Origin of the sequence: Bradyrhizobium sp. Bra64 (assembly GCF_024519875.1) — a bacterium.
Lineage (GTDB): Bacteria > Pseudomonadota > Alphaproteobacteria > Rhizobiales > Xanthobacteraceae > Bradyrhizobium > Bradyrhizobium japonicum_G.
Window position 1 is genome coordinate 85,647 of sequence record NZ_JALJRD010000015.1, and the last position, 45,663, is coordinate 131,309.

Sequence of the window (45,663 nt, forward strand, 5' to 3'; positions counted from 1 at the left end):
CGAGCGAAGCGAAGCAATCCAGACTGTCTCTGCGGAAAGATTCTGGATTGCTTCGTCGCAAGGGCTCCTCGCAATGACGACGCCGCTAAGGTCTCGCGCTTTTACGGCTGCATGCTATATAGCTTCTAGAATGTTTCCAGATCAGACCAGCATGCAGCCCATCGAGCGCGTCGTCATCGACGATCGTTCGCGGCTGCCTGGCCGGTTCTTCGGACGCTTCGCGACCTCGGCAACGTCAGAGCTTACGCGCGCAGCCTAAAAGCTGCGCTGACGATTTTGTTGCCCGCGCGCCCCCCGCGCATATCGCTACACAACATTCCTGGAGCTGACGCTCATGTCCAAGCCGACCACATTGTACGACAAGATCTGGAACGACCATCTGGTGCACGAAGCCGAGGACGGCACCTGCCTGCTCTATATCGACCGCCATCTGGTGCACGAAGTCACCTCGCCGCAGGCGTTCGAAGGCCTGCGCGCGACGGGACGCAAGGTGCATGCGCCCGAGAAGACGCTCGCCGTCGTCGACCACAACGTGCCGACCACCGACCGCACCAAGCCGAACCCCGACCCCGAGAGCATCGAGCAGATCAAGGCGCTGGCGGACAACGCCAAGGAATTCGGCATCGAATATTTCAACGAGTTCGACAAGCGCCAGGGCATCGTCCACGTCATCGGCCCCGAGCAGGGCTTTACGCTGCCCGGCACCACCATCGTCTGCGGTGACAGCCACACCTCGACGCATGGCGCGTTCGGCGCGCTCGCGCACGGCATCGGCACCTCGGAAGTCGAGCACGTGCTGGCGACGCAGACGCTGATTCAGAAGAAGGCCAAGAACATGCGCGTCAACGTCGACGGCAAATTGCCTGACGGCGTCACGGGCAAGGACATCATCCTCGCCATCATCGGCGAGATCGGCACCGCGGGCGGCACCGGCTACGTGCTGGAATACGCCGGCGACGCCATCCGCGCGCTATCGATGGAAGGCCGCATGACGGTGTGCAACATGTCGATCGAGGGCGGCGCCCGCGCCGGCCTGGTTGCGCCCGACCAGAAAGCGTTCGACTTCCTGCGCGACCGGCCGAAGGCGCCGAAGGGCGCGGACTGGGACGCAGCAATGCGCTACTGGGAGAAACTGCGCTCCGACGACGGCGCGCATTTCGACCACGAGCTGCGCCTCGATGCCGCGAAGCTGCCGCCGATCGTGACCTGGGGCACCAGCCCTGAGGACGTGATCTCGGTGACCGGTTTCGTGCCCGATCCGGACAAGATCGCGGACGAGGCCAAGCGTCTGTCCAAGCATCGCGCCCTGAAGTACATGGGCCTGACGGCGGGGACGAAGATCACCGACATCAAGCTCGACCGCATCTTCATCGGCTCCTGCACCAACGGCCGCATTGAGGATTTGCGCGCCGCCGCCAAGATCGCGGAAGGCAAGCAGGTTGCTGGCAGCGTCAACGCCATGGTGGTGCCGGGCTCCGGCATCGTGAAGGAGCAGGCCGAAGCTGAAGGTCTCGACAAGATATTCATCAAGGCCGGCTTCGAATGGCGCGAGCCGGGCTGCTCGATGTGCCTCGCCATGAACCCGGACAAGCTGAAGCCGGAGGAGCGCTGCGCCTCGACCTCGAACCGCAATTTCGAGGGCCGCCAGGGCTTCAAGGGTCGTACGCATCTGGTGTCGCCGGCGATGGCGGCAGCGGCAGCGATCGCGGGTCACTTCGTCGATGTCAGGGAGTGGCGGTAAGCTGCTCGCTGCAATTTGAGCGATCGCGGCAAACCGCCGTTAATCGCCGGCGCCCACACTGTGTCCGCGCGAACGTTTCGCGCGGACACGAGCCCATGGCCAACAAGCCTGAATATGTCGATCTGATCGGCGAGGCCACGCGCCAGCACCGGCGGCGCGCGGCGCCGCTGCGCATCGTCGCCAGGCCCGAGGCCGAGGAGACCTCGAAGCTCAGCCGCTGGCCGCCGGCGATGTTCAAGCAGTGGAAGCTGGAGAACCTGGCGCGTTGGAAATCGGCATCGTGGAAGCTCAAGGATTGGCTTTAGGCCACATGAACGAAGGGCGCCGCTGAGGCGCCCTTTTGATGTCGATCGCACTCACCAATAGCGATACGGATGGTGCCAGCGATGCCAGCGGCAGATGCGGCGCGGTCCGTAATAGGTCCAGATCACCCGGCAGCGGCGCGGATAGTGGTAATAGGGATAGTAGCCGCCGTAATAATGGCGCCGGTGGAAGTGACGATAGCCGTAATGCGGGCGATAGCCCCAGTGGCGGTGATAGCCGCCATATCCGCCGTAGCGGACGCCGCCATAGCGATAGCCGCCGCCGCGGAAGGCCGGTGCGGCACGAACGACACCGCCGCGGAAGCCGCCGAAATGTCCTCCGCCACCGTGGAAGCCGCCTCCTCTATGGAAGCCGCCGCCATGAAAGCCGCCGCCGCCATGCCCGCCACCATGTCCACCGCCGCCGCCGTGGCGAACCGGGATGATGTCGTCGGTCGCAGCCTTCGCCGCGGGTGACGTCGCCGGATTGATCAAGGTCAGCGCTTCAGCGCGGCGCGCGGTCCCCGCCGACAGCATCAGCGTCGCGGCCGCCGCGATCCCGAGCAAGCGCAGCGGGCTCGCCCTGAGACCCAAACTCCTCAGCATGGCATCCTCCCTGAATCCGGACAGCGGCGTTGCGATGCTCGTTGCCGGCCCGCGTCATCGCTGTTCATTGACGGTCGCTCCCAACATTAAGCTAGGGACAGCGACGTGAATGCCTCATGAATGAACGACGATGTCGACGCGGCGCGGCGGCGTCACCACCACGGCCCGAAGCCGAGCACGAAGGGCGCGGGCACGCCGTAAGGATAGGGACGGTAGTAAACCGGCCGTGCGTAATAGCGCGGCGCATCGGATGCGAGGTGGCGCACAGCGTCATGATGGCGCGCGTGGCGCCGTGCACCGATGTCAATTGCGGGCGCTGATGCCTTTGACGCTGCGGCATGCGCCGCGGCAATGGAGACGCCGGGCAAGGCGAGGATCAGCCCGAGGGCCACCGCGATTCCGATCCATCTCGTCATGATCGACCTCCGCTGCGCCCGCATGCGGCGCTGCCGGCCAACTCAGCCGCGGCGCCAGTAGCAGCTCATATGCGGCACGATCACCGTGCCGCTCGGCCGGAATTCCTGCACATAGGTGGCATTGCACTCGCGGACCGCGTCGGGACCGGGGTTGTAGCGCGGATAGACGCCATCCGGGCTGTAATAGGGCGTGACGCGCAGCCGCGCCGGGGCCCGCTTGCGCGGCGGCGGGGCGTCGGGCACGCCCGCCTGGGCCAGCCGAATCTCGCGGCCGGCCGTCTGGGCTTCGGCCACGCCGCAAATCTGCGAAAACAACCCCATGCACAGTAGCGTCAGCGCTGTTTTCGCTCGCATTTTACCGCCCACCTGAAACGTCTTTTCCGAGGCCCCACGCTCCCCGTTTTGGCGGCGCCCGTCAACCTCGCCGCCTTTATAAAGCCGGATGCATCGCCGCGGAACCCGCGCTAGAACCCCGTTCCGATAAAATCGGGGCGGGGTTCTAGATTCTCATTTTGACGCGTTTTCCTGACGCGAACCGGTGTCCGCTTCGCTCGAAAACGCCCTGGAGAAGCCCATGTGGACGGAATTGAAAGCGCCCTCGCTGGCCGAGATGGAAGCGACGGCCCATGACATCTTCGAGCGCCTGCCGGCGGAGTTTCGCAAGCTGTGCGAGGGCGTGATCATCCGCGTCGACGACTTCCCGACCGAAGAGGTGCTCGACGAGATGGAATGCGAGAGCGAGTTCGACCTGCTCGGCCTGTTCCAGGGCATCGGCCTGCCGCAGCAGAGTTTCGGCGACGTGGCGCGGCTACCCAACATGGTCTGGCTCTACCGCCGGCCGATCCTGGACTATTGGGCCGAGCACGACGAAAGCCTCGGCCACATCGTCCGCCACGTCCTGATCCACGAGATCGGCCACCATTTCGGCCTTTCGGACGACGATATGGCCGCGATCGAGGCGCAAGCAGACTAGACCTGCCGAATTCGGCCTAGGATTTCGGCCCCGATCGCGATAAATAACCGTTCCCCTGAACCACCCCGGGAAAGCGCAACCATGGACAAGTTCACCACGCTGGAAGGCGTCGCGGCGCCGCTGAAGATCATCAATGTCGACACCGACATGATCATTCCGAAGCAGTACCTCAAGACCATCAAGCGCACCGGCCTTGGCAAGGGGCTCTTCTCCGAGCAGCGCTACAAGGACGACGGCAGCGAGAACCCGGATTTCGTGCTGAACCAGCCGGCCTATCGCAACACCAAGGTGCTGGTCGCCGGCGACAATTTCGGCTGCGGCTCGAGCCGCGAGCACGCGCCCTGGGCGCTGCTCGACTTCGGCATCCGCTGCGTGATCTCGACCTCGTTCGGCGACATCTTCTACAACAACTGCTTCAAGAACGGCATCCTGCCGATCCGCGTTGCCCAGGAAGACCTCGACAAGCTGTTCGACGACGCCGAGCGCGGCGCCAACGCGACGCTGACGATCGATCTGCCGAACCAGGAGATCCGCGGCCCCGACGGCGGCAAGGTCAAGTTCGAGATCGACCCGTTCCGCAAGCACTGCCTGATCAACGGCCTCGACGACATCGGCCTGACGATGGAGAAGAAGGCCTCGATCGACACCTATGAGGAGAAGCTCAAGCGCGAACGCGCCTGGGCTTGAGCCCAAATTCCTGTTCGAGCCCCGGTGCCACGCGCGCCGGGGCTTTTTCTTTGCCCTCGACATCACCTCTTGTTTGAGCATGAACTTTTCGGAAAACCGCTGCACACTTTTCCGGATCATGCTCTAGGCTTCCCCGCATGCTGCCCGAGATCGTCACCTTCTGGCATGGCCCGATGGACGCCCTGCGCCAGACCTGTCTGCGCTCGCAGCTGGCTGCCGGCCACAAGATCACGGTCTACAGTTTCGACACCATTCCCGGCCTCCCGGCCGGTGTCGGCAACGCTGACGCCGAAGCGATCCTGCCGCACGCGTTCTCCGAACGGTTGCGGCCGCCGCAGCCGGACGGAAGCTGGCGCGACTGGACCACGCTCCAGTTCAGCGACTTCTTCCGCATGAAGCTGATGGCGAAGGGATTGGGTCTCTGGCTCGATGCCGACGTGCTGCTGCTCAAACCCGTCGTGATCGATCCGGCAAAGCCCTACTTCGCCTGGGAGCGGCCGCGCCAGCTCGGCAATTCCGTGATTTACCTTCCGTCCGCGCACGGCATCGTCGCCGCGTACGAAGAGCTGATGGAGCAGGAGGAATTGACGCCGAACTGGCTCTCGCTGCGCCATCGCATCACCTTCCTGATGCGCCGCCTGCGCGGCGGCTCGAATCGTCTCTCCGACATCCGCGTCGCGATCTTCGGGCCGGCGGCACTCACCGCGCTGGCGCGTCGCACCGGCGATTTGGCCTGCGCACTGCCGAAGCAGTCGTTCTACGCCGTGCATGCCGAGCCAAAGCTGTTCTTCGATCCCTCGAGCTATCTCGGCCTCGTCACCAACCCCGAGATCATCGGCCTGCACATCTCGCCCAAGGGTCGCGGCGGCGAGAAGCCGATCCCGGGCAGCCTGTATGCGTGGGCAGCGGAGCGGTTTGGGTAATCCTCCGCTGCAAGCCCAGTGCGATCGCATATGGCACCACCTGAGCGCGCGCCTCGTCCTTCGAGACGACCGCTTCGCGGTCTCCTCAGGAGGAGGCTAAGCGGCATCGGTGCTCGTCAAAACTATGGCCGCACACTCGGTCCTCATTCTGAGGGCCCGCCAACGGCGGGCGTCTCGAAGGATGGACACAGGGGAAGCGCTCCCATATGCGATTACCCTGCCCGCGTCCGGGACACGCGACCTGTTTTCTCGATCCATTCTCAATTTGATCCAGCGCAACGCGCTCCTGCATCATTGTGCATAACCTTGCTCCAATACCGCTATCCGAATGGAGCTTCGCATGAGCACCGCAAGCAGGCCTTATCCCATCGTCCAGGACCTCATCGAGTCCTTTGCAAGCTGGCTGAAGCATCGCCGCGAGCTGAACGAGATGCGGCAACTCGATCGTTCGGAGTTCGACCGGATCGCCAGCGACCTCAGGATCGCGCCGGACGATCTGGAGGAGCTGGTCCGTCACGGCAAGCACGCCGCCGACGAACTGCCGAAAATGCTCGAACAGCTCGGCATCGATGCGGAAGGGCTCGGCCGCGCACAGCCGCTGCTGTTGCGCGACATGGAGCGTGTGTGCGCCCTGTGCAGCCACAAGGCTCAATGCGACCGCGATCTCGCCGACGGCACCGCCGCGGAGAACTATCACGGTTATTGCGGCAATGCGTCGACGCTGGAATCGCTCGATCGCGCCGATCACGCACCGCGCTGACGCGCGCATAGATTTCGTCAGGCGGTACAGTCTTCACTCCCGGATGGCGCTATAGCTAGCTCGCCTCAACCGAGAGGCGTTCGGTTCAGGCTCAAAAGCAGCAATCTGAGGCTCGTGCCGTCGGCTTCAAAGGAAGCTTCGATCCAACGGTCTTTGCTAAATGTTGGAACTGAGCGAGCGGGGCAGGTAATATGCGGAGCATCCTGACTCAAACGATATCGCATGGCTGATTTCACCAAGGACGGGACGAGGAAACGACGATGGCCTTACCGCTTGGCCGTTATCCTGCTCGCCTATCTGGTCTTGGCGTACATTCTGGTCCCCACCCTGTGGATTCACCACGAGCACGAAGCAGGGCTGGCTTCATTGCCGATGATCACCAGGACGTCGGACGATATCCCTGCCGATCCCCTGAACGTTGGACTCGTTGGCAACGACGAAGACGTCGTCCGCGCAATGAACACGGCCGGATGGTTTGCAGCCGATGCCGTGACGCTGCGCTCGAGCATCGAGATCGTCGGAAGCGTGGTGCTGGATCGGCCATATCGTAGCGCCCCCGTCAGCCCTCTCTACTATCTTGGAAAGAAGGAGCAGTACGCCTTCGAGAAGCCTGCAGGGCACAGCGCCGATCGGCGGAATCACGTTCGATTCTGGAAGGCCCTCGAGAAGGGCGATGATGGTCGTCCGGTTTGGCTTGGCTCGGCGACGTTCGATCGGGGCGTCGGGCTCAGCCACGACACGGGACAAGTAACCCATCACATCGCGGCCGACATCGATACCGAGCGAGATCTCTTGATGGCCGACTTGCGCGAGACACGTGTCGTCGGCAGTTTCTTTCAGATCTCGGGCATAGGCCCAACTCTGTTCGGCCGAAACGGGGGTGGCGACCCCTACCACACGGATGGCGAGATACACGTTGCCGTCCTGGTGCCAGGAGCAGCAAATGGGCCGGCGGATCCTCCGACCATTCCACCGCCATCTCTCATTGCTCTGAAAGATGCCATATGGCACGGCATCGCTCAGAAAGCCGAAGGCAAGCCCTAACCCTTGCTCATCGCGGCGATCGCGTCCGCGATCTCGATCGTCCGCCGGGCCATGTCGGCGTGCAGCCGCTCCACCATGGCGCCGTCGAGCCGGATCGCGCCGCGCGACACGTTCTCCGGCAATTCGAACGCGGCGATGATTTTTCGCGCGCGCGCGACTTCCTCTTCGGGCGGCGTGAAGATTGCATTGCAGGCGTCGATCTGCGAGGGATGGATCAGCGTCTTGCCGTCGAAGCCGAGATCGCGACCCTGCGCGCATTCGGTGGCAAAGCCGTCCGAATTGGCAATGTCGCTGTAGGGCCCGTCGAGGATTTCGAGGCCATGGGCGCGCGTCGCCAGGATGCAATGGGTGATCATCGGGATCATCGCGGCGCGGCCCGGCAGCATCTTGATACGCGTCTCGCGCGAGATGTCGTTCGGGCCGAACACGAAACCGGACAGGCGCCTCGATGGATCGCGCCCGGCCGCGGCCAGCTCCTCGGCATGGAGCACGGCGCGCGCGGTCTCGATCATGGCCCAGACTCTTACGGTCGGCGCGGCGCCGAGCTCGGCGAGCCGGCGGCCGATCTGGTCGAGATCCTCGATGCTTGAAACTTTTGGAACCAGGATGCCGTCCGGCGAGGCCTTGGCGGCCATGGCGACGTCGTCGGCCCACCAGGGCGTGTCGAGGCCGTTGGTCCGGATCAGGATCTCGCGCTTGCCGAAGCCCTTGGCCGCGATCGCGGCGGCGATGCCGTCGCGCGCCACCGCCTTGGCATCGGGCGCGACGGAATCCTCCAGATCGAGGATCAGGCCGTCGGCGGCGAGATTGCGCGCCTTTTCCAGCGCGCGGGGGTTGGAGCCGGGCATGAACAGATGGCTGCGGCGCGGGCGGGTCATGCAAGCATTCCTTCCGGTTTCCTCGTCTTATTCTGACCGAAGCCGATAGCATCTGGCCTGCCTATTCGAAAGGCTTGTTCGCTCCGGCGGTATATGATTAGGCATGGGCCATGATGACATTCCCGAAGCATTTGCTGGAAGGCTACCAGGCCTTCGCCACCCAGCGGCTGCCGACCGAGCAGACCCGCTATCGCGAGCTGTCGGTGAAGGGGCAGTTCCCGGAAGTGATGGTGATCGGCTGCTGCGACAGCCGCGTCTCGCCCGAGGTGATCTTCGACGTCGGCCCGGGCGAACTCTTCGTGGTCCGCAACATCGCCAATCTGGTGCCGGTGTATCAGCCCGACGGCAACGCGCACGGCGTCTCCGCAGCGCTGGAATACGCCGTGACGGTGCTGAAGGTGAAGCACATCGTGGTGCTCGGCCACGCGCAATGCGGCGGCATCCGCGCCTTCGTCGACAAGATCGAACCGCTCACGCCCGGCGACTTCATCGGCAAATGGATGCAGATGTTCATCAAGCCCGGCGAAGTGGTCGAGCAGCGCGACCACGAGACCATGGCGCAGTTCGTCGAACGCATCGAGAAGGCCGCGGTGTTCCGCAGCCTGGAAAACCTGATGACGTTCCCGTTCGTGCAGAAGGCGGTCGAAAGCGGCCAGATGCAGACCCACGGCGCCTATTTCGGCGTCGCGGAGGGATCGCTGTTCGTGCTGGACAAGGTTGCGAAGGAATTCAGGAACGCGCGAAGCGTGGCGTAGGCGGGTTCGTCAACCACGCTCGTCGTCCCGGACAAGCGCAAGCGCAGATCCGGGACCCATACGCCGCAGCAGTAATTTTGCGAAGACTCGGAGTTATCGGCTTCCCGCCAAACCACTTCCTGTGGTTATGGGTCCCGGATCTGCGCGCGCTTTTGGCGCGCTTGTCCGGGACAACGAGAGGGCTGTGACAGTCGAACGAAGGCTTACGCCGCCTTCTTCTTCGCGCTGATCAGCTTGCGGTTGATCAGGACTTCCGCGATCTGGATCGCGTTGAGCGCGGCGCCCTTGCGCAGATTGTCGGACACGCACCACAGCACGAGACCGTTCTCCACCGTCGCGTCCTCGCGGATGCGGCTGATATAGGTGGCGTCCTCGCCGGCCGCCTCGTAGGGCGTGGCGTAGCCGCCGGGCTCCTGCTTGTCGATGACGAGGCAGCCGGGCGCCTTGCGCAGGATGTCGCGTGCTTCATCGGGGGTGATCGGATTCTCGAACTCGATGTTGACGGCTTCGGAATGGCCGACGAACACCGGCACGCGCACGCAGGTCGCGGTGAGCTTGATCTTGGGATCAAGAATCTTCTTGGTCTCCATCATCATCTTCCACTCTTCCTTGGTGTAGCCGTCCTCCATGAAGACGTCGATGTGGGGGATGACGTTGAAGGCGATGCGCTTGGGGAATTTCTTCGAGATCAGTTCCTGGTTGGTGTAGACGGCCTTGGTTTGCGAGAACAGCTCGTCCATCGCGTCCTTGCCGGCGCCCGACACCGATTGATAGGTCGAGACCACGACGCGCTTGATCGTCGCCTTGTCGTGCAGCGGCTTCAGCGCGACCACGAGCTGCGCGGTCGAGCAGTTCGGGTTGGCGATGATGTTCTTCTTCTTGAAGCCGGCCGTTGCGTCCGCGTTCACCTCGGGCACGATCAGCGGCACGTCCGGATCCATGCGCCAGGCCGACGAATTGTCGATCACGACGGTCCCGGCGGCGCCGATCTTCGGCGACCATTCCTTCGACACCTCGCCACCCGCCGACATCAGGCAGATGTCGACGTCGGAGAAATCATAGTGCTCGAGCGCCTTGCACTTCAGGGTCCGGTCGCCATAGGAGACCTCGACGCCGACGCTGCGGCGTGACGCCAGGGCCACGACCTCGTCCGCGGGGAATTTGCGCTCATCGAGGATGTTGAGCATTTCCCGTCCGACATTGCCGGTCGCGCCGACGACTGCGACTTTGTAACCCATCGTTCACTCTCCGACGAAAAAGCCCGTTCCTGAAGCTGACGCTTAAACAGGAAGAGCAGCGCTTCTATGCGAGAACCGGCCTCAAGACAACGTTGGACCATGCCTGAAGGCCGTGGATGCAGTCGCCTGAGGCCAGCACGGCCGCAACCTCCCCCCAGACCCATCTGGCGCTTGCAGCCTTCGCCGACGAGGTCGTCGGCACGCTGGCGCGCCTGTTCGCCTATGTGGGGACCCTGGTGCTGTTTGCCATGCTTGGGCTTGCGGCGCTCGGCCAGCTGCCTGATCTCCGCGACGACGATGGGCCGGCGCTGAAGCCGGGCTGGAGCGTGGCCGACCGCTCGCCCGCCGCCTTCGCCCTTGGCCGGCTCGATTCATCAGAAAAAACAGCCTCTTACACCATCTTCCGGCATCCCGGGGGCGGCCGCAGGGACGTGATGCGCTGGACCGGCGAGGCCGACAGGCCGGTGGCCGCGCTCGAGATTTACCGGGAGGGCGCCGAATTCGACGTGGCGCGTCCGGCGACAGCCGACCTGGCTATCCAGATGGGCTTGGGCACAACTGCCTCGCTCGAGCAGGCCGGCCTGATCGACACCAAATTCGGCGCTGTCGCCCTGTTCCGGCCGACCGGCACGGCGGATGGCGCGCAGGCTTGCCTTGGCTACCTCAAGCGCAGCGAGGAGCCGGCGCTCCAGATCTCCGGCTTCTCCTGCCAGGGCGATACAATGCCCGCCCGGCGCGCGGCGATTGCCTGCACGCTGAACCGGCTGACGCAGCTCGCCTCCGGCAACGAGCCGAAGCTGGCCGAATTGTTCGCCCGTGCCGAGCTGAAGCGCAGGGGTTGCGAACCCCAGGGCTCGTCGGACTGGCTGCTGGGCGCCGCAAACGCGCAATTGCGCGGAGCGCTTTGATCGGCATCAAGCTCAAGTGGCTGGTATTCATGCAACTTTTGCCGGCGCGCACGATTATTCCGCGCCGGTGTGACCCAATAGACCTAGTTGCGGCCGTCCCGGCTGGGCTAGTATGGGCGTGAAATCGACTGGCGGCCTGCCGCCTGAAGGGGACGTGATGAGCTCGAAATTCTCTGGCAAATTGGCGACGTGGCTTGCGGCGGGAGCCGTCATTGCGATGAGCCTTGCGACGCCGGCCTCGGCCGACACCAAGACCAAGCGCCATGACGAGCGCGGCCGGCATTATTATGGTCCGAGCGGCCCCAACGCGGTCTATCAGCAGGGCCGCACCCGCATCTATGTGAGCAAGCGCTCCTGGCTCGATGGCGGCACCGAGGTCAATCCGGGCGATCGCAAGTTCACCGACTATGCCTTCCCGCCGGCGGTTGGCTATCCGTCCTTCGCCCGCGAAAACCTCAACCGCCCGATCGATCGCCAGCCGCTGGCGACGCCGTCCGATGTCGGCGGCTATCCGCAGAATTTCCCGCTCTACTGAGGCGGACCGATCATCCGAATCAAAATGGCCGGGTTCTCGCCCGGCCATTTTTGTTTGTGAGAGATCCATCCGCCTTACGCGTTGGCGGCCGGGTCGTAGCGCCTGCAGAATTCCTCGATCGCCTCGGAGCGGAAATCGCCGAGGCGCTCGAAGATGAGCTCATCCGGCCAATCCCACCAGGCGATGCGGCGCAGGCTTTCCGCGACCGAACCCTCAAAGCGCTTGCGGATGGGACGCGCGGGAACGCCGCCGACGATCGTGTAGGGTTCGACATCGCGGCTGACGACCGCGCCCGCGGCGATCACCGCGCCGTCGCCGACGGTTACGCCCGGCAGCAGGATCGCGGCGTGCCCGATCCAGACGTCATTGCCGACGATCACCCGGTCGCCACGGCGATCCGCAAAGAAGTCGCGGTCGCGAGTCGCCGTCGTCTCGTAATATTCAGGGCAATAGGTGAAGCGATGCTGGGACGGACGTCCCATCGGATGATTGGGCGCGCCGATCCGCACAGAGTTGGCGATGGCGGTGAATTTTCCGATCGCGGCGTCGGCGACCTCGCAGTGCTCGCCGAGATAGGAGTAGTCGCCGAGCGAGGCATATTCGATGCGCGTGTTGGCGAGGATTTCGCAGCGCCGCCCGATCTGCGCCTCGCGCCGGCACACCGTCTCATGGATGATCGTTTCCGCGATCTTGGGGCGGGGGGAATCCATGAAGTGGCTCCTGAGATTACGGGCAGTGCCATAGGGTGGGCAAAGGCGCTCTTGCGCCGTGCCCACGATCTCTCCCGATCGAAATAGCGGGTGGGCACGCTTGCGCTTTGCCCACCCTACGAGAGAGGTGCCTGCCTCACGCGTGCAGCTTCTGCAATTCCATCAGGATCGCTTCGCCCATCTGCGTGGTCGAGGCAGCGGTCGTGCCTTCCGACTTGATGTCGGCGGTGCGCAGGCCGCTCGCCAGCACCGCGGCGATCGCGGCGTCGACCTTGTCGGCGAGACCCCCCATGTCGAAAGAATAGCGCAGCGCCATGCCGAAGGACGAGATCATCGCGATCGGATTGGCAAGGCCCTTGCCGGCGATGTCGGGCGCCGAGCCGTGCACGGGCTCATACAGCGCCTTGCGCTTCTTGCTCTTGACGTCGACCTCGCCGAGCGAGGCCGAGGGCAGCATGCCGAGCGAACCGGTCAGCATCGCCGCGATGTCGGACAGCATGTCGCCGAACAGATTGTCGGTGACGATGACGTCGAACTGCTTCGGCGCCTTGACCAGCATCATGCCGCCGGAATCGGCAAGCTGGTGCTCGAGCGTGACATCAGGGTATTCGCGCTTGTGGACCGCCGTCATGACCTCGTTCCAGAGCACGCCCGACTTCATGACGTTGCGCTTCTCCATCGACGTCACCTTGTTCTTGCGCTTCCTGGCAAGCTCGAAGGCGACGCGGCCGATGCGCTCGATCTCATAGGTGTCGTAGACCTGCGTATCGATGGCGCGCTTCTGGCCGTTGCCGAGATCGGTGATGGTCTTGGGCTCGCCGAAATAGACGCCGCCGGTGAGCTCGCGCACGATCATGATGTCGAGGCCCTCGACCGCCTCCCGCTTCAGGCTCGAGGCATCCGCCAGCGCCGGGTAACACACGGCGGGACGCAGGTTGGCGAACAAAGCGAGATCCTTGCGCAGGCGCAGCAGGCCGGCCTCGGGGCGCACCTCGTAGGGCACGGCATCCCACTTCGGACCGCCGACCGCGCCGAAGATGATCGCGTCCGCAGCAAGCGCCTTGGCCATGTCGCCCTCGGAGATCGAGACCTTGTGCGCGTCATAGGCGGAGCCGCCGACGAGGCCGGTGTCGGTCTCGAAGTTGGCGATCCCGGCCGAATTGAGCCAGTCGATCAGCCGCTTCACCTCGCCCATCACCTCGGGGCCGATACCGTCGCCGGGGAGCAGCAGCAGTTTGTGGGTCGCCATGGTCGTTTCCTCTGAGATCGAATTTCGGCCGGAGTGCTAGAGCGGCGTTGCGCGCTTGGCAAGACACCATTGCCGAGGCGCGGCTGTGCAAGGCAGGCGGGGCCTGCCACACTGCGCGGGCCGGAGTACCTCCTTGCACGCACCTGACCGCCCCCCGCCCGACGCACACCCCGCGCGGCTGATCCTGACCCTGTCGCTGGCGGCGACGGTCGGGCTCGGTATCGGGCGCTTTGCCTATGCGCTGGTGTTGCCGGACATGCGGGAGGATCTCGGCTGGTCCTACTCGGCGGCCGGTTTCATGAACACCATCAACGCCGTCGGCTACCTCGTCGGAGCCCTGGTGGCATCCCGGCTGATCCAGCGGGTCGGCTGGTCGGCCGCGATCCGCGGCGGAACCCTGGCCTGCGTGGCCGCGCTCGCCACCTGCGCGCTGACCGGGAATTTCGTCGCCCTGAGCCTCGCGCGTCTCGTGCTCGGCCTGGGCGCCGCCGCGGGCTTCGTCGCCGGCGGCGCGCTGGCCGCGACCATCGCGCAGTCGCGCCCCGAGCGGGCCAATTTCCTGCTCAGCCTGTTCTATGCCGGCCCCGGCATCGGCATTCTCTCTTCGGGGCTGATCGCCCCGTTCACGCTGCAATATTTCGGGCCGGGCTCGTGGTGGATGGTGTGGTGGGCGCTGACGCTGCTCTCGGCGCTCATGACCGCGCCGCTGTTCCTGACCCGCATCGAGAGCGGCGCGCGTTTCTCGGAAGGCAGCCACGCGTCGTTCGCGATTCTTCCCATACTGATTTATCTGGCCGCCTACTTCCTGTTCGGCGCCGGCTACATCGCCTACATGACCTTCATGATCGCCTATGTGCGCGACGGCGGCGGCGGGGCCGCGGCGCAGGCCGCATTCTGGAGCCTGATCGGTCTCAGCGCCTTCGTCACGCCCTGGGTCTGGCGCGGCGTTCTGGCGCTCGATCGCGGCGGCCTCGCCACCGCCATCATCCTCGGCACCAACGCGCTCGGCGCCGCCTTGCCGATGCTCGGGCATTCGCCGGCATGGCTCGCGGTCTCGGCGGTGGTGTTCGGCGTCGCCTTCTTCGCCGTCGTCGGCTCGACCACCGCCTTCGTCCGCTTCAACTATCCGCCGGAGAGGTGGCCGACCGCGATCGCGGCGATGACGATCTCGTTCGGCGTCGGCCAGACGCTCGGCCCGATCGTGGTCGGCGCCATCACGGATGCGCTGGGGAGCTTGAGTTATGCGCTCAATGTGTCGGCGGCGCTGCTGGCGCTGGGGGCGGTTGCGGCGCTATGCCAGCGGAAGGTGGGGCCGAAAGTTTCAGCATAAACGGTGTCGTCCCGGCGAAGGCCGGGACTACAGCTAGCTGCCGCTGAACGAATTGTACCCCTGGTCTTCCCAATAGCCGCCCTTGTAGTCGTTGGTGACCTCCATCGAGACCACGTATTTCGGGTTCTTGAAGCCGAGTTTTGTCGGCACGCGGATCTTCATTGGAAAACCATAAGCGCGCGGCAGGATGTCGTTCGCGTATTTGAACGTCATCTGCGTTTGCGGATGCAGCGCACTGCGCATGTCCAGGGGCGAATTGTAGCCGTCCTTGTCGGCGCACTGGAACCAGACATACTTCGCGCGGGTGTCGGCGCCGATCAGCTTGAGGAAGTCGCGCAGCGGCGTACCGGTCCAGCTGCCGATCGCACTCCAGCCCTCGACGCAGATATGACGGGTGATCTGGGTGACCTGCGGCAGCTTGTACAATTCCGGAAGCGTCCAGGATTTCTTGTTGTCGACGAGGCCGCGCACCTCGAGCTTCCAGTCGGCGGCCGAAACCTCGGGCGCATCGTCGAGATCGTAATAGGCGTTGAACGGGAACGGCTTCGTGATCGCGCTCTCCGGGAACGTCGGCGCCAGCGCGTCGGGATTGAAGATGAAATCCTGCACGGCGTCGTTGAACTTCGAGACACTCTTCAGCATCTCCTCGGCCGAGGACGAGTCGATCACGTCGCAGCCGGTGAGCAGCGTCAGCGCGCCCAGGCTGGCGCCGCCCGCGATGAAGCGGCGGCGGCTGACATCCGGCATCGTCTTGATGGAGTCCTTGATCAGCAGCCGCTTGTCGACGCCGGGGATCAGGAATGAACGCTTGGCCATGGTTCTCCCTCCGCTCAACGGCCGATGATCATCGCACGCAGGCTCTTCGGCACCAGCAGCGCGAGCAGGACATGAATGACGAGGAACGCGCAGATCGCGGCCATGCAGAAGAAATGGACGTAGCGCGCGGTCGGATAGTCGCCGAACAGGCTCACGAGCCAGTGCAGCTGCACGGGCTTCCACATCCCCAGCCCCGACAGCACGATCAGCACGCCGACCAGTATGATGCCGGCATAGAGCGTCCGCTGCACGTAATTGTAGACGGTGAGGTCGTCATGGCCGAGCTTGAATGTCAGGGCAGCCCTGACGTCGTGGAGCACGCCCGACGGGGTGATCGGCAGCAATTTCTTGCGGAAGCGGCCGGTGGCGAAGCCGGTGACGAGATAGGCGAGGCCGTTGATCATCAACAGCCACATCGCCGCAAAATGCCAGAGCAGGCCGCCGCCGAGCCAGCCGCCCAGCGTGTAGTCGCGCGGAAAGCTGAAGCCGAACAGCGGCGAGGCGTTGTAGATCTGCCAGCCCGACAGGATCATCAGGATCATGGCAAAGGCGTTGATCCAGTGCATGACGCGGACCCAGCCCGGCTGGATGATCTTGGCCGGGGTGGCGCTGACCTGCTCGTCGGTGGCTGTGAGACTCGACATGATGGTTCCGTCCTGAACGTCGCCTGACAGCAATTATACGCCGATGCTTCCGCTTTCGTTACGCCCCGCGAGGCATCGAATCGATATCGCCGGGCTATGGTGCTCACAAAAAAGCGAGCCGGGCACCCCGGCTCGCCGTTTTCGTCGCATCCTGACGGGGATGAAACAGGATCGCGCGGTGTTACGTCGCCGGCATCAGCACGGTGTCGACCACATGGATGACGCCGTTCGACTGGTTGACGTTGGAGATCGTCACCATCGAGGTGCCGCCCTTGGCGTCGACGATCCAGACCTTGCCGTCCTGCTTCTTCACCGTCAGCTCCTCGCCCTCGGCGGTCTTCAGCTTCTTGCCATCGGTGAGGTCGGAGGCCTCGAGCTTGCCGGGCACGACATGGTAGGTGAGGATCTTGGTCAGCGTCGCCTTGTTCTCGGGCTTGACCAGATTGTCGACGGTGCCGGCCGGCAGCTTGCCGAAAGCGGCGTTGGTCGGCGCAAACACCGTGAACGGGCCCTTGCCTTCCAGCGTCGGCACCAGGCCGGCCGCCTTCACCGCCGCCACGAGCGTGGTGTGATCCTTCGAGTTGACCGCGTTCTGGACGATGTTCTTGGACGGGAACATCGCGGCGCCGCCGACCATGACGGTCTTCTCCTCGGCACGAACGGGCGCAACGACGGTCGCGGTGATGGCCAGCGCGCTGAAAGCGGCGGCAGCGAGATAGGCAATACGCTTCGACATGGAGAGTCTCCCGATTGAATTGTGACCGGCGATTTGCCGGCGTTTGCGTTGGGCAACAACGGCGCCTGCGACAGTTTGACGTGAGGCAGTAGCGCGTCGTTGACCGAACTACGGGAGGTTTAGCGAAGCGGTTTCGAACAATAATTTATCGTGATGAGTGAAACTAAGCGGGGGGACGTTCGTGGGGGCCGTCATTGCGAGGGGCAAGGCGACGAAGAAATCCAGACTGCTTCTGCGGAAACATCTCTGGATTGCTTCGCTTCGCTCGCAATGACGAGCTTGGAGGATCCCGCCTGCCCTCAATCCCTGTTGTGCGGCGTCTGGATGAACCCGCGATTATGCGTCGGGCTGATCAGCAGCTCGTTGATGCAGACGCGCGGCGGCATCGAGGCGATGAACGCGATGGTGCGGCCGAGATCTTCGGATTGCAGCATCTTTGCCTGCTCCTCCGCGCTCGGCACCACCGGGCGCAGCTTCAGGATCGGCGTCGCGACCTCGCCCGGCATCAGGCAGCAGGCGCGCAGGCCGTTGACGCATTCGTCCATGTTGAAGGAATGGGTCAGCGCCAGCACCGCATGCTTGGTGGTGGTGTAGGCCGGGCCCGGCATCTTCGAGACGTGGCGGCCGGCCCAGGACGAGACGTTGATGATGGAGCCGTCCTGCTGCTTGCGCATCGTCGGCAGCACCGCGCGCATGCAATAGAGCACGCCGTTGAGATTGACCTGGACCAGTCTGTCCCAGCCCTCCAGTTCCATGTCCTTCCAGCTCCGCTTGGGGACATTGATGCCGGCATTGTTGACGAGCAGGTCGATCCGGCCGTGCCTGGCGACGATCTGATCGGCCGCCTTCTGGGCCTCGGCCGCGACCGACACGTCGAGCGCGATGGCCTCGGCGGCCCCGCCCGCCCCGGTGATCTTGGCGACCACGGTCTCCAGGGCGTCCTTGCGGCGGCCCGAGACAACCACCGTCCAGCCGTCGGCCGCCAGCGCCTCGGCGCCGGCTTCCCCGATCCCGCTGCCCCCGCCTGTCACCCAGGCCACGCGTTTCCCGTTTTTTGTCATGCAAACTGTCTCCGTTGCTTCATCGGGGCGGTTTTTGCTAATCCAGCCCTCGGTTTTGACCGGCCTTGTCTGACGAGCCTTGTCTGACGAGCCTTGCGGTCGAGGAAATCTTGCATGAACCAAGCAGCCAACGCCAATCTGTTTTCCCGCCTGTTCGACGGCCTGGACGATCCCAAACGCCTCGCGATCGAGACCCATGACGGCGCCCGCATCAGCTATGGCGATCTGATCGCCCGGGCCGGGCAGATGGCGAATGTGCTGGTCGCGCGCGGCGTGAAGCCCGGCGACCGCGTCGCGGTGCAGGTGGAGAAATCGGTCACCAACATCGTGCTGTATCTGGCGACCGTGCGGGCCGGCGCGGTCTATCTGCCGCTCAATACCGCCTATACGCTCAACGAGCTCGATTACTTCATCGGCGATGCCGAGCCGTCGCTGGTGGTCTGCGATCCCGCCAAGGCGGAAGGCTTCGCCCCGATCGCCGCCAAGGTGAAGGCCAGGGTCGAGACGCTCGGACCCGACGGCAAGGGCTCGCTGACGGAAGCAGCCGACAAGGCCAGCAGCGAATTCGCGACGGTGCCGCGGGCAAACGACGATCTTGCCGCGATCCTCTACACGTCAGGCACCACCGGCCGCTCCAAGGGCGCGATGCTGACGCACGACAATCTGGCGTCGAACTCGCTGAGCCTGGTCGGCTACTGGCGCTTCACCGACAACGACGTGCTGATCCACGCGCTGCCGATCTACCACACCCACGGCCTGTTCGTGGCGACCAACGTGACGCTGTTTGCGCGCGCCGCGATGATCTTCCTGCCGAAGCTCGACCCGGACCTGATCATCAAGCTGATGGCGCGCGCCACCGTGCTGATGGGCGTGCCGACCTTCTATACGCGCCTGCTGCAAAATTCCGCGCTGTCGCGCGAGACCACAAAGCACATGCGCCTGTTCATCTCGGGCTCCGCGCCGCTGCTCGCCGAGACCCATCGCGAATGGTCGGCGCGGACGGGACATGCGGTGCTCGAGCGCTACGGCATGACCGAGACCAACATGAACACGTCGAATCCCTATGACGGCGAGCGCGTGCCCGGCGCGGTCGGCTTCCCGCTGCCCGGCGTCTCCGTGCGTGTCACCGATCCCGAGACAGCCAAGGAATTGCCGCGCGACGAGATCGGCATGATCGAGGTCAAGGGCCCGAACGTATTCAAGGGCTATTGGCGCATGCCCGAGAAGACCAAGGCCGAATTCCGTGACGACGGCTTCTTCATCACCGGCGATCTCGGCAAGATCGACGCCAAGGGCTACGTCCACATTCTCGGCCGCGGCAAGGACCTCGTGATTTCCGGCGGCTTCAATGTCTATCCGAAGGAGATCGAGAGCGAGATCGACGCCATGCCGGGCGTGATCGAATCCGCCGTGATCGGCGTGCCGCATGCCGATTTCGGCGAGGGCGTCACTGCAGTGCTGGTCTGCAACAAGGGCGTCGATGTCACGGAAGCCGCTGTGCTGAAGGCGCTCGACGGAAGGCTGGCCAAGTTCAAGATGCCCAAGCGCGTCTTCGTCGTCGACGAGCTGCCGCGCAACACGATGGGCAAGGTGCAGAAGAACGTGCTGCGGGATACGTACAAGGATATCTACGCGAAGAAATAGGGGCGTGCCCGGCTCTCTCGCCTCGTCATTGCGAGGAGCCCTTGCGACGAAGCAATCCAGACACCCTCCGCGGAAAGACTCTGGATTGCTTCGCTGCGCTCGCAATGACGGAATTTGCGGCGGTTACTGTCCGCCCAATAAACTCATCACAAACCTGCTGCCGACGATAAACAGATAGCCCCCGAACGCCATCTCCAGCGTCCGCTTCGACATTGCGTGCGCGGCCCTCACGCCGAGCGGTGCTGTCACCAGACTCATCGGCATCACCAAGACCGCACCGATCAGCGAGACGTATCCGAGCGCGAACGGGACTTGCAGAGCCGCAACGCCTGGATAGTTCGCCGCCGCCGGCCAGCCGGCATAGATATAGCCGAGCGCACCGGGGATCGAGATCAGCACGGCGAGCGCGGACGAGGTCGCGACCGCCTGATGGATCGGACGGCCGTAGAACGTCATCAGCAGGTTGGAGAACAATCCGCCGCCGATGCCCATCAGCGTCGACAGGATGCCGACGCAGAAGCCGTAGGCACGCATCAACACGCCCTTCGGCAAATCATCGCCGAGCTTCCAGCTCTCGCGCGCGAAGATCAGCCGCAGTGCGGCTGACCAGGCAACGGCGACGAACACGATCTTGAACAGCCGCTCCGGCGCGTGGCGCGCGACCACGCTGCCGGCGACGACGCCGATCACGATCGGCAGCCACCAGCCGCGCAGGATCGCCATGTCGACCGCGCCGCGCTTGTAATGGGCCTGGAACGAGCGGATCGAGGTCGGGATGATCACGGCGAGCGAGGTGCCGACGCAAAGCGGCATGCGGACCTCGAGCGGCACACCGGCGATGCGGAAGCATTCGTAGAACACCGGCACCAGAATCGCGCCGCCGCCGATCCCGAACACGCCGGCCAGGAATCCCGAGAGCGCACCCGTTGCGATCAGCAGCAGGGCGAGCTCGACGATTTCCTTGATATCGAGTCCTGCAATCACCCCTGACCTGCCCCGGCGACTGGTCGCAACTTGTCCGATGCATCGCTCGGAAATGGCTGCGCGGAAAGCTGTAGGCGATCCGGTTTCCGAGGTCGACACGTCTCGTCCCTTGGCTGGGGTGGAATGCAGGGTGTGCATATCCGCGGCAAGCCGCAAAATTGGCGCGGCGGTGGGGTGGCGGACCGGTTCGGAAGGGCGCCTGGCCCGCGCCTTGATCGGTTTGGACGGGATGGTCCGTTTAGAGGCGTTCCAACAGCGATTTCAAAGGCCATGGATGGCTATCATAAAGAATGAATTAATATTCTTTTTTTGGTGAATAGGCCAGCGCTCTGGTATACCAAGCACCCGATTGGCCTTGTTTCATCAACGCCATAGCGCTGAACCGAGGTTCGATTTATGGCGATTTGGTGATTGCGCAGGCGGAATCGACTCCGTAAATAGAGCCGACCTCTCGCGATCCCCGCGCGCCCCATGCTGGGCCGCAATAAAGCAATCGAAGCCCATGACCGCACGGATCGAACGACCGCTTTCACCACACATGCAAGTCTACCGCTGGACGCTGACGATGGCGCTTTCCATCGTCCATCGTGCCACCGGAATCGCCCTTTACGCAGGAACCCTGCTGCTGGCCTGGTGGCTGATTGCCGCGGCTTCCGGCCCTGCCGCCTACGGCCACGTCCAGGCCTTCACCGGCAGCATCATCGGCCGGCTGATCGTGTTCGGCTACACCTGGGCGCTGATGCACCATATGCTGAGCGGCATCCGGCATTTCGTCTGGGACCTCGGCTACGGCTTCAAGGCCAATGAGCGCGAGGCCCTGACCTGGGGCGCGCTGATCGGCGGCATCGTGCTGACGGTGCTGATCTGGATCGTCGCCTATGCGATCGGAGGCGGACGATGAGCGCGACCGATACGCCGAAGCGCAGCATGCGCACCCCGCTTGGCCGCGTCCGCAATCTCGGCGCCGCCCATTCCGGCACCTCCGACTTCTGGCGCCAGCGCATCACCGGCGTCGCCATGACGCTGCTGATGATCCCCGTGATCGTGATCGTCATGATGCTGCTCGGCCGCAACCAGGCCGGTGCCGCGCAGATCCTCGGCTCGCTGCCGATCGCGGTGATCCTCCTGCTCTTCATCTTCGCCAGCGCCTGGCACATGAAGATCGGCATGCAGGTGGTGATCGAGGACTACATCCATAACGAGAAGCTGAAGCTCGTCTCGATCATGCTCAACAACTTCTTCTCGATCGCCGTGGCGCTCGCCTCGACCTACGCGATCCTGAAACTTTCATCCGGAGTGTAACCCATGGTTACCGGAACATCGGCCGCAGAGAGCAATGGCGCTCCCGCCACCAACGGCAAGGCCTATCCGATCGAAGACCACACCTACGACGTCGTCGTGGTGGGCGCCGGCGGCGCGGGCCTGCGCGCCGTGGTCGGCTGCAGCGAAGCCGGACTTCGTACCGCCTGCATCACCAAGGTGTTTCCGACCCGTTCGCACACGGTCGCGGCGCAGGGTGGCATCTCGGCCTCGCTCGGCAACATGCACAAGGACGACTGGCGCTGGCATATGTACGACACCGTGAAGGGGTCGGACTGGCTGGGCGACCAGGACGCGATCGAATACATGGTGCGCAACGCGCCCGAGGCGGTCTACGAGCTCGAGCATTGGGGCGTGCCGTTCTCGCGCACCGAGGACGGCAAGATCTACCAGCGCCCGTTCGGCGGCATGACCATGGACTACGGCAAGGGCCAGGCGCAGCGCACCTGCGCCGCCGCCGACCGCACCGGCCACGCCATGCTGCACACGATGTACGGCCAGTCGCTGCGCCACGCGGCCGAGTTCTTCATCGAGTTCTTCGCCATCGACCTGATCATGGACGACCAGGGCACCTGCCGCGGCGTCATTGCGCTCAAGCTCGACGACGGCACGCTGCACCGCTTCCGCGCCCAGACCGTGATCCTGGCGACCGGCGGCTATGGCCGCGCCTATGCCTCCTGCACCTCGGCGCACACCTGCACCGGCGACGGCGGCGGCATGGTGCTGCGCGCAGGCCTGCCGATGCAGGACATGGAGTTCGTGCAGTTCCACCCGACCGGCATCTACGGCTCGGGCTGTCTCGTCACCGAAGGTGCACGCGGCGAAGGCGGCTATCTCGTCAACGCCGAGGGCGAGCGCTTCATGGAGCGCTATGCGCCGTCCGCAAAGGACCTCGCCTCGCGCGACGTCGTCTCGCGCGCGATGACCATCGAGATCCGCGAGGGACGCGGCGTCGGCAAGAAGAAGGACCACATCTTCCTTCACCTCGACCATCTCGATCCCGCGGTGCTCGCCGAGCGCCTGCCGGGCATCTCCGAATCCGCAAAGATCTTCGCCAATGTCGACGTGACGCGCGAGCCGATCCCGATCGTGCCGACCGTGCACTACAACATGGGCGGCATCCCGACGAACTATCACGGCGAAGTGCTGACCAAGAGGGACGGCGACGACAACGCCATCATCCCCGGCCTGATGGCGATCGGCGAAGCGGCCTGCGTCTCCGTGCACGGCGCCAACCGCCTCGGCTCCAACTCGCTGATCGACCTCGTCGTGTTCGGCCGCGCCGCCGCGCTCCGCCTCGCCGAGAAGCTCACGCCGAACGCCAGCCAGCCGGAGTTGCCGGCAAACTCGTCCGATCTGGCGCTCGGCCGCCTCGACCATTACCGCTACGCCTCCGGCGGCACGCCGACCGCGAAGCTGCGCGAAGGCATGCAGCACGTGATGCAGAGCAATTGCGCGGTGTTCCGCACCGGCGAGGTTTTGAGCGAAGGCCAGAACCTGATCGAGAAGGTCCACAGCGGCATCACCGACATCGCCGTGTCCGACCGCTCGCTGGTGTGGAACTCCGACCTCGTCGAGACGCTGGAGTTCGACAATCTGATCGCGCAGGCGGTGGTGACGATGAACTCGGCCGCCAACCGCACCGAAAGCCGCGGCGCCCATGCCCGCGAGGATTTTTCGGCGCGCGACGACAAGAACTGGATGAAGCACACGCTGGCCTGGCTGGACGATGCCGGCAAGGTCAAGATCGAGTACCGCCCGGTTCACGACTACACCATGACCAACGACGTGCAGTACATCCCGCCGAAGGCGCGGGTGTATTGATCAAGACTCGTCATGCGCGGGCTTGACCCGCGCATCCATCTTTCCGAAGCGATGGATCGCCGGGTCAAGCCCGGCAATGACGCGGAAAACCAGAGGCAGGACTAATGGTTGAATTCGCACTTCCGAAGAACTCGAAGATCACCGGCGGCAAGACCTGGCCGAAGCCCGTGGGCGCGACTGACGTCCGCGAATTCCGCGTCTATCGCTGGAATCCGGACGACGGCAAGAATCCGAGCGTCGACACCTATTACGTCGACACCAACGACTGCGGTCCGATGGTGCTGGACGGCCTGATCTGGATCAAGAACCACATCGACCCGTCGCTGACGTTCCGCCGCTCCTGCCGCGAAGGCGTCTGCGGCTCCTGCGCCATGAACATTGACGGCCAGAACACGCTGGCCTGCACCCGCTCGATGCACGACGTCAAGGACGGCGCGGTCAAGATCAACCCGCTGCCGCACCAGCCGGTCGTGAAGGACCTCGTTCCCGACCTCACCAATTTCTATGCGCAGTACGCTTCGGTCGAGCCGTGGCTGAAGACGACCTCGCCGACGCCGCAGAAGGAATGGCGCCAGAGCCACGAGGACCGCGAGAAGCTCGACGGCCTCTACGAGTGCATCCTCTGCGCCTGCTGCTCGACCTCGTGCCCGAGCTATTGGTGGAACAGCGACCGCTATCTCGGTCCCGCAGCCCTGCTTCAGGCCAACCGCTGGGTGTCCGATTCCCGCGACGAAGCGACCGGCGAGCGTCTCGACAATCTCGAGGACCCGTTCCGCCTCTACCGCTGCCACACCATCATGAACTGCGCCAAGGCCTGCCCGAAGGGCCTCAACCCGGCGGAAGCCATCGCCGAGCTCAAGCTCAAGATGGTCGAGCGGCAGGTCTAGACGTCGTTCATGCTTCGATCCCCGGCCTGTCTGGAGCCAAAATAGTTCGTTTTAGACAACAAAGTTCTTCTAGGACAAAATAGTTCTTTCGAACTTCCGGGGCTTCTTGCGTGCCATCAAAAGGGTGGGTCGGTGACCCGCCCGCCGCCATCGAAACGACGGCGAGAAGCGGAACGACAAGCGCTTGCCCCAAACTGCGAGTCGGTAAGGCCTGACCAAACGAGAATTTTGGCGGAGTTCGAAGCGGACCAGTTTGCCGCGCTTGAAGCCGCTTTACTCGCACGCTCGGCCCAAGTACCGGCAGTTCGGACAGAGCCGGGGTCTCGTGATTCTCTAATCGGCGATGGGCGCCGATGATTCTCTCCCCGACGATGTGACCACCCTGAAGGCGATGCTGCGCGCCGAGCGAGTGGCCCGCTTGGCCGCGGAAGCGGAGGCCCAGGTGCGGACTGCTGATCGAGAAGCTCAAGCTCGCGATCAAGAAGCTGCGGCACGAGCAGTTCGGACAGTCCTCCGAGCGCGGCGCCTTGCTGGACCAACTCGAGCTACAACTCGCTGACCTGAGGAGAACGCGGCGCAAGCCGAGACCGCGGCGCAGATGGCAGCCCAGAAGATTGCGGTGCCATCGTTCGAACGCCGCAAGCCAGTCCGCCGGCCGCTGCCGAAGCATGCGGGAGCGCCTTGTCTATCCGGTGCCTGCGACGTGCCCATGCTGCGGCGATTGCCGGTTGCGCAAGATCGGCGAGGACGTGACCGAGACGCTGGAACTCGTTCCGCGCCAGTGGAAAGTGATCCAGTGATCCAGCACGTGCGCGACAAGCTCGTCTGCCGAGCCTGCGAAGCGATCACCCAGCCGCCGGCTCCCTCGCACCCGATTGCGCGCGGGCGTGCAGCGCCTAAGCTGCTGGCCCATGTCTTGTTCGCCAAGTACGGCCTGCACCTGCCGCTCAATCGTCAGAGCGACGTCTATCAGCGTCAAGGCATCGACCTCGACGTGTCGACGCTCGCGGAATGGGTGGGCCCCCCCGCCGCAACCCTGATGCCGCTGGTTGACGCGATGCGGAGCCATGTCTTCGCGGCCGAACGCATCCACGCGGACGGCACCACAGTGCCGGTCCTGGCCAAGGGCAAGACCCGCACCGGTCGCCTCTGGACCTATGTGCGCGACGACCGCCCGTTTGGCGGCCCCGATCGGCCGGCGGCCGTGTTCTTCTACTCGCCCGATCGTGGCGATGAACATCTGGCAGGATATGCCGGACCGATGCAGGCCGACGCCTACGCCGGTTTCGGCAAGCTCTATCAAGCAAACCGCAAAGGAGGTCCGATCATTGAGGCCGCGTGCTGGGCACACGGCAGGCGCATCGGCCCGCAGTTTCCAGATGCTGTCCTGACATCGTCGGCTACATCAACAAATGAGACCTACCCTATCACTCTTGATTTCGAAGCAACCATGAGTAGCATCTAAAGTATCTTCATAAAATTCCGACTTGGGTAGAGATCGACACACGGTTCAATCTCCTCTTCAAGAATCAGGATCCCGGTTCGCGCTTGTTCTGCTATTGGTATGGCCATGGATACGTTGACACCAAGGAAAATCGTCTCCTTGTTTGCGAGGATTTTGACCTCGACACGTTTTCCAATCGTGTATTTAACGCCACCAACCGCCTGCGTCGTTTGCTCACACCAAACTACGACTGCTTCGCCGAACAGATCTTTCTTGCAGATGTGTGCGGGCGTAAGCCTCGGACCGCTATCGGCCTTGACGAGACAAACTTGGAGGACGTTCACGCGAGCGGACGTCAGTTGGCCTTGTTTGCGAGTCGCGAGGGCGCTTATTCAGACGGAACGTTCTCTTCCGTAATGTTAGACCTGCTTGCGGCGGAGAGGACTTGGTTAGAACCAAACCTCCTGAAAAGGAAGCTGCTAGCATCCTTGGAACTCGCTCGCGTTGAGCCGTACCTAGTCGACATCTACGATGGTGCTCTGAAGCTTATGCAACGCTTCGGATCAAGTAGCGCAACTGATCTTTATGTAACAGTTCCGCCACGGGAGGGCGATATTTCTGGTAGAGATGAGCGACCGAGCCGTAGAGCAAAACTTCCTCCAACCATCAAAGACGATCACCTTCACGCGTGTGCATGCACTGCAATTGGCGAGATTAAGTGAACGAACTACTTCTTCAGAAAGGCAATCGGACCTTCGGCCATACCTTGACCATGGCTCGCTGTCGAACGGCAGGGGCGCCTCTTTGGGCCTAGAAGGCGAACCCGCCAGAGGTTCTTCGGGAAGTCCGACCGCTGGAAGTTTGATCTTAAAGCCTGCCGAGCCACCTGTCACTTTGGGTCGGGGACGCGCCCGACGATTAGGCGCGGTCCGAAAACCCCGAGAATCTTGATGTTTACGAAGCGCGAGTAGCGGACCAGCCAACTCTCGTCCAAGGTGGTATCCTTCGGAGGATGGCTGATAAGGCGCTAGATGGACGGGGACCGTCAGTCCAGCCCGTAGCGATAAAGCCTCAAGACCGCTCTTTCCCGAAAGAGATCGCTGTGGCGAAAGAGGTACGACATGGCTCTCAAGACCACGAAGTTCGATGTTCAAGGCCACCTGAAAAGCCTCGAAGAGTAAATCGCTTACCTGGAAGCGGCGTTGAATGAGGATGATCCGTCTTTCATAGCTGCCGCGATCGGCGACATCGCCAAAGCGCGCGGAGTCAGCCAGTTCGCCAAGGAAACCGGGCTCAGTCGCGAAGCGATTTGCAAATCCTTCCGCCCGGGCGGCAACCCGACGATTGAAACCGTTCACAAGGCGGACAAAGGCGGACTGACCTCCAAGTCCGAGAGCAATTCAACACGAAAATCCGGATAGCCGAACTGCGAACGGCTCTGGATTAGGCGAGGCGCGACAACGATAGGCTGCGCCCATTTTTGGGGCTCAAGGATGCATCAGCCCGGTCCCCGTTCGTGTGCCTCAAGACGGTGCTCGCGACGTGCTCGTCGTCGCCTGGCCCGTTCAGCCTTTAGGTACCACGGCGACGAAAAGTCGCCTAAGGGGAGCCGGGAGGTCTAATAACTGCGCCTCGAAGTGAGACCTTTCGCGCCCGGCGTGGCGATCTCCGCCAATTTTCGGTCATCCCTTAGTCGTGGGGAGACAAGCATTGGTTGAACCGCACGATAAAGCAAGTATCGTCGCGATCGAATGATTTGGCGGAAAGTGCCGTTCTATAAGCATCGCGTGGGGAGAAATGCTTAAGGAAATTGATCGAATGAGGGAGGCGCTCGCCTCCTATATTGAGGCGACCTATCACCTTTCGAACGGGAGCGTCGTCAATCTCCGCCGCCAATTGCTGACGGCAGATGGAATCGCGCAAATCCCGTATATCGAAAGCACTCCGACCTACGTGGGAGAACGAAAGTTTTCCACGCTCACTCTTCCGCCGAAGGTTCGCGAACTTCTGACGACGCTCGCATCCAGGGAGGCTGGCCGGGTTCTCTTCAATCCTCCTTATGAGCATCAGGCCCAGGCCTTAGAACTGGCCATGGCGAACGACGCCGGCGGAACCGGAATTGTCGTTACGACAGGCACGGGCTCCGGTAAGACTGAAAGCTTCCTCCTGCCGGTACTGGCGCGCCTGGCCGACGAAGCACTGCACAGGCCGAATCATTTCGCGAATCGCGCGGTCAGGGCGTTGCTTCTCTACCCAATGAATGCCCTGGTAAACGATCAACTCGGCCGACTTCGTACACTCTTCGGCTCTTCAACTGTAAGCCAGTCCTTCACTAAGGCCGCCGGTCGCCCTGCGAAGTTCGGCCGCTATACCGGTCGTACCCTTTATCCTGGAATTAGAAGTGCAAAGCGCGACCAAGTCCGGCTGAAAACGCTGGAGTACTATCTCAAGATCGAAGATGGAGCCAGGAACGGCAATCGAAAGGACCAAGAGCTTGTATTGACGCTGCGGGAAAAGGGACGGTGGCCGGGAAAGCCGGACAGCGTGCTCGGAGCATTCGATGGGCTTCGCGACTGGTATGGCACACAAGGTCAGCATTGGGCGGACGGGAATGGAGATCCGGCGCGGGCCATCGAGCGTCAGCAAGACCCAGAGTTGCTCACCCGCCACGAGATACAGGCTGCATGCCCCGATCTCCTGGTAACCAACTACTCCATGCTCGAATATATGCTCTTGCGCCCGATCGAGCGCGAGATCTTCACCGACACGCGAGCATTCTTCGAGGCGCACCCTGATGAAAACTTCTTCCTGATCCTGGACGAAGCACATCTTTATCGTGGCGCAAACGGCACTGAGGTCGCTTACTTGATCCGGCGATTGCTCGATCGCCTTAAGCTCCCCCTTTCAAGGGTGGTTTTCATCGCGACAAGCGCTTCATTTTCGGACGCCGAAGCCGCGAAGCGTTTCGTCGCAGGGCTCTCGGGCCTGACACCTGATGCGGTCAGGACATTGTCCGGTGAAAAGCGCGCGTTCAACCCTGCCGCCGGGGGCCCTGCCGAGCTTGCCGCCGCATTCGCCGCCGTTCCTCTCGCGGAACTCAACTCCGCCGCCCTCACTGACCGGTCCACCGTGTTGGTCCCATTGATCAGGTTCGCGAATACGGTCACCGGATCACCGGTTTCGCTGAAGAGGATAGACAGCGGCTCCCAAGACATCGTCGTCACGGTGCAGGGCCTCGACAATTCTGGCAACCGAATAGAAGAAAGTGTCACGGTTAGTCCGAACAAGGCGGCAGAGACCTCGCAGTCGTTCCTCGTATTGGACGGAGCTAGATGCGAGCAAGGCAGCGCCTCTGTCACGCGGCGCTACGGTCTTGGGGTCGTCGATTCCCAAGGGTTCAACTCGACGGCAGATGATCTGCCCGCAGCGCTGGCGGAATTGCTGGCCGCTCTGCCCGTGATCGGTCGCCTTCGGAATATCACCTCTGGTGCTCAATCCGACGCCGACCAATTGTCGCTGCAGGGCGCAGCTCGCGCCTTCACCGAGTTGCCGGCACTGCTATTTCCCGAGGCAACGCCTGCCGTCGGTCGCCCAGCTGTCGACGCACTTCTCGAATTGGCGTCTCTTGCACGCTCTACGCCTGACGACCCACCGACCCTCCCGGCCCGCGTGCACTTGCTGTTTCGTGGTCTTCCAGGTTTGTGGGCTTGCGTTAATCCCAATTGCTCCGAGATCCCAGAGAGCCAGCGAGGAGGTCCAACCGGCAAGCTATATGCTGAGCCTCGGCAGAACTGTGCATGCGGCTCGCAGATCTACGAGCTGCATAGCTGCCGCTCGTGCGGCCTTTCCGTGGCGCGGGCCAGCATCGGCGCTCCGGCCGACGTCGAGCACCTCTGGCAAGAAAACGGCCGCTCGTACGCCGGCGATACCGGCATGATCGAGCCGATCCATGTCTGCCTCGAAGATCCGATGTCGCAGAACGCAGGTGCTGTACGCCCCGCCTTCCTGGACATGTCGTCGGGAAGAATCGACGGCGCAGGAAACTTTTCGCGAGAGGTGTGGCTTCCCTCGCGCCTCGGTCCAAAGCTGTTCGAAAACTGCCCGCGCTGCGAAACAGCGAGCGGTCCAGACTCCAACAATGGAATCTCGGATCTGCAGACCAAAGGCGAGCAACCCTTCCAAGAGTTGATTTCGGTCCAGGTGCTTGAGCAACCGCCTCGTCCGCAGGTCAGGACTCCGTTGCAGGGCCGCAAGGCCCTGGTGTTCTCCGACGGCCGTCAGACCGCTTCGCGGTTAGCGGGGACACTGAAGACCTTCTCGTTCCGCGACAGCCTGCGGCCATTGCTGCTAACTGGCATGGCGGCACTCAGGCAGCCGATCTTCAAGCCCTCTTTGGACGATGCCCCGCTCGCGATCGCGCTTGGGGCAGCGCGAAACGATGTCCGATTGCGGCCCGCGGGCGACGACGACGGAAAAATGGATCGAGCTGGCCGGCGAGCCCTCAGCCTGATCGGCAATGAAGATGCGGAGAATGACGATTTTCGATCCCTGTCCAACAAGACGAGCGAAGAGACACCGCTTTCCGTATTTCAGAGTATCTATGCAGTCCTTCAGGATGACCATACCGGACTATTCCCAACAGCCTTAGCCGTGCTTCGGCCAAAGCTCACAAAGACCGAGGCACAGAAGCTCGCCGACGGCCTCGAGCTGCCAGCTGTCGCCAATCTGTCGGAAGATCAGGTACGCACAGCGCTCCTCGAGCTTTGGCTTTGGCAGGCGATGCGCAAGCACGCGATCAAGCTCCAGCACACGCCAATCAACGTCATCGGCGCTCGAGGTTCGGCTGGGATCCGCGAATGGAACGGCAAGTTTTCGAAGAAGTTGACCGGACTGCTGGAAGCTCGCGGCCTCAAGCAGTGGCTGAGGGGCGACTATCTCACGGCTTGTGAACCTGCGCTGCGGGCCGTCTTCGCGGCGGGGGCGTCAACCTCATACTTCGTTCAAGCCTCAAAAGTTAGCCTGGACGCCGACAAGAACTCTGAGTGGATCCGTTGCGAAAGATGCACCAGCGTCTCTCCTCGCAACCCGTTACTCGGCGATCGTTGCGGATATTGCACGGGCATTGCCAAAGTCATCGATCCTGCGAGCGATCCAGTATTCCGGAGCCGCAAAGCATTCTATCGCAGGCTTTGGGAGCGCCTTAGCGACAAGGATGATGCCTACGCGCCACATCAGCTAATTGCGGAAGAACATTCTGCAGCACTCAACGACAGCGGAATGGCCAACGCCATGTCCCGCAACGAAGCATACGAACTTCGCTTTCAGGACATTCCGATCGAACAGGATGGCCAGACTGGCTCGCCGATCGACATCCTGAGTTGCACAACGACGATGGAAGTCGGCATCGACATCGGCGGCTTGACCGCTGTGGCACTCCGCAACGTTCCTCCCGGGCGCGCAAACTATCAGCAGCGCGCTGGTCGGGCGGGCCGTCGAGGGGCGGGACTCTCGACCGTAGTAATGTTCTGTGGGGCAGACAGTCATGACCAAAGCTTCTTCAGAGATCCTGCGCCGATCGTCGCCGGACCAGCGCCTGATCCAATCCTCAATCTGGACAACCCCGTAATCGCCAGGCGCCAAGCCTTCGCGTACCTGATCGGCCGCTTTCAACAAGATCGGATCAACACGGTCGGGGGCAGTTCGGACGTCTTCTCCTCGCTAGGATCGGTGGCCGACTTTGTCGGTGGCGCGATCGACGTCTTTTCCCTCGAGGGGCTCAAGCAGTGGATCGCCGATGGACGAGCCGAACTAAGCTCTGACCTCTCTCGGCTGTTTACGAGCTACTGTCCGAAGCTCGACCCCAACATCCTGCTTGATGAGTTGCCCCGTGTCCTGGAGGAGAACCTCGTTCCCTCCGCTACAGAAGAACCCGACGTACCAGCCACGCCCGCGCCTTCAGCGGCAGACAGCGACGCTGAAGACGAGCAGCTAGAGGACACAAACGACAACGACCGCTCGAGCGCGGACACCGGCAAGCTGTTGGACACGCTGTTCGACCAAAGTTTGCTGCCTAAATATGCCTTCCCGACCGATGTCGCTACCTTTAGCGTATTCGAGGACAATGCCGGACCCTGGAACCCCAAGCGCCGCTACTCGCCACAGCAGGCTCTGAACGCGGCCCTGAGCCAATATGCCCCTGGGCATGAGGTATGGGTCGATGGGCAGCGCTATCTTTCTCTGGGACTTTATTCCGAACGTGAAGAGGAGCGGATAAATGCTTACCGCGAGCGGCGCCTCTATTACCAATGCCGGACCTGCAATTATGCCGACCTGCTCAATTGGGACGAGGGATATCCAGAACAGACCCGAGACTGTCCAGCCTGCAAGAGCCGCGCAAGCCTTGGACCAGCTCGGCGCTGGATTCGCCCGCCTGGATTTTCACATCCACCAAGCATCACAGCCCTTCCACCCGATTTTGACGCAGGCACGCCACTAAGGCCTACGAAGGCTACGCTCGATTCTCTCTCATTCGATCCAGCCTCGCAAATTGGTACTCAATCCTGGCCGATGGGCACCGGTTGGGACGCGTGGACTGACAGCCGGACTCTCGTTGTGACCAACCGCGGCTCGCTCGATGCGACTAGGCCGGGCTTCAACTATTGCACTCACTGCGGTCGAATCGAACCGACTGACTTTGATCCGCAACTGAAGCAACTGGGCGGCGGACAACCCCACAATCGGCCGAGACCGAAACGACCTAAAGAGCCTGATCAGTGCAGTGGAGTTGTGACCCGCATTGTATTGGGCAATGAGTTTCGCACCGACGTCGCCGTTTTTCGGTTAGCGCTCCCGATCGACTGGCAATTGGCGCCCGATCGGCCTTCGACAACAATCGCAGCACGCTCCGCGGTAGAAGCCTTGCGTCGTGCAGCCTGCATGCTTGAGGATCTTGAACCCAACGATATCGACGGAGACTTCCGCTTCGCGCCAGGTGACGGAGCGCAACAATTCATTGATCTATATCTGTATGATCAAGCTGCGGGAGGAGCCGGCTTTGTGAAAGCGGCAGCACGAGACCCGCAACGCTTGGTCGATACTGCACTCAGCTTATTGGACAACTGTACCTGCGACGATAGCTGCTATCAGTGCCTCCGCTCCTACAAAAACCGATTTGAGCATGCGCTGTTCGATCGTCGCATTGGGGCTGACTTGCTTCGGGCTTGTTTCCGGGGGAGCCCGCTCACGATTGATAGCGAACGCGAAGACTATGCGCTTAACCGGCTTGAGCGTGATCTCACCGAGAGTGGCGCACCGACGACACGACTTGACGGCGGAATAATTGACGGCAAGGGACAACTCATTTGTCTATCGCATCCTTTCCTTGAAACCGAGCCGTGCTCCGGTCGCGCCAAAGCGCTATCAAGGGACAGGGATACCATCGCAGTCGACATTCTTCTTGTACTGCGCGCGCTTCCAATTGCGTCGAATGTTGCATTGTCGATTCCCAATGTTGACCTAAATCGTGGTCTTCAGTCAGATCCACAAGGCACCCCAGAACTTACTCCGGCGATGGTCGTCACAAAGAACCTGCCTCCGCCAGAGGATACTCCGCGCTTTGCCGTTCCTGGCGCTCAAGCCGGCGACGTCCTCTTCCGCGTGACCGGCAACATGCTGACTGGCAGAAACGGCGATGGACAGGGTGGTACCGTTGCCAAAGGGGCGTTGTGCTTATTCAGCCCGTTTGCCGGGACGCCCGGCAAAACGGATGCCTATCTAATCCGTCGCACCGACGGCAGAGCATTCGGCTCGACTGGCGCCGAGTGGACCGTTGGGATCCTTCAAGAGACGGCCAATGGCGTACGCGTTCGTTACAGGGCTGCGCCCCAACATATGGAATGCGTCAGTGAACTGGTCCAACCGGCCGAAGCGGTCGAGGCAATAGCTGTTCTGGTGAGGGTTGTCGGATAGTGGCTATTTTCATTCCCCCGATTGATGTCGAAACCATGGAGCATGGCTCCGAGGCTGACGTTGCGCGCGCTATGCAGAACAGCCTAGGCGCGGGCTTCATCGTCATGCATTCGTTGCCGTGGGCGAATCCGGCTCGCGACGACATCGATGCGGCCGCCCGCGAAGGGGAAGCCGACTTTCTGATTCTGCATCGACAGTACGGGCTGCTTCTCCTTGAGGTAAAAGGCGGCGAGATTACCTGTAAGGGGCGGGTTTGGTATCGACACGTCAAATCTGGCCTCAAAGAGATCAAAGATCCCGTTCGGCAGGCGAACCGCAGCAAATGGGCGCTCAAACGCCGGATCGGACAAATCTGCGGTAAGACTGTCTCTGACCGGACAGTGTTCTCCACCGGAGTGGCATTCCCTCACTGCGTGTTCAGCGATCCATTGCCTCCCGACCTCCCTGCCCAGTCCGTCATCACAATGGACGATCTGCCAGATATCGAAGCGGCAATCGTTCGCGCGTACAAGGCTGGCGGCGGCGGCAAAACGGAACTTTCGATCCACGAGTTCGACGCTGTCAGACGCGCGCTTGCACCCGAGTTTCGCGTTTATGAACCTCTCAAGATCAGCGTGAATGCGACTGCCGAAACGCTCGCGCGCCTAACCCGCCAGCAGCTTCAAGTTCTGCGTGGGTTTGACGCCAACCCTCGCGCGATCATTGAGGGCGTGGCAGGCTCAGGTAAGACATTGTTGGCTATTCAACGTGCCAAATCGTTTGCAGCAAAGAGTTCACCAGTTCTCTTTACTTGCTTCAATTCGGAACTCGCGAAATGGGTGCGTGAGGAGTTGGCCGACGAAGTCGTCGAGAACGGCGGGCGCATCAAAGTCGCAAACTTCCATCGGCTAGCCTCGGATCTGTGCAAAGAGGCTGGGATTGAGTTCGCCGTCAACGAATCCGACCCGGCGCGCTGGTGGGACGAGATCGCGCCGGATCTGCTCGCCCAGGCCGCGATGGATCTCTACTCGGGACACCCTTATGCAGCGCTCGTGGTTGACGAGGCACAAGACTTCTCTCCAAGTTGGTGGGACGCCCTCGAGTATCTTTGCGACGGCAACAGCTCGATTTGGGCCTTTCTCGATAAGGCTCAAAGCCTCCGGCGCGATCCGGTCGATCCTCCAATCCGCAATGCGTTCCGGCTTTCCCTCGATGTGAACTGCCGAAACACGCGTCGTATCGTTGCTTGCGCCAATGCGGCAACGCGCATTGAGAGCCAACCGTTCGAGATGGCGCCTCTGGGACGCCCCCCGAAGATAATCACTCCAACTAACCCGTCAGCCGTTGCCGGGCTCGTCGCCACAGAAGTTCGCGTACTCCTCAAGGAACACCGGCTCGATCCGAGGCAGATTGCAATCATTTGCCCGGCCAGCAAGGCCAAGAGCCCACTTGCTACGACGACCGAAATCGACGGCGTGCCTTTGATCGAAGATGCCGCCCTGTGGCGTCAAGGACGGGGTCTGCTGTGCAGCACCGCCCGGAGTTTCAAAGGATTGGAGGCAGACGTCGTCATCCTGGCCGACTTTTCGGGACTTGGGGGATGGTTCACCGTGAGTGACCTCTATGTCGCTCTCACTCGAGCTCGCTCACACCTCATCATCGTTGCGCACGACCGGACGGCGAAAGAGGTGCTTGATGCTGCACTCGCAGCAGCCGTTGCCGTCGGAGCAGACGAATGATATCGAGCGACAGTTGGATCAATGCAATCGGAGGTGAGCGCGACCAAGACGGCCAATTGACGCTTAGAACCGTCATCGCGCACATCCGCGGGGCGGTGATCGAGACGGGGTTCGTCAGCCTTGGCCGCATCACGCGCGGTCTCAAAGAAGCTTATCGTCCGCTGAGCATCGACGAAGATGTTCTCGGAAAGACGGTCAAGGAGGCTATACGGGTACTTTTGCTGAGTGGCGATATCGATGAATTCGAGACGAGTGCCGGACGTGGGTATGCAGCCACTCCGCCTCGTCGCGTCGTCTGGAATGGCAGCCGCGCCGTGCTCCTCGGCAGAAGCCTGCACGGCAACTCTCAATCTGTCGTAAGACAGTTGGCTCCAGAGGAGGGCAGCGACGACGCAGTCACGATCACTCTTTCAGACGAGCTTGGACGACCCGAATGGCGATCCGCGCTCGTCGAATTGAACGCCGCGGATGTCGTCGACGGTGACGTGGGCGCCCTATTCGAAGTTGCCTCCTCGCTCGCAACGAGCGGCGATCGCTACTCGCTTGACGAGCCCGAGACCATCGCGGTGCTCAGTGGGCGGGGCAAATATTTCGGTCAACCTGAGCCAGTTCCTTCGGGCCGCTGGCAACGGCCGACCGAAGGCGGCTGCTTCCCCGCGATCATCAAAACGGGATACAGCTTTCGCAACGTCGTTCTGAATGTTGACGCTGGCTCAACGAAGTTGTGGCAACCAGCATCGCTTGACCTCTGGCGTTGGGTTGTCGTCGGCTTCACTATTGCGCGGGGAGATCCGGTCACTAGCTACGATTCGAGTTCTCAGCGACTGGACTTTCTTACGCCACCGCCAAAGCAGTTAGAGCGCATTGCTTTACTTACCGGTTCAAAGATCGGTCCCTGGTCGTGGACCATCGACGCCGACGCCTACGGAATAATCATCGATGCCTTAGGGCCTAATCAGCGAGCGAGCGGGGTATCAAGAGGAAGGTCCGCTTATTGATTAACTCGCCTTTGGCCCGCATGGCGTCTTCTAGATGCGATAGGCGATTTTTGCGAGCCGCGCAGACTAGTTCGGTCAGGCGTTGACCGAGCGCCGCGCCTCTCTGTGCTGCCTTGTTGAATTCCAGGCTGTCGTCGAGCGACTGCGCCTGCCTCAACTCCGTTTGCGCCACTGTCGCCAAATTCTCAAAATCCGCCTGCACGGCGAACAGGCGTCTATTGAGGGCTGCGTGCACGGCGCCCGTCGCCTTTGCGAGACCGTCCAAGGCAAGCTGCTTGAGGCGCCCATTGGCGTGGGATCGAATGGCTTGGGCTTTCCCCTCGCTAAGGCTGGCACGCCGCTTCCCCATTTGTCGGGCTTTAGTATCGTCGTGGAAGGGGTTCAACACAGCAGAAGCGGCGCTGTCCGCTGCGATCCACTCGGCGCCATTCTCGACGGACACTGCGAAGAGAATCTCCGGAGGCGCCAAACCTATCAGCCAGCGCCGATCCGCTTCAAATTGGGCCAGCGCCAGTCGCGTAGATCGATCGCGGGCATCTTGCTCCGCCTTTGATGTGCGGGAGCCACCTTCCGCTCCCAACATCGTTTCAACGTCGCATTCGATCGCTTTCCGCAAATCCAACTCGGCGCAAGTTACAAGCAGACGTCGGTCCGCCCACTCTAGTATAGGATGGCCTTCCGGGTATTCGACCACGAACTCAGTCATATAGTCGGTTGCCGGCGCCTGCTTCTCGAATGCGGCAACTGAATCATCGTGCAACGCGCAGCCATGATCAAAGAAGTGAAGGCGCCGCGGCTGCTGATCTGCTTCAACGACATTAGTCAGCGGCGGGCACTCAATCACAGAGCGTTTCGCGATGAATGCTTGTCGGTAGCGCGAACTGCGCGGATCGAGATCGGGGATCACCAGACCGACATTGCCCGCTGATTTGTACCACATCGTCCGGAACCGTTGAGCGCCGTCGCGGCGCTTCCGAACTTCAAGATATTCGTCCTGCGCAATCTTGAGCATCGTTTCAGCGGCGCGCTCGCGCATAACATACCAGTTCCACTCAAAGCCATCGACCAGAGCCATTGGCGCGGCATAGGCCCTGCCGCGGTACTTGGCGTCAAGACGCATTGCTATTGAGGTGCGCAGCGTCGGCGCGATGCGGGTCGCCTGAAGCCAGGCGTCGAACTTCTCACCCAGCGTCTTCGCCTCACGCAACGCGTCGGTCCAATTGTTCTGCCCGCGCCCATCGGCTGCGGCGTTGATCGCGTCGCTGATCGTCTCCCACTCGGACTCGTCGAAAACCTCGCTTTTATGGAAGACGCCGGTCCCCTCAAGAACATCAAGGATCTTCTCTTCGTTCGAACCGATCGTGACAATTGGCGTGATTGCGATACGCCGAGCTTGCGGATTTTCCTTGGTCCCGAGCCGATCGATGCGCCCTATCCACTGCTGGATGTCGGGCGGCGACCAAGGGAGCGCAAAGAATACAATCTCGTCAGAGAACTGAAGATTGCGCCCTTCGCGCGCGGCGTCTGCGGTCACGAGAACCTTTGCTTCGTTGCTGATGAAGTCTTCGAGAGCCTCTTTCAGTTCCCCGACTTGCACCTCCAACTCTTCCGCCGCTCGCGCCGAGCGACGTTTCTTTGCGACCTTGATGTCAGCCAGCTTTTCGATTGCATCACAGAGATAGTCCGTGGTCGGGTTGTCCTCTGCAACCACAATAACGCGCGCATTGGGATCCCTCGAATGCAGTCCGCGCAGGTGATCGATTAAGGCATCGAGCTTCGCATCTCCCGGCTCTTCTCGAATACAGCTGTTGATCCCTTGCCACGCAACCCGCAATTCCGACGTGCCGCGAGGCAGGGTGCTAAGGCGATCGCGAAGCGACGAAACACTTCGGCCGGCGACCTGAAGCAAGAGATCTCGGCGTAAATCAAGGTCCGCTTGCCTGGCGGCTTCTAGATATTCGCGGGTCGTCCGGGAACGGCCGACATCGCCATCTGTAGGTGCAACGCGCAAAGGCTGATAGTTTCGTTTCGGGAGCGCTTGTGGGTAGTCAGTGCGGGCGGTCCGGATCATTCGGCGGTATAATCCGTACGACTCCTCAATAGCTCTTCGTTTGCCCGCATCGTGCATTTGCGCGGAGAAGGCTTCTAACGCAAACGCCTCACGTTCGGCCAGGACGTCAAGAATATCTCGATTTTCCGCCTGGGCTATGATCGCTGCTTCCGGCTCGATAAGGGACAGCAACTCACCTCGCGTTGCAGGAAGATGCAACGCAGGGGTCGCCGTCAGCACAATGACATTGGGAATGATCCGTGCGGCAACGACCAAGTCGCGGCGGACCTGAACCTGCATCTTCGTAAATTCATCGATGATGAGCAGGTCGATCTTCTCGCCTGCCAGCCGCTTGCCGGCAACCAGAAGGCTCGGCCTTGCCAGGCGGAGTACAATGTTGCCGACAACACCGCCTTCCTGACCGGACTCGATAGGCAGAATATGTCCGCGGGAAAGGAGTTCTTCCGCCCATTGATCGGCAAGTTCGTCGGGAACAACAAGCGCAACGTTCAGAGGCCTCGGAGATTGCGCAGCCAGTGCGCGCATAACCATGATTGCCTGGATGGTCTTGCCGAGCCCCACTTCGTCGGCCAGGAGCCAACGGCACGTCGTGCCGGTAATCATCCGGTGCACGCTCTCGACTTGATGGGGGTAGGCAAGGGCGCCGACGCCAAGGGCACCAAGCAGTGCCTGGTCGCGATCAACTCGCCGAGCCGCGGCATGAATACCCAGCAGTACGCGGTAGAAGTCGCTCATGACGTCGTCCCGACGGTCGCGGCTTCCAGACGGAGCGCCGCATACCGCGTCGCACGGGCGACAAACGGATCCGAAGCGAGAACGTGAATCACTCGCTCCACGTCGTCGCAGGCTGCCGGCGACAACCAGAGAAGCAAGGCGCTAGCCGCTAGTTCCGCGCTAAGATATCCGCGAGGAAGCGCCCAGGCCTTCGTCCAGGCCGACAGGTCTTCGGCAAGTTCGGCCAGGCTAATATCGGCATAAGGCCGATGACTAAGTTGTCGTCCGCCTTCGGAAGGCACCAAGAGTTTCACAAGAGCCCGGCGTCTGGTGTTCTCAAGTGCCTCGATGGCCGCGTCCTCCCAGTCCTCGTCATTGCTGCCGAAGTCGCAGTCATCCTCGTCCACCTCAAGCAATTTGCCTTTGACATGAAGGGTAATCACAGTCTCTGTGAAAGCCGCGTTGAGCGCCTCATCCATGCTACTCCCTGAGGGCTTTTCGCTCGCGAGGGGCCATTCAGGATCGCGATCCATCGCGTGGCGGCGGAATGCATCCCAGAAAATGCTGTGATCATCCGCTTCAATTCCAGGCGGCAACGTCGCCAGGCCGCGGTTGATCGCCGCGTGTAACAAGGAGCCGTGTGGGTCGGAATGGCTCGAGCGTGACGACTGTTCACTTCGCCACCAAGTATTTCCGCACAAGTCAATTACGAGCGGTTCATCGAATTGGCGAACGACCCGCCCTTTGACCGCGACAGCTGACAGAGATCTGCATAGACCTCGGGCCCAGGCGGCGCGTGCGCGGGCGATATCCCCCACGCCTCGCCCCTGATAGTACTTCCGGCGCAATCCGACATCATTGCCGAACTGAGCCGTCAGATCGCTCAAGTCGAAGGTTGATGACGTAATGATCTGGACCGGATCGGCAATGCGCCCATCTCCCAGTTTGAGACCAAACGCTGCCCCACCCCGAACAGGCGGATTAATGCTTTGCGCCTGCTCAAAGCGGTGCGGGCGGAGCGCGCTAGCCGCGATCAATTCCGAATGAATATCGGCGCCGACCAACGACGGTCGGTGATCGTCCCACTCGACGGATGCCAATGGTCTTTCGAGGGAGACGCTCAACTCAACCGAGCGACCAACCGTGATGCGCAGGAGCCCCCGTCCCGCGTTGAGAAGTTTCGAGCGAGTTCTATCCTCATATAGAGGGCTAAGAAGCGGGGACGCCTCTGGGATCGTTACTGGCAACGTTGCCAGACGGTCAGTTCCGCGGGCAATGAGCCGCCCGTCAATTTCGAGTTCGGCGACAATCTCTGTGTCGATGAGGGGAAAGACGCTCTCGACCCGCAATTGGAGCCGGCGCTGTGTGAGCGCATCGAACGCGGTATCGCGTTCGAACAGGAATACGTCGACGATAGCATCGTCAATCCGCGGGACGCGCTCAACTCTTAGGCCTTGAACACCGGCGGCTGTCGCGCCCATTGGAAGCGATTGAGGCTTCACTTCAACCAGGGGATCATCTGTTCGATAAAGCAGGAAAGGACGATCAGGTCGCACAGTTCGGCGCGGCGCGCCGATCGCGTCAAGTGGATGGCGCGCGAGGATCGAGTGGACAGTTTCGTCGAGGATACCTTCCCGCCGAAGCAGATCGCGATTCGCCGCATCGGCCAAGTTTGCTTCGTAGACGAAGTAGCCACACACATTTCCCAACTGGCGAAGTTGCAGCGGTCCAGTCGTGGCTTTGGTAGCGATCCAGACGAAGCCCTTTTGCCCGGCTGGCGGGTCAAAGCGCTGTTCGGCTTGAGTTCGATCATCGTTTGGGTCGAAGAATAGACGATCGCTCCATTCGACGGTCCTGGCCGCCAACATGGTCGCGGCATCGCTGCCTGCCCCAAACACGACGCTTGCGTCGGGATACGCTGCGTCATCGCCCGCGGGAGGTACCTGCAATGCCAGCGCAAAGGGTCCGGTGCCCAGTGCAGCATCCGGATGAAGGAAGCCACCTCTACCCCAAAGGCGCGGCCGCCAAGCTGCCGATCGAGCGGTCGATCGCGCCTGGTCGAGCAACGCGGACGATAGCGCTGGCCAGGTGACGAAAAGACGCATGCCCGATGGCTCCCGGGTCAGCGTCAGTTGTCCGCGTTCCGGGGGTGCGATGGCGGGCGCTTTGACCGTTCGCGCTCGGGACCGCGCGCTTCTCGCGGCGAAGAAGGCTTCTTGATCGCTGGCCAGCGCATTCCTTAAGCGCGTGAAGCTTGCCTCAGACAGTAGTTGGCCACGATTTTCGGCAAGCAGCGCTGCCAATACGCGACCGGACGGCGCCTCGAAGCGTAGCCAATCGACCAGCCGCGCTCCTTCGGCAGCGGCTGCCCAGGCTCGCAGGCTCTGGAAGTTGCCGGCCCGACCTGGTCCTGGGAGCGCCCCCATTGGGGCACGCGCCATCATTCGAGCGACCGCGCCTACAAGATCGACAGGGAGAAGCGCGTTAGCGATTGGCCACGATATGATGGAAAAATGCGCGCTGAAAGCACTCTCTGAGGGGCGAGAGATCTTGTATTTTTTCGCAAGCGAATCGAATTCGTCGCCGACCTTCGCTCGCTGCGTCATTGAGATCGGAAGCCCAATGGCATCGGCGAATTTCGCCCAATAATCCGTGCCCACGCCTTCGAAGCGAAATCCGATCTCCGCAGCCACGGCGCACGTTAGAAGGGGCGCCCGCGATAGCAGCGTGTCCAGCGTGGACCCGCTAGGCGCCAGGGGAAGGAAGTCTTCGAAGTCGCCCGGCCAAAGGGTAGCCTCGTCGACGGCTTCGACCAGCGTGACGCCTTCAACGCCCTTTTTGTTTAAGGCCGCGACCGACGACCTCAATTGACGTTCGAGAGCGTCGATTTCTCCCCAGCCAAGCATTGGCACCCGCACGCACGTGTTCCCTCGACAGGCGGGAACGCGCGGGCCCCAGTACCCGCGCTAGTTGCAGCAAAGCGCGAATCACGCGGCCTTGGCAAGCGAACTAAAGACGCAGCGTGCAAATTTGCAGGAAGTTCAGTGCCTAGGGCTCAGCGGCAGCCAATTCGCCGGGGTATTCGTATGCTCATCCGGCCGAAGGCCTTCAGCATGATACCTCCCGAACGTGGGCTTCAGTTCTTCCCAAACCACGGCGATCACGGTCACGACGTTCCGCCGGAACTGAACGCACCACTCCGCCTCTTTCGATGGAAGACCTGATCTATCTTCTGCGTCCAGCCGTTCGAGCCGTTTGGCTAGTGGTGGGTGGCTATCCCGTTCAGGAACTACGTCTGTGCCGGCCAGCAAGGTCTGTCGCGCCCGCGCGATGAGATCGGTACCCGCTAAAATTATCGATCCGGCCCCCGACAGCAACATCACGTCCGCCGCAGTCTCCGCAAGTGCACCGGAAATCAAGCGAGCAAAAATGTCGGCCTGGTACTCATCTTCCCACGCAGATGTTTTGGTTTGAATGTCATTCGACGAAGATGCGCCGACACCATGCTGAAGGGAGTGGTGGCCGTATTCGTGAGCGACTGCGAACACTTCCATTGCGTCCAGCAACGATCGCCGCAATTCCGCTCTTGGCCCCTCGGGGGCTTCGCCCAACCCGATGGGCGGTTTACCCGTTACGGCGTATTGACGAACGATCCTGATCCATTCGGCACGGACCGAACTGTCTGAGCGCAATTTTTCCCTGATCGCAGACGCATCGAGAGAGAACTTGATGCCATTGTCGCCGACGATGCGAGGATCCAGCGTGTGGCTAACGGCCTTGCTGACCAGATCGCAGAACACGAGAAAGGGTATGCTCACATCGATGATGCTGGCGGTCGTCTGAAGCACGGCGAACTGCTGCGCGGTGAGACCTGGCTCTCTTAGACTGCCGAATGCAACACCATCACCAATCGGAACATTGAGCTTCTTGCACGCTGCTTCAATGCGCTCGATGAGCTTATCTAGGATAAGGATCGCGTGCGGATCGTCTAGTTCGGACACGGACGGTAACTGCGAGATGGCATTTGCAAACGCCTCAGCGACCGCCTCACATTCTGACTCGGTGGCACCGCTTCGCTTCGCGACCTCAAGAACCATTGGCCGATTGGCTCTTACCCACCGCAATATCTCATCGCGGGTGATGGCCGGCATGCCAGATTTTAATGCCGCCGCGCGCTGAAGCTGTCGACGATAGTCCTCAGCAGCAGACCGACCGTCGGGGATTTCGCTTGGTTCGCTCATTCTAAGCTGCCTTGGCGGGCTTCAGTTGCTTCCATGTCTAATGCTGACGTTTTGCGCGACATTAAATCAAGGCGCGGGCTGCGTGACCTATAGCCGGTACGCCTTCAAGCCAAGCGCCAAAGACTCCCTAGGAACTCTGCGCAGCTACGACGTTCTAGACAGGCCCATGGGTGCAGCCTGTCAGTGACCCTTCTCTGATTAATCCTTCTGCATTTGAGCTTGATACTTCCCGAATTGCAAGCATAGCTTGCACTATTTAACATGGGGTGGGCAGATGAAAAAAGCGTGTGTTACTGCGCTCGGTATTTGCGCAATCATCTTTTCAGGAACGCAGACTATCGCGCAGAACAATGGTGCGAAACCCAAAGACGAACCGCTCCACAACACTCGGGGCGGAGCCACTGAAGTAGGCAGGGTGGATGTTCCCTGGAAGTTCGGCCCAGATACAAAGCTCGCGATGTGTTCGCTGATCGACCTATGGGTGAGGGCCGATTCGCCATACTTCGATAGCTGGTACATCCGTTACGACATTACCGATCCAAAGACATTCTTGAACGTGCGGATGATCGAACATCCCACGGATTCGCTTTGGTTCAGACTGTACACAGCTGATGGGAGTTTTATAAAGGAGATCAAGGGAGCGGATAACGAAGTCATAAATGAGCAGTTAGGTATTGGCACATTCTACGTTCAAGTCGTCACGGGTACCGGCTACGCTCATATGCCAGACGGAACAAACCACGCGAGAATCATCTCTCGTTATTCGCCCGGCACTATCGCCCAACCCAATGAACCGATCATTCTGAACCCAGGGAGCGGGCCGGTGTTGGCATCTTATACTGGGTCAGTCGGAACGTTTGTCGGGCGGGAGACAGCAGAGAATGTGGCCCAAATCGCTCCGGAAGTCATCGTGCAGTGCCCGGTGAGTGAAAGAGAGGAGCACACGGTGATGAAATGGCACGACGAAATAACCATTAGAAATGTGCCGGCCGGCAAATACACCTTGCCGCTTGTCATATCGAATGGGTTCAATCTTTGGCCAGACCTTGCCGCGTATTACGTCGGTAATATTGGTGATGCGAAGATCGACGGCACCTTTGAGCATTTTGGCGGTGATTTGAAATTAAAGATTGGAGCCTTTGGGCCGGTAGAGGCGACATCTGATCACTATGCGCAGTATTCTTTTCAATTGGTCAAACAATAGTTGACAGTATGAAGGGCGACGAAGCCCCCATCACTGGGGGCTTCGAGCATACTCTTTCGGCTGTTCGACAGCGGGTTTGGTCTCGTCCACCCCATGGCCTTTCTGAAGAAGCCAGTCAGCCGCCTGGGAGGCATAGGACGCGATCGAGAACACAGCCCGGTTGTCCGCCTCGAGAACTTTCAGCCAGCCCTCAATGTAAGCCGGGGACTGAGCCTCGATGTAGGAGTAACCGAAGTGAGCGCATATGAACGCTGAACCCAGTTCGGCGACCAGTTCTTCGTAAGCGCTGTCTTCAGGCCACAGCTCTGAGGTCGTGACGGCAATAGGCCCAGGG

40 protein-coding genes are annotated in these 45,663 nt (G+C 61.7%); 23 read left to right on the plus strand and 17 right to left on the minus strand.

The features are described 5' to 3' along the window. Positions 1–334: 334 nt before the first annotated feature. Both leuC and NR187_RS30110 read left to right on the plus strand, forming a co-directional pair. Positions 335–1,741 (plus strand): 3-isopropylmalate dehydratase large subunit, encoded by a 1,407-nt coding sequence (leuC, locus tag NR187_RS30105; RefSeq protein ID WP_256808721.1) that lies wholly within the window; start codon positions 335–337, stop codon positions 1,739–1,741. A gap of 95 nt (positions 1,742–1,836) precedes the next feature. Further along, positions 1,837–2,046 carry a hypothetical protein gene (locus NR187_RS30110; protein WP_256808722.1) on the plus strand — a complete coding sequence of 70 codons (210 nt, stop codon included), beginning with the start codon at positions 1,837–1,839 and terminating at the stop codon, positions 2,044–2,046. A 51-nt stretch (positions 2,047–2,097) separates the two neighbouring features. Here the strand turns inward: NR187_RS30110 and NR187_RS30115 are convergent, their stop codons facing one another. The 3 genes from NR187_RS30115 to NR187_RS30125 all read right to left on the minus strand — a co-directional run bounded on the left by NR187_RS30115 (position 2,098) and on the right by NR187_RS30125 (position 3,386). Continuing rightward, a complete protein-coding gene (locus NR187_RS30115; RefSeq protein WP_256808723.1) occupies positions 2,098–2,649 on the minus strand; it encodes a hypothetical protein in 552 nt (183 codons plus the stop codon). A 152-nt stretch (positions 2,650–2,801) separates the two neighbouring features. Continuing rightward, positions 2,802–3,065: a hypothetical protein gene (locus NR187_RS30120; protein ID WP_256808725.1), complete on the minus strand. Its 264-nt coding sequence runs from the start codon at positions 3,063–3,065 to the stop codon at positions 2,802–2,804. A gap of 42 nt (positions 3,066–3,107) precedes the next feature. Further along, positions 3,108–3,386, minus strand: a complete 279-nt coding sequence (locus tag NR187_RS30125) for a hypothetical protein (protein WP_211384206.1) — start codon at positions 3,384–3,386, stop codon at positions 3,108–3,110. A 253-nt stretch (positions 3,387–3,639) separates the two neighbouring features. On the opposite strand from NR187_RS30125, the gene NR187_RS30130 reads away from it, so the two are divergent. The 5 genes from NR187_RS30130 to NR187_RS30150 all read left to right on the plus strand — a co-directional run bounded on the left by NR187_RS30130 (position 3,640) and on the right by NR187_RS30150 (position 7,452). After that, the gene (locus tag NR187_RS30130; protein ID WP_211383643.1) at positions 3,640–4,038 is read left to right on the plus strand and encodes a metallopeptidase family protein; all 399 of its coding nucleotides are present in this window, start codon (positions 3,640–3,642) and stop codon (positions 4,036–4,038) included. A gap of 81 nt (positions 4,039–4,119) precedes the next feature. Next, positions 4,120–4,725, plus strand: a complete 606-nt coding sequence (leuD, locus tag NR187_RS30135) for a 3-isopropylmalate dehydratase small subunit (protein WP_256808726.1) — start codon at positions 4,120–4,122, stop codon at positions 4,723–4,725. 137 nt (positions 4,726–4,862) lie between these two features. Beyond that, the gene (locus NR187_RS30140) at positions 4,863–5,648 is read left to right on the plus strand and encodes a hypothetical protein (protein WP_256808727.1); all 786 of its coding nucleotides are present in this window, start codon (positions 4,863–4,865) and stop codon (positions 5,646–5,648) included. Positions 5,649–5,988: 340 nt separating this feature from the next. Beyond that, positions 5,989–6,408, plus strand: a complete 420-nt coding sequence (locus NR187_RS30145; RefSeq protein ID WP_211383646.1) for a DUF6455 family protein — start codon at positions 5,989–5,991, stop codon at positions 6,406–6,408. Between the two features lie 222 nt (positions 6,409–6,630). Then, positions 6,631–7,452, plus strand: coding sequence for an LssY C-terminal domain-containing protein (locus NR187_RS30150; RefSeq protein ID WP_211383647.1), 822 nt, complete (start codon positions 6,631–6,633; stop codon positions 7,450–7,452). Here NR187_RS30150 and NR187_RS30155 read toward each other — a convergent pair. Continuing rightward, entirely contained in the window at positions 7,449–8,330 is an 882-nt protein-coding gene (locus NR187_RS30155; protein ID WP_211383648.1) for a CoA ester lyase, read from the minus strand. The two genes, NR187_RS30150 and NR187_RS30155, sit on opposite strands and share 4 nt — an antisense overlap. Before the next feature lie 110 nt (positions 8,331–8,440). Between NR187_RS30155 and NR187_RS30160 the strand changes: the two genes are divergently transcribed. Next, the gene (locus NR187_RS30160; RefSeq protein ID WP_211383649.1) at positions 8,441–9,085 is read left to right on the plus strand and encodes a carbonic anhydrase; all 645 of its coding nucleotides are present in this window, start codon (positions 8,441–8,443) and stop codon (positions 9,083–9,085) included. 203 nt (positions 9,086–9,288) lie between these two features. Here the strand turns inward: NR187_RS30160 and NR187_RS30165 are convergent, their stop codons facing one another. Next, positions 9,289–10,323: an aspartate-semialdehyde dehydrogenase gene (locus NR187_RS30165; RefSeq protein ID WP_211383650.1), complete on the minus strand. Its 1,035-nt coding sequence runs from the start codon at positions 10,321–10,323 to the stop codon at positions 9,289–9,291. A gap of 116 nt (positions 10,324–10,439) precedes the next feature. Here NR187_RS30165 and NR187_RS30170 point away from each other — a divergent pair, with 116 nt between their 5' ends. After that, complete coding sequence (locus NR187_RS30170) at positions 10,440–11,231, plus strand: hypothetical protein (protein WP_256808732.1); 792 nt, start codon at positions 10,440–10,442, stop codon at positions 11,229–11,231. A 157-nt stretch (positions 11,232–11,388) separates the two neighbouring features. Then, complete coding sequence (locus tag NR187_RS30175) at positions 11,389–11,766, plus strand: hypothetical protein (RefSeq protein ID WP_211383652.1); 378 nt, start codon at positions 11,389–11,391, stop codon at positions 11,764–11,766. Positions 11,767–11,840: 74 nt separating this feature from the next. Here the strand turns inward: NR187_RS30175 and NR187_RS30180 are convergent, their stop codons facing one another. Further along, positions 11,841–12,476 (minus strand): DapH/DapD/GlmU-related protein, encoded by a 636-nt coding sequence (locus tag NR187_RS30180; RefSeq protein WP_256808741.1) that lies wholly within the window; start codon positions 12,474–12,476, stop codon positions 11,841–11,843. Between the two features lie 136 nt (positions 12,477–12,612). Continuing rightward, a complete protein-coding gene (gene leuB, locus NR187_RS30185) occupies positions 12,613–13,725 on the minus strand; it encodes a 3-isopropylmalate dehydrogenase (RefSeq protein ID WP_256808742.1) in 1,113 nt (370 codons plus the stop codon). A gap of 133 nt (positions 13,726–13,858) precedes the next feature. Between leuB and NR187_RS30190 the strand changes: the two genes are divergently transcribed. After that, the gene (locus NR187_RS30190) at positions 13,859–15,055 is read left to right on the plus strand and encodes a YbfB/YjiJ family MFS transporter (RefSeq protein ID WP_211383655.1); all 1,197 of its coding nucleotides are present in this window, start codon (positions 13,859–13,861) and stop codon (positions 15,053–15,055) included. Positions 15,056–15,088: 33 nt separating this feature from the next. Here NR187_RS30190 and NR187_RS30195 read toward each other — a convergent pair whose 3' ends face one another. From NR187_RS30195 to NR187_RS30210, 4 genes are all read right to left on the minus strand, one after another. After that, positions 15,089–15,871, minus strand: coding sequence for a molybdopterin-dependent oxidoreductase (locus tag NR187_RS30195; protein WP_211383656.1), 783 nt, complete (start codon positions 15,869–15,871; stop codon positions 15,089–15,091). 14 nt (positions 15,872–15,885) lie between these two features. Further along, positions 15,886–16,515, minus strand: coding sequence for a cytochrome b/b6 domain-containing protein (locus NR187_RS30200; RefSeq protein WP_256808744.1), 630 nt, complete (start codon positions 16,513–16,515; stop codon positions 15,886–15,888). A gap of 181 nt (positions 16,516–16,696) precedes the next feature. After that, a complete protein-coding gene (locus tag NR187_RS30205; RefSeq protein ID WP_211383658.1) occupies positions 16,697–17,251 on the minus strand; it encodes a fasciclin domain-containing protein in 555 nt (184 codons plus the stop codon). A gap of 299 nt (positions 17,252–17,550) precedes the next feature. After that, positions 17,551–18,312: an SDR family oxidoreductase gene (locus tag NR187_RS30210; RefSeq protein WP_256808746.1), complete on the minus strand. Its 762-nt coding sequence runs from the start codon at positions 18,310–18,312 to the stop codon at positions 17,551–17,553. 114 nt (positions 18,313–18,426) lie between these two features. On the opposite strand from NR187_RS30210, the gene NR187_RS30215 reads away from it, so the two are divergent. Beyond that, positions 18,427–19,956, plus strand: coding sequence for a malonyl-CoA synthase (locus tag NR187_RS30215; protein ID WP_211383660.1), 1,530 nt, complete (start codon positions 18,427–18,429; stop codon positions 19,954–19,956). Between the two features lie 123 nt (positions 19,957–20,079). Here the strand turns inward: NR187_RS30215 and NR187_RS30220 are convergent, their stop codons facing one another. Beyond that, positions 20,080–20,940: a sulfite exporter TauE/SafE family protein gene (locus NR187_RS30220; RefSeq protein ID WP_211383661.1), complete on the minus strand. Its 861-nt coding sequence runs from the start codon at positions 20,938–20,940 to the stop codon at positions 20,080–20,082. Between the two features lie 502 nt (positions 20,941–21,442). On the opposite strand from NR187_RS30220, the gene sdhC reads away from it, so the two are divergent. The 6 genes from sdhC to NR187_RS30250 all read left to right on the plus strand — a co-directional run bounded on the left by sdhC (position 21,443) and on the right by NR187_RS30250 (position 26,436). After that, on the plus strand, positions 21,443–21,841 hold the full coding sequence (gene sdhC, locus NR187_RS30225) for a succinate dehydrogenase, cytochrome b556 subunit (protein WP_211383662.1): 399 nt from the start codon (positions 21,443–21,445) through the stop codon (positions 21,839–21,841). Continuing rightward, positions 21,838–22,242, plus strand: a complete 405-nt coding sequence (gene sdhD / locus NR187_RS30230) for a succinate dehydrogenase, hydrophobic membrane anchor protein (protein WP_211383663.1) — start codon at positions 21,838–21,840, stop codon at positions 22,240–22,242. The genes sdhC and sdhD overlap by 4 nt, the downstream gene beginning before the upstream one ends. Before the next feature lie 3 nt (positions 22,243–22,245). After that, positions 22,246–24,084, plus strand: a complete 1,839-nt coding sequence (gene sdhA, locus NR187_RS30235) for a succinate dehydrogenase flavoprotein subunit (protein ID WP_256808747.1) — start codon at positions 22,246–22,248, stop codon at positions 24,082–24,084. A 104-nt stretch (positions 24,085–24,188) separates the two neighbouring features. After that, positions 24,189–24,971: a succinate dehydrogenase iron-sulfur subunit gene (locus NR187_RS30240; protein WP_211383665.1), complete on the plus strand. Its 783-nt coding sequence runs from the start codon at positions 24,189–24,191 to the stop codon at positions 24,969–24,971. A 668-nt stretch (positions 24,972–25,639) separates the two neighbouring features. After that, on the plus strand, positions 25,640–25,771 hold the full coding sequence (locus NR187_RS30245; protein ID WP_256808749.1) for an IS66 family transposase zinc-finger binding domain-containing protein: 132 nt from the start codon (positions 25,640–25,642) through the stop codon (positions 25,769–25,771). Further along, positions 25,768–26,436 (plus strand): IS66 family transposase, encoded by a 669-nt coding sequence (locus NR187_RS30250; protein ID WP_256808750.1) that lies wholly within the window; start codon positions 25,768–25,770, stop codon positions 26,434–26,436. The genes NR187_RS30245 and NR187_RS30250 overlap by 4 nt, the downstream gene beginning before the upstream one ends. Here NR187_RS30250 and NR187_RS30255 read toward each other — a convergent pair. Beyond that, entirely contained in the window at positions 26,433–26,759 is a 327-nt protein-coding gene (locus NR187_RS30255; protein WP_256808752.1) for a hypothetical protein, read from the minus strand. The two genes, NR187_RS30250 and NR187_RS30255, sit on opposite strands and share 4 nt — an antisense overlap. Positions 26,760–27,605: 846 nt before the next feature. Between NR187_RS30255 and NR187_RS30260 the strand changes: the two genes are divergently transcribed. The 4 genes from NR187_RS30260 (at position 27,606) to NR187_RS30275 (ending at position 37,099) form a co-directional block, all read left to right on the plus strand. Next, the gene (locus NR187_RS30260; RefSeq protein WP_256808769.1) at positions 27,606–27,836 is read left to right on the plus strand and encodes an addiction module antidote protein; all 231 of its coding nucleotides are present in this window, start codon (positions 27,606–27,608) and stop codon (positions 27,834–27,836) included. A gap of 397 nt (positions 27,837–28,233) precedes the next feature. Beyond that, positions 28,234–34,383: a DEAD/DEAH box helicase gene (locus NR187_RS30265; RefSeq protein ID WP_256808754.1), complete on the plus strand. Its 6,150-nt coding sequence runs from the start codon at positions 28,234–28,236 to the stop codon at positions 34,381–34,383. Beyond that, positions 34,383–36,101 (plus strand): NERD domain-containing protein, encoded by a 1,719-nt coding sequence (locus NR187_RS30270; RefSeq protein WP_256808755.1) that lies wholly within the window; start codon positions 34,383–34,385, stop codon positions 36,099–36,101. Before NR187_RS30265 ends, NR187_RS30270 begins: the two co-directional genes overlap by 1 nt. Continuing rightward, complete coding sequence (locus tag NR187_RS30275) at positions 36,098–37,099, plus strand: hypothetical protein (protein WP_256808756.1); 1,002 nt, start codon at positions 36,098–36,100, stop codon at positions 37,097–37,099. The genes NR187_RS30270 and NR187_RS30275 overlap by 4 nt, the downstream gene beginning before the upstream one ends. On the opposite strand, the gene NR187_RS30280 is transcribed toward NR187_RS30275, so the two are convergent. From NR187_RS30280 to NR187_RS30290, 3 genes are all read right to left on the minus strand, one after another. Further along, complete coding sequence (locus NR187_RS30280; RefSeq protein ID WP_256808757.1) at positions 37,053–39,905, minus strand: DEAD/DEAH box helicase; 2,853 nt, start codon at positions 39,903–39,905, stop codon at positions 37,053–37,055. The two genes, NR187_RS30275 and NR187_RS30280, sit on opposite strands and share 47 nt — an antisense overlap. After that, positions 39,902–42,802, minus strand: coding sequence for a hypothetical protein (locus NR187_RS30285; protein ID WP_256808759.1), 2,901 nt, complete (start codon positions 42,800–42,802; stop codon positions 39,902–39,904). Before NR187_RS30285 ends, NR187_RS30280 begins: the two co-directional genes overlap by 4 nt. Positions 42,803–42,925: 123 nt before the next feature. Beyond that, on the minus strand, positions 42,926–44,125 hold the full coding sequence (locus tag NR187_RS30290; protein ID WP_256808760.1) for a hypothetical protein: 1,200 nt from the start codon (positions 44,123–44,125) through the stop codon (positions 42,926–42,928). A 274-nt stretch (positions 44,126–44,399) separates the two neighbouring features. On the opposite strand from NR187_RS30290, the gene NR187_RS30295 reads away from it, so the two are divergent. Continuing rightward, a complete protein-coding gene (locus NR187_RS30295; protein ID WP_256808762.1) occupies positions 44,400–45,329 on the plus strand; it encodes a hypothetical protein in 930 nt (309 codons plus the stop codon). A gap of 30 nt (positions 45,330–45,359) precedes the next feature. On the opposite strand, the gene NR187_RS30300 is transcribed toward NR187_RS30295, so the two are convergent. Next, a partial coding sequence (locus NR187_RS30300; protein ID WP_256808765.1) for a zincin-like metallopeptidase domain-containing protein occupies positions 45,360–45,663 on the minus strand: 304 nt, incomplete at its 5' end.

Coding starts and splice junctions, on each gene's coding strand:
- NR187_RS30180 (WP_256808741.1), bottom strand. CDS start 12,476: ATGGATTCCCCCCGCCCCAAGATCGCGGAAACGATCATCCATGAGACG.
- NR187_RS30275 (WP_256808756.1), top strand. CDS start 36,098: ATGATATCGAGCGACAGTTGGATCAATGCAATCGGAGGTGAGCGCGAC.
- NR187_RS30175 (WP_211383652.1), top strand. CDS start 11,389: ATGAGCTCGAAATTCTCTGGCAAATTGGCGACGTGGCTTGCGGCGGGA.
- NR187_RS30140 (WP_256808727.1), top strand. CDS start 4,863: ATGCTGCCCGAGATCGTCACCTTCTGGCATGGCCCGATGGACGCCCTG.
- NR187_RS30195 (WP_211383656.1), bottom strand. CDS start 15,871: ATGGCCAAGCGTTCATTCCTGATCCCCGGCGTCGACAAGCGGCTGCTG.
- NR187_RS30290 (WP_256808760.1), bottom strand. CDS start 44,125: ATGAGCGAACCAAGCGAAATCCCCGACGGTCGGTCTGCTGCTGAGGAC.
- NR187_RS30240 (WP_211383665.1), top strand. CDS start 24,189: ATGGTTGAATTCGCACTTCCGAAGAACTCGAAGATCACCGGCGGCAAG.
- NR187_RS30200 (WP_256808744.1), bottom strand. CDS start 16,515: ATGTCGAGTCTCACAGCCACCGACGAGCAGGTCAGCGCCACCCCGGCC.
- NR187_RS30155 (WP_211383648.1), bottom strand. CDS start 8,330: ATGACCCGCCCGCGCCGCAGCCATCTGTTCATGCCCGGCTCCAACCCC.
- NR187_RS30130 (WP_211383643.1), top strand. CDS start 3,640: ATGTGGACGGAATTGAAAGCGCCCTCGCTGGCCGAGATGGAAGCGACG.
- NR187_RS30295 (WP_256808762.1), top strand. CDS start 44,400: ATGAAAAAAGCGTGTGTTACTGCGCTCGGTATTTGCGCAATCATCTTT.
- sdhD (WP_211383663.1), top strand. CDS start 21,838: ATGAGCGCGACCGATACGCCGAAGCGCAGCATGCGCACCCCGCTTGGC.
- leuC (WP_256808721.1), top strand. CDS start 335: ATGTCCAAGCCGACCACATTGTACGACAAGATCTGGAACGACCATCTG.
- NR187_RS30215 (WP_211383660.1), top strand. CDS start 18,427: ATGAACCAAGCAGCCAACGCCAATCTGTTTTCCCGCCTGTTCGACGGC.
- NR187_RS30205 (WP_211383658.1), bottom strand. CDS start 17,251: ATGTCGAAGCGTATTGCCTATCTCGCTGCCGCCGCTTTCAGCGCGCTG.
- NR187_RS30165 (WP_211383650.1), bottom strand. CDS start 10,323: ATGGGTTACAAAGTCGCAGTCGTCGGCGCGACCGGCAATGTCGGACGG.
- NR187_RS30280 (WP_256808757.1), bottom strand. CDS start 39,905: ATGAGCGACTTCTACCGCGTACTGCTGGGTATTCATGCCGCGGCTCGG.
- sdhA (WP_256808747.1), top strand. CDS start 22,246: ATGGTTACCGGAACATCGGCCGCAGAGAGCAATGGCGCTCCCGCCACC.
- NR187_RS30150 (WP_211383647.1), top strand. CDS start 6,631: ATGGCTGATTTCACCAAGGACGGGACGAGGAAACGACGATGGCCTTAC.
- NR187_RS30125 (WP_211384206.1), bottom strand. CDS start 3,386: ATGGGGTTGTTTTCGCAGATTTGCGGCGTGGCCGAAGCCCAGACGGCC.
- NR187_RS30110 (WP_256808722.1), top strand. CDS start 1,837: ATGGCCAACAAGCCTGAATATGTCGATCTGATCGGCGAGGCCACGCGC.
- NR187_RS30145 (WP_211383646.1), top strand. CDS start 5,989: ATGAGCACCGCAAGCAGGCCTTATCCCATCGTCCAGGACCTCATCGAG.
- leuB (WP_256808742.1), bottom strand. CDS start 13,725: ATGGCGACCCACAAACTGCTGCTGCTCCCCGGCGACGGTATCGGCCCC.
- NR187_RS30160 (WP_211383649.1), top strand. CDS start 8,441: ATGATGACATTCCCGAAGCATTTGCTGGAAGGCTACCAGGCCTTCGCC.
- NR187_RS30120 (WP_256808725.1), bottom strand. CDS start 3,065: ATGACGAGATGGATCGGAATCGCGGTGGCCCTCGGGCTGATCCTCGCC.
- leuD (WP_256808726.1), top strand. CDS start 4,120: ATGGACAAGTTCACCACGCTGGAAGGCGTCGCGGCGCCGCTGAAGATC.
- NR187_RS30210 (WP_256808746.1), bottom strand. CDS start 18,312: ATGACAAAAAACGGGAAACGCGTGGCCTGGGTGACAGGCGGGGGCAGC.
- NR187_RS30245 (WP_256808749.1), top strand. CDS start 25,640: ATGCGGGAGCGCCTTGTCTATCCGGTGCCTGCGACGTGCCCATGCTGC.
- sdhC (WP_211383662.1), top strand. CDS start 21,443: ATGACCGCACGGATCGAACGACCGCTTTCACCACACATGCAAGTCTAC.
- NR187_RS30170 (WP_256808732.1), top strand. CDS start 10,440: ATGCAGTCGCCTGAGGCCAGCACGGCCGCAACCTCCCCCCAGACCCAT.
- NR187_RS30115 (WP_256808723.1), bottom strand. CDS start 2,649: ATGCTGAGGAGTTTGGGTCTCAGGGCGAGCCCGCTGCGCTTGCTCGGG.
- NR187_RS30265 (WP_256808754.1), top strand. CDS start 28,234: ATGAGGGAGGCGCTCGCCTCCTATATTGAGGCGACCTATCACCTTTCG.